Raw genomic sequence first — 47,378 nt, 5'->3', positions numbered from 1 at the left:
ACCCTCCCCCCGCCAGGGCGCCCGCCTCCAAAAACCCCCCTTTGGTCTCCCCCCCCCCCCCCCCCCCCCCACCCCCCCAACCCCCCCCCCCCCCGGGGGGGGGCGGCCCCCCCCGCCCCCCCCCGCCGATGTGTTTCCGCACCGTTTCAAGATCGATAACCCTGCGGTCCACCTGCCGTGACCACTGTCATACGTCCGGCTGATGACGTAGCCTCTCGACCGTGCATAGGGTTCCCCACAGCTCGGTGAAGCCGCTGACGGCGCGCTCCGGCGCCGGAGCGCTCCCGCCGAACTCGCTTGGTGGGGAAGGTAACCGTATGGGCTCACAGCACCCCGGGGACGCGGCACGACTCAAACCGGCCGGACGGCGTCCCGACCCGTCCACGCCCGCGGCGGCACCGCCCGGCCCGGGCGGCAGCGGTCGGCCCGCCCCCGCCGGGGGCTTCGCCGACACCCTGCATCTGGCGATCGAGGCCAGCGGCCTCAGTCTGGACCGGATCAGGGCGGCGCTGGCCCAACGCGGTGTCAGGGTCAGTGTCACCACGCTGAGTTACTGGCGGCGCGGCCGCAGCCAGCCCGAACGGGCCAGCTCACTGCGCGCCGTCCATCTGCTGGAGGAGCTGCTCGGTCTGCCGCACAGCACCCTCTCCGCGCTGCTCGGCCCGCCCCGGCCACGCGGCCGCTGGGCCGCCGCGGCCACCATCTGCCAGCTGCGACTGGAGGACGTCTGGCCGGGCGAGCAGCAGATCGCGGACGTCTTCGCCGAGCTCGACGCCCCGCCGGTCGGCGAGTTGGAGCGGCTGAGCATCCACGACGCGTACTACGTCGACGCCGAGCGGCGCGCCAACCTGCTGCGGCTGCGCCAGGTGGTCCGCGCCACCGTCGGTGGGGTGGCCCGCTGTCTCGTCGTGCACAAGGCGGACGAGGGTGCCACCGGCTGCCCCGAGATCACCTCGGTCCGGCACGGCCGGCTCGGCCGGGTCCGCCGCCGCCCGGAGGCCGGCCTGGTGGTCGGCGAGCTGATGCTGGACCGCCCGCTCGGGCTCGGCGACAGCACGGTGTTCGAGTACGAGGTGGAGATCCCGCCCGGCGGGCCGACCATGGAGTACAGCCGCCGCTTCGCGGCCCCGGTGCGCGAGTACGTCCTCCAGGTCCACTTCGACCCGGCGGCGGTCCCGGTCCACTGCGAGCGCTACGACCGCGCCCCGGGCGAGGACGTCGACCGCCACCGCGAGCAGCTCTGGATCGGCGCCTCGGCCAGCGCCCATGTCCTCGCCCCGGACCAGCAGCCCGGCCACATCGGCATCCGCTGGGAGTGGGAGTAGCCCCGCCGTCGGCACCGCGCCACCACTGCCACCACTGCCACCACCACCGCCCCGGCCGCCACCGCCCCGTCGCGGCCGGGCCCCGCCGCTACCGCCCGGCCGCAGCCGTCCGCCGCACGAGGTGCACCATCCCGGGCACCGGGAACAGCAGCAGGAACAGGTTCGGCAGCCACCACGCGAGCGAGTAGTCCCCCCGCAACGCCCAGAACGCCACCGCCTGGAGCCCCGCCGTGCTGGTCAGCGCGAGCGAGACCAGCATCAGCGGCTGCGCACGGCCCGCGAGGCCGCGCCGGCCGAGCCGCAGCGCGGTCAGCCCGGTGACGCTGGCCAGCACGTCCAGCAGGACGAACGAGTAGTTCCAGTCGCTGAGCACCGGATTGTCGTAGTCCTTGTACGCGTACTCGGCCGGGATCAGCGCCAGCAGCGTGGCCGCCCAGTACACCAGGAAGCCGACGTCGGTGACCATCATCGACGCCTTGGTGAACCGCAGGACCCGGCTGCGGACGGGCAGGTCGCTCATGCTGTCTCCTCGGTCATCCGGTCACTCGTGGCTCATCCCTCCGCCGAGGTACAGCACGGCGACCCCCGCGACGACCAGCGCGGCCCCGGCCACCGAGGCCGGTTTGACCGGCTCGCCGAACGCCACCACCCCGCCGACCAGCGCCCCGACCGTGCCGAGCCCCGACCAGACGGCGTAGACCGGGCCCACGTTCAGCGACTTGAGCGCCTGGGCGAGCAGGACGAAGGCGATCACATAGCCGATCCCCACGACCACACTGGGCAGCACCTTGGTCAGTCCGTGCGAGGCCCGCAGGGCCAGTGTCGCGGTCACCTCGGCCACGATGGCCGCGCCGACCAGCAGATAGGCGGTCATGTCCAGTCCCCCGTCGTCGGTTCAGGTCAACTAGGTTCTGTCATTGATGAGTTCGACCAGCAGAGCGCGCAACTGCCGGTGCAGGCCGTCGTGCGGTGGGCTGAGGTCGAGCAGGCGGGCCGACCACCAGCCGTCGACCGCCATCCGGACGAGCGTGGCCACCGCCGGGTCCAGCCCGTCCTCGGTGAGCCGCCGCTGCCAGCGCTCGTACCGGGCGCGCAGAAGGTCGAGCACCTCGGGGCCGCCGGCCGCCGCCAGCAGGGCCACCGGCACCTGGTCGGCACCGCTGGTGTCCCCGGCCGGGGACTCCGCGGGGATGGTCGCGTCCAGCCAGGCGAGCGCGTACGCGCCGGGAGCCGCGCCGGGCCCCGGCAGAACGGCCTCGAACCGGTCGGCCAGCCGCTCGACCACCCCTCGGACGAGGGCCCGCTTGCTGGGGAAGTGATGGAGCAGCCCGCCCTTGCTGACGCCGGCCTCGACGGCCACCGCGTCCAGGCGCACCGCGTCGACGCCTCCCCGCACCAGCAGCCGCTCGACGGCGTCGAGCAGTTGATCACGCACCGGTCGTACCTCTCTCCGCGTTACAGACCGTCCAGACGGTCGGCCTCAGCCTAGCAGAGCCCCACAACCCGACCGGAAAAGCAACACCACCTCCCGGCAAGGGTGTTGACAGTCCGGAATGGGACATGCTTACGTTTCCTCGGCCAAACCGACGGGATATTGCGAGCCAGCGGGCCGGCCACCTCAGGATGCATATGCACGATGATCGAAGAAGCGGCGCCGGGTAATTCCTACCGCGCCAGGGGGAACGCTGTTCGACATCCACGGGGGATCATGCAGGACATGAGGATCGGACGATGTCCGCGCAGGCCGGAACCGGCCCCGCGCACTCACTGACACGCCGTCAAGAACGCACCAGAGCTTGGCGTTCACGCCGCGTCAACCGCCATGCCGGCCCATCGACCAGATCCGGCCGCGCCTTCATCCCCGGCCGGGCGAGCCGCGCAACGGCGCGCTGCCGCACCCCCGGCCGACGTCCCGCACGACCCACCCCGCCCGGTCGGTCCGTTCACGGTCAAGCGGGCGGCCATTTCGTGCAATGCGCGAACAAAATCGCGCGGCCCGATGCGCCGAATTCACCGATCATTGAATTTGAGGGAATCTGGTGGACATTTTCTCCAAGGTATCCGGCTACACCGCGGCCCGCGACGCCATGGCCGCCGGCATCTACCCCTACTTCCTTCCGCTCACCGGCCACGAGGGCACCACGGTCACCCTGGGTGACCGCGAGCTGGTGATGTGCGGCTCCAACAACTACCTCGGCCTGACCGCGGACCCCCGGGTCCGGAAGGCCGCCGTCGACGCGCTCGACCGGTACGGCCCCTCCTGCACCGGATCCCGCTTCCTCAACGGGAACCTCGCACTGCACGATCAACTGGAGGGCGAGCTGGCCGAGTTCTACGGCAAGCCGGCCGCCGCCGTCCTCTCCACCGGCTACCAGGCCAACCTCGGCACGATCAGCGCCCTGGCCGGCCGGGGCGACGTGGTGTTCGCCGACCGCGACGCGCACGCCTCCATCGTCGACGGCTGCGTGCTCAGCGGCGCCAAGCACCGCCGCTTCCGGCACAACGACGCCCGCTCCCTGGACCGTGCCCTGGCGGCCGTCCCCGAGTCGGCCGGAAAGCTGGTCGTGGTCGACGGCGTCTACTCCATGGAGGGCGACCTCTGCGCCCTGCCCGAGATCGTCGAGGTCTGCCGGCGCCGCGGCGCCCGCCTGATCGTCGACGACGCGCACGGCCTCGGCGTGCTCGACCAGGGCCGGGGCACCTGCTCGTACTTCGGCCTCACCGACCAGGTCGACCTGATCACGGTGACCTTCAGCAAGTCGCTGGCCTCGCTCGGCGGCGCCGTCCTCGGCGACGAGGACGTCATCCACTACCTCAAGCACCACGCCCGCAGCCTGATCTTCAGCGCCTCCGCCACCCCGGCCAGCGCGGCGGCCGCGCTGACCGCGCTGCGCATCCTGCGCGACGAACCCTGGCGGGCCGAACGCGCCCAGCAGAACGCCGACTACATCCGGGCCGGTCTGGCCGCGCTCGGCATCAGCCCGGGTGAGAGCAGCACCCCGGTGATCCCGCTACGGACCAGAGGCATCATCGAGACCCTGCTGCTGTGGCGGCGGCTGATCGACAACGGCGTCTACACCAACCCGGTGGTGCCGCCCGCCGCCTCGCCCCGGCTGCGGCTGAGCCTGATGGCCACCCACACCACCGAACACCTGGACAAGGTGCTGGACGCGCTGAGCGCCGAGTCCGCCATGTTCCTGCGCGACGACGAGCCCGACGCCACCGACGAGTTGGCCGGTCTGGCCGAACTCGCCCAGTCGGCCGCCGGCCGGCCGTGAAACCCGCCCCCGGCCCCGCGACGGTCGCGGTGCTGGCCGCCGGGTCGGCGGGCGCCGTCCTCGGCGCGGGGCTGTCCCCGGCCGGCGGCCGCCCGCCCGACTGGCCGTGGTGCGCGGCCGCGGCGGCCGGGGCCGCGCTCGCCCTGGCGGCCGTCCTGCTGCGCGGCCGCTCCGCCACCGGTCTCCTCGGAGGGCCGCCCCACCGGCCCTCCGCCGCCGGGCTGCTGCTGCTCGGCGGCGCTCTCCCGGCCTCAGTCACCGCGGGCAGCACCGTCCTCGCCGCCGTGGTCACCACCGTCGCGGCACTCACCGCCGCGACGGCGCTCGGCCCGCACCGCACCACCGCTCCCCGGGCACCCGCCCTCGCCGGGACGGCCGCCGCCCTGGTCGCCGGAACCGCCGCGGCAGCGGCGGCCCCCTCGGCGTCCGCGGCCGTCCTCGGCACCCTGGCCGGCGTGGCCGGCCTGCTGCTCGTCGCCGCCGCGGCACCGGCCGCGGAGACCGAACCCGACCATCCACCAAGGAGCCAGCCATGAGTCGCCTCGGACTCGCCGCCCGTGCCCTGCGTCTGACCCTGAGCCGCACCCACGCGGACCCGACCCCCGACTACGATGCCGCGAGTCCCAGCTACGACACCTACTTCAGCCCGGTGATGGGCGTGCACTCGATCGCCGCACTCGACCACGTGACCATCCGCCCGGGCGACGACGTCATCGAACTCGCCTGCGGCACCGGCCATCTGACCCACGAGATCGTCCGCCGGCTGGAGGGGCGCGGCTCGGTGCACGCGGTGGACAAGTCCCCGGGCATGCTCTCGGTCGCCCGGGCCAAGGTGCTGCCCGCGGCGCTGCGCTCGCCCGGCCTCGAAGTCTCCCTGGAGGAGGGGGACATGGAGGAGTTCCTGCGGAACCGGCCGACCTCCGGCGCGGACCTCGTCGTGGTCGGCTGGGCGATCTGCTACAGCAAGCCGGTGAAGCTGCTGGAACAGATCAGGCGGGTGCTGCGGCCCGGCGGCCGGGTGGTGGTGATCGAGACCCGCGGCGACGCGCTCAAGACCCTGATCGACCAGCTGGAGAAGGTGTTCGCCGCCGACCCGTCCCTGCTCACCGGCCTGGTCCGGGTCAACCTGCCCAAGGACGCCGCCACCGTCGCCCGCTGGTTCGCCAAGGCCGGACTCACCGTCGACGTGCGGCGCGACGGCCACCAGGTGCTGCCCGCCGACACCCCCGAGGCGGCCCTGGAGTGGGTGCAGCGCTCCGGCGCCGCGGCCGGTTTCAAGGACGCCGTCGACCACCACCGCGAGCAGCACGCGCTGGACCTCATCCGGGCCGGACTGGCCGAACACGTCGCCAGGCACGGCTCGTTGGAGCTTCGGCACACCTTCGTGGTGGTCACCGGCAGCAGCCCGGCCGCCGCCACCACCGGCACCGGCCCGGGCGGGCGACACCGCGAGGGAGTCGGCACCGCATGACCGCGACCGTCACACCCGCCGCACCGGAGACCACCCCGGGCGCGATGCGCAACCGTCTGCTGCGTCTCGCCCGGGTGCTCACCGCCCGCCCGAAGACCGTGCTCATCGCCTGGGCCGTACTCATCGCGGTCTGCTTCCCGTTCGCCTCGCAGCTGAACGACGTCCTGACCAAACAGGGCGCCTCCAAGGTGGTGCCCGGCACCAGCAGCGCCCGCGCCGACCAACTGGTCGAGCGGTCCTTCCCGGACCGCTCGCAGCGCGAGTCGATCGTCGCGATCGGGGCCCCGGACGTCCGCGGCGCCCAACTCCGCGCCCTGCTGGCCGGACTGGACGGCCGGATCGCCGAGAAGGTGCGCACCGGCGAGGTGCGCCAGTCCAGCTCGGCGTACACCCTGTACCGGGACTCCACCACCGCGTACCTGCGGCAGCTGCGCACCCAGGTGGACCAGCAGCTCGCCGCCGCCCGTGCCGACACCTCCCCCGAGGCCCGCCGTCAGGCGGTGGACGCCCTGGTGTCGGTGGGTCAGGTACCGGCCGCCCTGGCCGGGCCGGCCCGCCAGGCGGTGACCGCCGACGACTCCGCGCTGCCCGGTCTGGCGGCCGGCTTCGCGGCCACCGCCGACTGGCACGCCTTTCCGGTGCCGGTGCCCGCCGACGCCGTCGACCGCCTCCTCGCCAAGGACGGCACCGCGGCGCTGGTCTCGGTCAGCTTCGCCAAGCAGGCCGGCCACGACCCCGATGTGGACTGGCTGCGCGCCGCCGTCGCCGACGCGCTGCGCACCGCCGGCGCGGGCCCGGACGTCAACGCCCATGTCACCGGCGAACTCGCCCTGATCAAGGACACCTACAAGAAGGCGGAGGACGACAACGCGCTGATGGAGACGGTCGCCTACGCGATCATCTTCGTGGTGCTGCTGCTGTTCTTCCGCGCCGTGGTGCCCGCCGTCCTGACGGTCGCCGCGATCGGGCTGGCGACGACCGTCAGCCAGGCCGCGCTGTTCGCCCTCGGCCATCAGGTGACGCTCACTCAGTTCACCATCACCATCATGAACTTCGTGATGCTGGGCGCGGGCGTCGACTACAGCATGCTGCTCTCCTCGCGCTACCGGCAGGAGCGGCTGGCCGGGCGGCCGCCCAAGGAGGCCGCGGTGCACGCCACCGCGCACGCGGGCGAGTCGATGCTGCTCGCCGCCGCCGCGGTGGTCCTCGCCTTCGGCGCCACCCTGCTCTCGCCGGTGGACTGGATCCCGCCGCTCGGCTACGGCGGGCTGATCGGCATCCCGATCGTGCTGCTGGCCGCGCTCACCCTGACCCCGGCGCTGCTGACGCTGCTCGGCGACCGCTTCTTCGCGCTGGGCCTACGGCCGCTGAGCGACCTGGAGCACGGCAGCGCCCTCGGCCGGCACCTGGCCAGGGCCGCCGACCTGGCCCGCCGCCGCAAGGTGGCGATCGTGCTGGTCTTCGCCGCCGTCACGGTGCCGTTCGCGGTGGTCACCGCCCAGCACCGGTCGACCGCCGACCCGGTGGCACTCAGCCCGGCCACCGACTCCCGGACCGGCTTCGAACTGGTCGCCCGGACGTGGGGCGACGCGACCGTGCTGCCCACACTGGTGGTGGCCCGGCCGGCCCCGGGGGTGGTCGACCCGGCGGAGCACCGGCTCACCGACACCGGCCGCACCGCCGTCACGGCGCTCACCGACAGGCTCGCCGCCGTCCCCGGCGTGGCCAGGGTCTCCGCGGTGACCAGGCCGTTCGGCACCCCGCTGGCCGCCGACCAGGTCGACGCCCTGGGCGCGGAGCTGCGGCGGGACTACCTGGCCGACGACGGCGCCCTGCGGATCGTGGTCGAGCTCGCCGACCCGCCGTACTCCGGGGCCGCGGCGCGGGCCGTGGACCGCGTCCAGGACGTCACCGCCGCGGCGAAGGACGTCGGAACACTGGAGGTCGGCGGCGCCACCCAGGTCGACCGCCAGTACGGCAACGCGCTCGACTCCAGTTTCTGGCAGATGATCGGGCTGGTCTCGGTCGGCGTCTTCGTGATGCTGGTGATCGCCCTGCGGTCGCTGCTGATCCCGGTCCGGCTGATCCTCACGATCATGATGAGCAACGTCTGGGCGATCGGCATCACCGTGCTGATCTTCCACTTCTGGCTCGACAAGGCGATCATCGACGACCTGCCGATCTTCCTCACCGTGCTGATGATGGGTCTCGGGATGGACTACGAGATCTTCCTGGTCACCCGCGTCCGCGACCTGGTCCGCGGCGGTGCGGACCAGGAGAGCGCCACCATCGGCGCGGTGGTCGACACCGGCCGGGTGATCAACGCGGCCGGCCTGGTGATGGCCGGCAGCCTCGGCACCATGGCGCTCTCCTCCACGGTGATGCTCCAGGAGTACGGTGCCGGGCTCGGCCTCGCCGTCCTGCTGGACGCCACGCTGATCCGGATGCTCTTCGTCCCGGCCACCCTGCTGCTGTTCCGCCGCTTCAACTGGTGGCTGCCGACCCTGCGCCGGGCCCGTGCGGAGGTGAGCCCGCGATGACCGCGGACCGTCCGGTGACGGCGTCCGGCTGCCCCGTGCCCGCCGTCACCGGGCGGGCCCGCACCGTCCACCGCCTGCGCGCCCACCACCGCGCCGCGCCGCCGGCCTCCGCCGCCCTGCTGTTCGCGGTGCTGGCCGGGGCGCGGATCGCCGGGGCGTTCGCGCTCCCGCTGATGGTGCTCTCGGTGGGCCTGAGCGCCCTGGTGCCGGCCGTCCTCGACCGCGCGGACCGGGTGGCGGCGGGCCTGCGCCGGTTCCGGTTCCGGCCCGCCGCGGCCGGGACCGGCCTGGTGGTCCTCGCCTACGCCGACACGGTGTTCGCCACCCGGGCCGCCTTCGGCCGGGGCGACGGCAACTGGACGGCCCTGGTGCCCGGGCTGTTCCGGCAGATGGCACCGGGCGCGCCGGTGGTCGCGGGCGTCGCCATGGTGGTCTGCATGGGCGTCCTGGTCCCGCTGGTCGAGGAGGTCTGCTACCGGGGTGTGCTCTACCACGCGGTGGAGCACGCCCGCGGTCCGGCCGTGGCGATCGCCGCCACCTCGGCCGCCTGGGCCCTGGTGCACCTCGGCGACTACGGCCTCCACCCGTTCGACACCCGGGTGATCTGCGGGGTGCTGCCGTCGGTCTTCACCATGGGCCTCGCCCTCGGCATCTGCCGGGCCTGGACGGGTTCGGCCCTGGCCGGCGCCGTCGCCCAGGGCACCGCCAACCTCCTGCTGCTCGGCTGGGTCCTCTGGGCCCTCTGAGGGCGGGTCACGACCCCGGCCTCCCCTCCGGGCGCCCGGCCCCGACACGCCCTAACACCTCCCGTCCACCCGCGCCAGAGCCGCCCCGCCGAACGGCCGTCACCCGCCCGGCTCAACCCACCTCGCCGAACACTCGTCCGCTTTGGGACTTTAGTCCCGATAACACGCGGTATCAGCCTGGGAAGGTCAGTCCTGTCACGCCGTCAGGGCCTGACCAGGAAAGAGGCGGAGAATGACCCGTACCGACCAACTGACCCCGTTGCTGGAGTTCGACGACGTCGAACCCGACGAGGACTGCATATGCGGGGGCTGCAGCGCCCGCCGTCGCGCCCGGCTGCACGCCGCCCCGGTGCACGAGGGCGGGCACGCCGCGGCCCGCAGCGTCCGTCGTCGCGCCGCCGTACTGATGGCCGCGGTCGGCACCGCCCTCGGCGGCGGCGCGGCCGGAGCCACCGGCGCGGTCGCCGCACCGGCCCCCACCCCCACCCCGGGCGGCAGCAGCACCGCCCAGCCGCCGCAGACCCCGCAGGGCGAGGTCAGCGGCCTGTACGGGCAGGCCCCCGGCGCCCGCGCCTTCGCCGCCCCGCGGGCCACCACGCAGCCGGTCACCCGGGCGCAGATCATCGAGCGGGCACAGAGCTGGGTCAACCAGAAGGTCCCGTACAGCATGAGCCGCTACTGGTCGGACGGCTACCGCCAGGACTGCTCCGGCTTCGTCTCGATGGCCTGGGGCCTGGGCAGCAGCCAGACCACCTGGACCCTGCCCAACGTCGCCGAGCGGATCACCAAGGCGGACCTCCAGCCCGGCGACATCCTCGTCTACAACAACCCGGCCAACCCGCAGGCCGGTTCGCACGTCACCATCTTCGGCGGCTGGGCGGACTCCTCCCGGACCCGTTACCTGGCCTACGAGCAGACCTCCCCCAGCACCCTCAAGCGGGACACCCCGTACGCGTACTGGAACAACTCCGCCTCGTACGTCCCCTACCGCTACAAGGGGCTCGCCACCGGCGGCAACGGCAACGACGGCTCCTCCTCGACCGCCTTCCCCGGCGCCGGCGCGTTCGGCCCGGGCGCCAACAACGCGTCCGTCACCAGGCTCGGGCAGCTGCTGGTGCAGCGCGGCGGCGGGAAGTTCTACAGCGAGGGCCCCGGCCCGCGCTGGGGCGAGGCCGACCGGAAGGCCACCGAGGCGTTCCAGCTCGCCCAGGGCTGGCGGGGCAGCGAGGCGGACGGCATCCCGGGCAAGGACACCTGGGACTACCTGGTCAACCAGAAGGGCCGCGACATCGACGGCGGTTCCCCGATCCCGCCACCGCCGCCGGTCAACCCCGGGACGGGGGCGACCGCCTTCCCCGGCCGGGACAAGTTCACCCCCGGCGCCAGCAACGACTACGTCCGGCAGCTCGGCGAGCAGCTGGTGCGCAAGGGGTTCGGCCGCTACTACACCCAGGGGCCCGGCCCGCGCTGGACGGAGAGCGACCGGCGCAACGTCCAGGCCTTCCAGGAGGCCCAGGGCTGGCGCGGCAGCGAGGCCGACGGCTACCCGGGCCCGGACACCTGGCGCCGCCTCTTCTCCTGACCACTGATCACTGACCGCCGACCCCGTTCGCCCCCACCCCAGGACCGCCCCCCCGCCGCCCGTCCGCGCGGCGGGGGGCGGTCGCGCTCAGGCGGTCGCGCTCAGGCAGGCCGGCGGGACATCCAGTGGAAGAGCCCCATCGCCACACTGGTCGCCAGGTTGAAGCTGGACACCCCGGGCCGCATCGGCACCGCGACCAGCCGGTCCGCCCGCGCCTTCAGCTCCTCCGAGACCCCGTGCCGCTCGGTGCCGAAGGCCAGCAGCGCGTCGTCCGGGAACGTCACCGCCCGGATGTCATCGCCCTCCGGGTCCAGCACGTACAGCGGCCCGGCGGGCAGCTCAGGCAGCGTCAGCCGCTCGACGGCGGTGGCGAAGTGCAGGCCCGCGCTGCCCCGGACGACGGTGGGGTGCCAGGGGTCCAGGTCGCCGGTGGTCACCACGCCGGCGGCCCCGAAGCCGGCCGCCAGCCGGATCACCGCGCCGACGTTGCCCAGGTTGCGCGGGTTCTCCAGCAGCACGACGGGCGCCTGCCGGGGGTGCCGGGCGAGCGCCGCCCGGTTGGCCCCGGCGGTCGGCCGGGTGGCCAGCGAGATCACCCCGGTCGGGTGCGGCCGGGGCACCAGCGTCCGCAGCGCCGGCTCCGGCAGCTCCACCGCCAGCGCGTCCAGCGCGGGCACCACGTCCCCGGCCAGCTCCGCCGCAAGCGCCAGCAGCCCGGCGCGGTCGGCGGTCAGCACCTGCCGGACGTCCCCGCCGAAGCGCAACGCGTGCTTCAGCGCGTGGAATCCGTCCAGCAGCACCGTCTCCGGCGCCTGCGCGCCCGCCCGCCAGGCCCGCACCAGCTCGTCGTTCATGGCGCTCACTCTGCCACCCCGGCCGCGCCGGGCTCACCGGGCCGTCCGGCGGCCGCGATCACCTGGTCGAAGCCGAGCGGCGCGCCGAGCGGACCGGCGCCGTCCGCGCACAGCCCGGCCAGGGCGAGGTCCAGGTGCCGGTGGACCAGCGTGCCGTCGGCGTCCAGCACGGCCAGACCGCCCGGCAGCGGGCGGGAGACCCGGACGCAGAGCAGCACCAGGTCGCCCATCCCGACGTCCGCACGCAGCTGCCCGGCGTCCTGGGCGGCCCGCAGCAGGCCCTCCACCGCCTCGACGGCCGCGCCGCGCACGGCGACCAGCTCCTCGTCCACCACCAGCCGCTCCAGCAGGACCACGATCGCCGCGCCCATCCGCAGGTCGGCGGCGGCGTGCGCGAAGCGGCGCAGCGCGAGGTACGGGTCGGGCTCCGCCCGCCGGGCCTCCTCGGCGGCCCCGGCGAGCCGGGCCAGCAGGTCGGTGACCAGCGCCCGGACCAGCGCCTCGCGGTCGGGGAAGCGCCGGTAGAGGGTGCCGGGTCCGACCCCGGCCCGACGGACGACCGCGTCCAGCGGGGCGTCCGGGCCGCGTTCCAGGAAGACCTCGCAGGCGGCGTCCAGGATCCTGCGCCGGCTTCGTTCCGCGTCCGCCCTCATCACCACTCCCTAAGCGGAGAAAATCTCTCCCCCTATGCTACCGTCAGGGAACCGGAGAAAAACTCTCCGTATAGTCGGGCAGCCATCGAGGAGCGACGCCATGACGACCACGGCCACCGGCACGACCACCACCCCCCTCACCCTCCGCACCGACATCGACGGCACCCGGCACACCCGGGACGCCGTCCTCGCCTGGGAGCTGGACCGGGCCCGCGCCGCCCTGCGGCTGCTCAAGCAGCGGCTCGGCGACGACCGGACCCGTGAACTCCTCGCCCCCGACCTGGCGTCCGCCGACACCGCGATGGCCGGCTGGCTGCACGCCTCCGACGGCCGGTGGCGCACCGCCGTCACCGAGCTGACCGCCACCGGCATCGACGCCCGGCGCTTCCTCACCTGGTGGCAGGGCCGGCTGCACGCCCCCGACCGGGCCGCGCTGCTCGCCGCCAACCCCGAGCACTACCTGGCCGACTCCACCGGCGAGCGGGTGGAGATCATCGAGACCATCGGCGCCGGACCGCTCCGCTTCTTCCTCCGCTTCCACGACGGCGTCCCGATCGCCGGCCCGGGCCACCAGGACTACCCCGTACGGATCGGCGGCACCGGCACCCTGGCCGACGGCTCCGAGGTGCTGCGCGTCATGCACGAGTTCGCCGACTCCCCGGACGGCCTGCGGATCCGGCTCACCATCGAGTTCCCGGAGGCCGCCCCGGAGAGCGTCGCGGTGGGCCACCAGTGGCACTTCGCCTGCGAGTTCGCCAACTGGCTGGAAGCGGCGGCGGCCTCCTGAGGCTTCGTCCTACCGCGCGTCCTCCCGCGCGCGCTGTGCGGTGGCCGTGCCGCCCCCGCGCAGCGCGCGTTCCAGGTCCTTCAGCGCCTGGAGCAGCAGCCGGGTGCTGGCCCGGACGACGTCCCGCTGCACGCTGGGCGGCGCGTCCGCCAGCCGTTCCTCCAGTGCCGCCTGCGCCCCGCGCACCGCGCCGAAGTCCACCGGCCGGCCGGTGAGCAGCGCGGCCGCCGCCAGCGCGGTGGCCAGCCGCAGCTCCTCGGCGAACGCGGCGGTGCCGGGCACCGGGTCAGCGTCGGCGGCGGGCAGATGGGCCTCCAGCAGGACGGCGACCCGCCCGAGGTGGCCGACCGCGGCCCGGGCCCGGTCGAGCTGGCGGCGGCTCACCCCGGGCAGCCCGGAGGCGTGCCGCCCCGGCTCGGCGTCGGCCCGCTGCATCGCCTGGAGCAGCTCGGAGCGGGCCTCCCTGGAGTCCAGCAGCGCCGAGCGGACCTCCCGTCCGCGCGGCGCGCCCGGGTTCTCGTAGGCGGCGAGGACGGCCGCCGTGTACCGCCCGGCGGCGGCCAGCCACTCGGCCAGCCGCTCGCCGAGCCGGGCGGTCTGCCAGGTGGGGAAGAGCGCGTAGGTGAACAGCGCGACCGAGCCGCCGAGCAGGGTGAGCCCGACCCGTTCGACGGCGGTGGTCAGCGGGTTCCCGGCCTGGAGGCCGAGCAGGAAGACCACGTACGAGGAGACGCAGGCCGTCATCAGCGCGTAGCCGGTGCGCAGCGTGAGGTACGCGCCGCCGATGCAGACCACCGCCAGCGCGGCCAGCGCCCATGGCCCGGGGTGGGCGAACTGCACCACCAGTGTGGAGACCGCGACCCCGGCCATCGTCCCGGCCAGCCGGGCCACGCCCCGGCTGTAGGTCTGCGCGAAGTCCGGCCGCATCACCATGGCGGCGGTCATCGGCGCCCAGTAGCCGTGCCCGAAGCCGGCCAGCCGGGCGAGCAGATAGGCGGCGGTGACCACCCCGGTGAGCCGTACGGCGTGCTGGAAGACCGCCGAACGCGGCTGGAGCTGACGGCGCACCGCCCGGGCGGCGACCGGCAGCATCCGGGAGAGCGGCGGCTTGTGCAGCGCCCCGCCGACCCCGACCACGGGGGTGCTGATGGTGTCCTCGTCGCCGCGCTCCAGGGCGTCGGCGGCCTTGCGCAGCAGCCCGGCCAGCCGGCGGGCGGCCCGCCGGGCGGCGCCCTGCAGTTGCGGGCCCTCGACCGGGGTGGCCAGGGTGAGCGCGGGCGCCGAGCGGGGCAGTCGCAGTGGATCGCCGGTGCGGACGGCCCGGGCGAGGGCGTCCATCGTCTCGGCGGCGGCGGCCAGTACGGCCCGGGCCCGGTCGCGTTCCGGCCCCTCCTCGGGGGCGCCGACCTTGGGGTCGGCGATCGCGGCCAGGGTGGGCCGGATGCGTTCGGCGATGCCGCGCAGGCCGCGCAGCTCGGCCGGCCGGTGGCGTTCCTGCCAGGGCGTCAGCGCGGCGGCGCGGCGGGCCGTCATGAACGGTGCCGGGTCGACGTTCGCGGTCGGGTCATGGCGCAGCCGGCGGGCGTAGTCGGCGAGTTCGGCGTAGGTGTCGGCGAGCGCCGCGCGCTGGGCGGTCCAGCTGCCGATCGGCCAGAGCGTGATGACGATCGCCTGGGCGGCACCGCCGAGCGCGCAGACGAGCCCGTGGCCGAGCGCGGCCGGCGCGCTGACCGGGAGCTGGACCACGATCAGCATCACCGAGAGGGTGTTGGCGGCGACCACCCCGGCGGTCGGCCCGATCGACCAGGCCAGGCCCGCCCCGAAGGCCCAGACCGCGAGCAGCACCGGGAAGAGGCCGGGGACGCCGGCGGCCAGGTAGCCGAGGAAGGTGCTGGTGCCGAGCCCGATCCCGGCCGCGACGGCGAGCGTGGGCCGGGGGCGGAAGCTGCGCTGGAAGGTGGCCGTCCCGGCGATGAAGGCGCCCATCGCGGCCGAGGTGGCGAGCTGCGGCCCGCCCAGCGCCAGGGTCGGGAAGAGCACCAGCGCGACGGCGACGGCCCCGCGTACCGCCCGTTTGGGGTCGGTGAGCGCCCGGTCCAGGGTCAGTCCGGTCCGCGCGGTGTCTCGCAGGGCGGCGAACCAGGACATAACGGTCAGCTTAGGGGAGTGGCGCCCTCCGGGCGGGGATGCGCAGAGCCCCGAGCCGGTTCCCGGTCCAGCGCAGCGCCGTCGTCGGCAGGAAGACCGCGTCCGCCGCGATCATCGCCAGCGAGAACACCGGCAGCCCGAGCAGCACCGCGATCCCCAGGTGCTCGGCCATCATCACCGCCAGCAGCGTGTTCTTGACCCGTCGGCTGACCAGCGTGAACGGGAACGCCACCTGCGTGATCACCGTCCCGTACGAGATCAGGAAGACCGGCAGCAGCGCCGAGCCGACCAGCGTGGAGAGCCACGGCCAGGGCGTGAAGTAGTCCAGGTGCAGCGGGTAGTAGAGCGCGGTGCCGTCCTGCCAGCGCGAGCCCTGCACCTTGTACCAGCCGGCCGTGGCGTAGATCAGCACCACCTCGGCGGCGATCACCAGCATCGCGCAGTTGTGCACCATGGTCGCCAGCGCGTCCAGCACGGCCCGCGCCTCGCCGTCCGGCCGCAGCCGTCCGAGCAGCCACCAGATCCCGGCCACCGCCCAGAGGCCCCAGAACACCGGTGTCCAGCCCAGGTACGGGAAGGTGGCGTCCGTCCAGGTCAGGCTCGTGCCGGAGAAGTCCCCGAGGCAGCAGACCAGCAGCACCGCGCCGAGCACCGCCCAGAGCAGCACCCCCGTCCGGCCGGGCGCCGGCCGCCGGGCGTCCAGCGACCAGACCTCGGCGCAGCGGGTGAAGACCAGGTAGACCGCCATCAGATGGACGACGTTGTCGCCGCCGTCGCCGAGGAACACGTTGCGGTTCTGCAGCGACAGCACGGTGACCATGAAGAGCACGGTGCTCGCCCTGGTCCGCCAGCCGAGCAGCACCGCGACGGCGGCCAGCACCGCCAGGTGGTACACCAGCTCGAACCAGAGCCGCCCGCCGAACCAGGGCAGCACCGTCATCGCACCGTTGTCGGCGATCAGCCGCCCGGCCAGGTCCAGCGACCAGGGCGACAGGTCGCCGTACAGCAGCCGCCGGTTGGGCCACTCCCGCAGCAGGTACGCCAGCCAGACCAGACTGAAGCCGATCCGCACCACCGCCGCCTGGTAGGGGCCGAGCACCCGCCCGGTGAACGCCGCCCAGGCCCGGGCGACCGCCTCCCCGACGCCGGGGAGCGCGGGTGCGGGGGCCCGCTCCCGACCGGGCTCCGGCCCGGGCTGGCGCGGGATCCCGTAGAGCAGCCGCTGGTCCTGTGTCTGCGCCTGCTCCCGCTCCGGCGACACCTCGTTCACCCGAGCCCCCGGTAGTCCTCGTCGTTCACCGGCCACCACGGCAGCTCCCGGACCTTCGGCGCGGGCGGCGGGCTCTCCCCGCTCCAGCCGGGCGGCGGCACGGTGGCCGTCGTCACCCTGAACTCGATCGCCAGGATCCGCTCGCCGTCGACGGTCCGGCCGATCCGCTGCAGCGCGATCCGCTTGAGGTACTGCTCGGCGAGCTTGCCCCGCGGGTTGGTCAGCGAGTCGTCCTGGGAGCTGTGCGAACCCTCGTAGAAGTCCCAGGCCCGGCGCAGCAGGTTCTGGTCGGCGTGGCTGGGGGCCGGGTTGTGGCGGATCGCGTCGATGTCCCGGGCGGTCAGCCCGGTCCAGTCGTGGGTGCGGGTGGCGCCGTCGGCCACGACGGTGCGCACCCGGGCGTCCAGGCTGACGTTCTGCTGGAGCGGGTTGGGCGCGAAGAGCTTCCAGTTCTGCTCGAACTCCGGGTACACCACGCCGTCCACCTCGTCCCGGTACTCCCGGGAGAGCGAGTTGGCGGGCGCGACGTGCAGGAACACCGCCCCGAGGAAGAGTCCGGTACCCGTGAGCAGCACCACGGCGCCCAGGCCGAGGACGGCGCGGGCGGGCACCGACCAGACCCGGCGAACGGGCTGCGGGTCCGTGCTGTCCGCCATGGGCTCCCCCCGTGGACGTGCGCCGCCGGTCCCGTTCCGGCTCGGTCGCGCGCCCATCCTGCCCTACCGGCCGGCCCGGCGGAGCGGGTCCCGCACGGGCCGCGGGCGCTTCCGCGCCGCGTCTGCCGGGCGCGGCCTAGAGGACGAAGGCGTCCCGGCCGTCGCTGCCGACCATCGGACGGCCCGCACCCTCCCAGGCGTACATGCCGCCGTCCACGTTGACCGCGTCCCGGCCCTGCTGCACCAGGTACTGCACGACCTGCGCGGAGCGGCCGCCGACCCGGCAGAGCACGTACAGCTTCCCGTCCGGCAGCTCGCCGAGCCGGGCGATCACCTGGCCCATCGGGATGTGCAGCGCGCCGTCCACGTGGCCCGCGTCCCACTCGTCCTGCTCGCGGACGTCCAGCAGGGCGGCGTCGGCGGGCACGGAGGCGGCGTCGGTGGTGGGGATCTGCGCGAACATCGTCTGGTTCTCCTGGGGGTCGGTCCGGTCCGTGCCATTGTCGCCCACCGGCGGCACGCCACCGCCCTGCGGGGCGGCCCCGGTGGCGGGGTCCCGGCCGCCGAGCAGCCGTTCCAGTTCGGCCTGCTGGGCGGCGGCCTTGGCGAGCAGTTGCTCGGCGAGCTCCTCCAGCAGCCGGTCCGGGTCCTGCGGGGCCAGCGCGAGCAGCTGGCCCATCGCGGTGTGCTCCAGCCGGACCTGCTCGGTGGCCGTCTCGGCGATCTTGGCGTTGAGCCACTCCAGCCGGCGGCGCAGCCAGCCGAGCCGGTCGGGGGAGTCCAGGGCGGGCGCGGCCTCGGGAGCGGTGGACCACTCGGCGGCGAGCCCCTCCAGCACGGCGGTGTCGCCGTACGCGTAGGCCTCGTTGACCCGTACCAGGAAGGCGGCCCGGCGCTGCTGCTCGGCCGGGTCGGTGGTCAGGTCCGGGTGCGCGCGGCGGACCAGCTCGCGGTAGATCCGCTGGGCGTCGCGGCCGGGCCTGACCTTGGCCGGCGCGGCCGGCGGCGGGGCCGCCTCCTGCTCCTGGACGCTGTCGAACAGCGCGTCCAGGTCCGGCAGTTCGTCCACCCGCTGACGGGCCTCGGCGGCCCGTCGCAGGTCCTCGGGCTGTCCGGTACGGGCGGCCACCGCCTCGGCGACCAGCGCGTCCAGCTCGTCCAGCCGGGCGTAGAGCGGGCCGAGGAGCTGATGGTGGATCAGTGCGAAGTTGTCGATCTCGACCCGCAGCGTCTGCATGTCGACGTCCATGCTGAGCCAGGCGAGTTCGGCGGCGGCGACCCGCTCCTCCAGTTCCTGCTGCTCCGGGTCCGTCCAGCGGGCGGGGCTCTGCGCGGTCACTTCTCGCCTCTGTCTCGTCCGGCCGTCTGGTCCTGCGTACCCGCGCCGCGAGGCGGCCCGGCCTGCCAGCCTACCCCCGCGCGCGACGCATCGGCCGGGTGCCCGGGGAGCGCGTACCGGCGCGCACCATGCGACACGCAACCGATACTGATGAATCTCCCCGTTTCGCTATCGAGCCCAGCCCTGTCCGTGCTTCGCTGGTATCCGCACAGCGTGCCTCCTCCAGAAAGACGGCCGACGCCAGGCGTCACGGCCAGGCGGGAGCAGACCGAATCCATGGTGGACGAGCCCAACTCCACACCGCTCACGACGGGCGCCGAGGCAGCGCCGAACGCCGGAGCCGCACCGGGTGACCAGCCGTCAGGCGTGGCCGCCCTGGTCCGGCTCGCCCTCGTCCTGGTCGACCGGGAGGGCCGGATCGCCCAGTGGAGCAGGGGCGCCGAGGAGCTGTTCGGCCACCGGGCCGAGGTCACCCACGGCCGCCCCGCCACCGGCCTGCTGCCCGCCGCCGAGCCGCGCAGCGTCCCCGGTCCGGCCGCCTCCCCCGCCGTCCGCCGCCGCCGCGACGCGCTGGACACCCTGGCCGAGCTGACCGCCGGCGGCCACCCCTGGGCCGGGCGGATGCCCGTGATCGACCGCGAGGAACACCTGCGCGACGTGCTCTGGTGGGCCTACCCGCTGCGCGGCCCGGCCGCCGCCCTGCTGGCCCTGGCCGCCGACGCCCAGCCGCTGCGCTCGGCCGGCCCCCGGCTGGCCCTCGGCGAACGCCTGCTGCCCTTCGCCCCCACCCCCGCCGCCCGGGGCGGCTTCCACCGGCTCTCCGCCGCTCTGGCCCCGCCCGGGCGCCCGGTACCCGAGCCGCTCGCCCGGCTGCTGCCCGGCGCGGCCGCCTCCGGCCCCCGGGCGGCGCTGCTCGACGCGCTGGCCCTGGCCGGGCTGCCCGCCCTGCGGCTGGACGCGGCCACCGTGCTCCCCGTGCTGCCGGCCGATCCACCGTCCGGCACCGCGCACGCGGCCGCCGGGATCGGCCGCCGCTACCCCACCGCCCAGCAGCGCGCCGCCCGGCTCGGCCACCCGGCCCAGCCCGAGCCGTCCGCCGCCGGGCGCCGCCCGGCGGGCCCGCTGCCCGGCCAGCGCGAGACCGCCGCCCGGCCCGCCGGTGCCGCGAGCGGTCCACCGGCCGGCGGTACGCCCGTCCCGGCCCCCGGCAGAGGAGGCCCCGCCATCGAGCAGACCAGCGTCGAACAGATCACCGCCGAGCAGGTCATCGCCGAGCAGGCCGCCGTCGAGTCCGCCGCCAACGGCCACCAGGCCCGGCGACCCGACCCCGTCCTGCCCGCACCCGCCGTCGGCGGCGGCACGCCCCCGCCCGGCCGGCTGAGCCCGTTCCTCACCAACGGGCAGGCCGGCGAGCAGCTGGCCCTGCTCAACGAGGTCGGCGGCAAGGTCGGCACCACCCTGGACCTCGGCTTCACCGCGCACGAGCTCTGCCAGGTGCTCGTCCCCCGGGTCGCCGACTTCGCCTGCGTGGACCTGGTGGACGGCCTGATCTCCGACTCCGAGCTGCCCGAGGCCCGCCCGGACGACGACACCATGCTCCGCCGGGTCGCCCTGGTCCGCAACGAGTCCGCCGGCGAGTGGGACCACGTCCTCGCCGAGGGCGCGCTGGTCCGGATGCCCCGCCACACCCCGCCCGGCATGGCCCTCCAGCTGAACCAGCCCGTCCTGGTGCCGGTGATCACCCGGGACGTCGCGGTCGACTACGCCGCCGCGCTCGGCGGCGTCCGGCTGGCCTCGGTGGTCTCCGGCCGCTCGATGCTGGTGGTGCCGCTCTCCGCCCGGGGCACCGTGCTCGGCATCCTCAAGCTGCTCCGGCTGCCCGACCGCGCCCCCTTCGACGAGAGCGACGCCGCCACCCTCAAGGAACTGGCCGTCCGCGCCGCGCTCTCGCTGGACAACGCCCGGCTGCACCGCGCCGAGTCCAAGGTCGCCACCACCCTGCAGCGCTCGATGATCCCGACCCGCCCGCCGAAGATCCCCGGCGTGCAGATCGCCCACCGCTACCTGCCGGGCGATCCCAAGGCCGAGGTCGGCGGTGACTGGTTCGACGCGATCCAGCTGCCCGGCAGCCGGGTCGCCCTGGTGGTCGGCGACGTGATGGGCCACGGTCTGCACTCGGCCGCCGCGATGGGCCGCTTCCGCACCGCGATGCAGACCCTCGCCGCCCTCGACCTCCCGCCCGGCCAGCTGCTGCGCCATCTCGACAACCTGGCCCACAAGCTAGGCGACGACCACCTCGCCACCTGCCTGTACGCGGTCTACGACCCGATCAACCGGACCTGTGAGCTGGCCAGCGCCGGCCACGTCCCGCCGGTACTGGTGCACCCGGACGGCAGCGGCGAGCTGCTGGAGATCCCGGCCGGCGCGCCGATCGGCGTCGGCGGGGTGCCGTTCGTCGCCAAGACCATCGACGTCAGCGACGGCTCGATGCTGGTGCTCTGCACCGACGGCCTGGTCGAGGTCAGGGGCGGTGACATAGGAGCGGGCCTGGCGGCGCTCTGCGGCAACCTGATCGACCCGCGGCAGAGCCCCGAGCAGGCCTGCGACGTGGTGCTGAAGCGCCTGCACTCGGACGACCGCAAGGACGACGTCGCCCTTCTCGTGGCCCGCTTCGACGGGGTCGCCCCGACCGAGGTCGCCACCTGGGACCTCACCGTGGACCACCGCGAGGTCGGCCGGGCCCGGGCACTGGTCCGTGCCCGGCTGGCCGCCTGGCACCTGGAGGCGCTCTCGGACACCACCGAGCTGCTGGTCAGCGAACTGGTGACGAACGCCGTCCGGGTCGCCCGGGACCGCGTCCAGCTCCAGCTGATCCGGGTGGACAAGCTGCTGGTCGAGGTGAGCGACGACAACCACAACCTGCCGTCGCTGGAGCCCGCCGAGCAGCTCGGCGAGACCGGCCGCGGCCTCACCCTGGTCACCAAGCTCGCCGAAAGCTGGGGCACCGCCCGCAAGGCGGTCGGCAAGGTGGTCTGGTTCGAGCTGCCCCTGCCGCCCCGGCCGCCCACCGCCTGACGGCCGGGGTCGGGCACCGGCCCGTCCGCCCCGGCGGGCAGGCCGGCGGAGTGCGCCTTCAGGGGATCGCCGCGCCCGCCGAGGTACGACGCCGGGCCTCCGCCGCGACCTCCAGCGAGGCGGCCGCCGCCACCGAGGTCGCGGCACCGACCCCGGCCAGCACCCGCGGCCAGAAGTCCCCGAACACCTCCACCGAGACCGCGATCAGCAGCGCGGTGATCACCGCGACGACGTGCTCCAGACCCGCCAGATTCGGCAGGACGACCGCCTCGCCGACCATCAGCGCCACCACCAGCCCGGCGGTGAGCCAGGCCCGGCAGCGGAACGCGATGCAGATCGCCAGCGCCACCACCGCGGCCGAGGGGCCGGTGTCCCGGACGTACGCGACCCACTTCGGGAAGCCGAACACGTGGCTCGGGCCGATCGCCACACCCACCCGGGCGAACAGCGTCCCGGCCAGGGTGCAGGCGTAGGCCACCACCAGGGTCAGCCGTCGGCCGAGCACGATCTCGGCGATCCCGAAGACCACGAACACCTGGGCCAGCGCCCCCCAGACCGGCAGGTCCAGCGCCGGCACGTACAGCGACAGCGGCGTACGCAGCAGCGAGACCTCCAGCGGCAGCGCGGCCTTCACCACCCCGATATGGGTGACGAACCGCTCCCCGCCCGGCAGGTGCTGCACGATGCTGAACAGCAGGATCAGAAACGTCGCCGTGGTGGCCAGCGGTACAGCGGCGAACTTCCTGCTCGCCACCCGCTCCCGGACCGTCCCGAACAACGTTCCCCACTCGGCGACAGCGGCCTCGGCGGCAGTAGCCACCGGCCCCTTTCGCACGCCCCCCGCGTGGGTCCTGTGAATCACAGCCGTCTCTCCAAATCCCCGAAGCCGCGAACGCCTTCCCCAACTACCCCAACATTAGAAGCCGGTTAAAGAATCCACATCGACATTAAGAGGGGATCCCCGTCATCCTCTGGGGGGAGAAACCACCCCGAAAACACCCCCCGTCCGGACGGCCGGTCCCCTCCGCCCCCCGGCGGAGGGACTACCCCTTCCCGTCCTGTGCCGCCATCGGCACCCGGGGCGCCACCACGGCGGGACCCGCGTGCCGTCGACGGAACAGGGCGGGCAGGCTCGGTGCGGTGATGAAGCCCTCGGCCCGCGCGCTCGCGATACCGATCCGCGGAATCTCGCTGCTCTTCTCGAACAGCAGATACCGCGGTTCCCAGATCGGCCGGTACTTCGCGTTGGCCCGGTACAGCGACTCGATCTGCCACCAGCGCGAGAAGAAACCCAGCACCGAGCGCCAGAGCCGCAGCACCGGACCGGCGCCGAGCCGCGAACCGCGCTCGAAAACGGAACGGAACATCGCGAAGTTCAACGACACCCGGGCCAGATCGACCTCCCGCGCGCGCTGCAGAAGTTCGATCACCATGAACTCCATCAGGCCGTTCTCGGTGTCCCGGGCCCGGCGCATCAGGTCCAGCGAGAGCCCGTCCGCACCCCACGGCACGAAGCTCAGCAGCGCCTTCAGCTCACCGTCCCCGTCGTGGCACTCCAGCATCACGCAGCGCCCGTCGCCCGGGTCGCCGAGCCGGCCGAGCGCCATCGAGAAGCCGCGCTCGGTCGCGCCGTCGCGCCACTGGTCGGCCTTGGCCACCAGCTCCGCCATCTCGCACTCGGGAATCTCCTCGTGCCGCCGGATCCGCACGGTGTACCCGGCCCGCTTGACCCGGTTGTAGGCCTGCCGGACCACCCGCATCGCCCGGCCGTCCAGCGAGAACTCGTCCAGCTCGACGATCGCCTCGTCACCCAGCTCCAGCGCGTCCAGCCCGTGCCGGGCGTAGATCACCCCGGCCTCCTCGGAGGCCCCCATCACGGCCGGCGCCCAGGCGTGCTCGCGGGCCTCGGACAGCCAGGCGTCGATCGCCCCCGGCCAGGCCTCCGGGTCGCCGATCGGGTCGCCCGAGGCCAGCGAGACCCCGCCGACCACCCGGTAGGTCACCGCCGCCTTGCCGCTGGGGGAGAAGACCACCGCCTTGTCCCGGCGCAGCGCGAAATAGCCCAGCGAGTCCCGCTCGCCCTGCTTGTCCAGCAGCGCGCGCAGCCGGACCTCGTCCTCCGGGGTGAGCAGTTCCTTGTCCCGCGGGCTGCGGAACGCCACATAGAGCACCAGCAGGAAGAGCACCGCGCCCATCGCGTTGATGACGGCGTTCACCCAGGTCGGGGCGGAGATCACCGAGCGCAGGTGCTCGGTCGGGGTGATGGTGATCATCCGGCCGACCGAGTAGCGGAAGAGGTCCCAGAAGCCGGCGCCGGGCAGGCTGTTGTTCATCCAGACCAGCAGCGCGCCGACGCCGCCGCCGAACAGCAGGCCGCCGACGAACGCGGCCGCCGCGGTCTTCGGGTTGGAGCGGTCGCCCTTGGAGGTGAACTCCTTCCGCCCGATCAGCAGGGCCAGCACGAACAGGCAGGTCAGCACGGTGGAGAAGTAGTTCAGCGGGTGCCGGCTGAACCGCTCGCCGGGCAGCACCATGACGACCAGGTAGAGCAGGGCGAACACCCCGGCCAGCGCGGTGTTGAAGATCCACGCGGCCCGCTTGCGCCGCCGCATGGCGACCGCCAGGAACACCGACAGCACCGCGCTCGCCAGGCCGGCCGTCATCAGGTACGGGGTGAAGTACTCACCCTCGTTGTGCTCGGTCACCTGGTGCCGGAACGGTGCCAGCAGCACCGTCGCCAGGTTCAGCAGGGCCAGCAGCCGCATGTACCAGACGGTCGCGGTCGCCGCCCTGGGCCTCCAGCGCTCGAGCAGGCCGACGGGCCGGGGCCCGGCGGACGCGGCGGACGGCTCCGACTTCACAGTGGACGACACAGCTCAATTCCAAACGATCAGATGGTGGGGCGCATCCGCACACGGCCCGGCGCCGGGCGCCCGCACGGGCCCGACGGACTGACCGGCGGCCCTCGCCACGGCCGGAAACCGGCGAACGGGCAGCCAACTCCATGGTTCCCCACTCAGCGTGAGAATCGCGTGAACCCGGTAGCCGATTCCGACCCCCGCCGAACGGCGGGGGTTCCGCCGCAGCCACGCGTTCCGCGGGAATTGTCAGACACCCCCTAGGCTCGAAACCACTGCTGCGGACCGGCCGGACCCGGCCGCCCGAACCGAGGAGGGACCATCACCACCACCCGCGTGCTGATCGTGGACGACGAGATCCTGGTCCGCTCCGGCCTCGGCCTCATCGTCGGCTCCGCCCCCGATCTGGAGGTGGTCGGCGACTGCTCCGGCGGCCAGGCCGAGGGATGCGTCCAGCGCCTGCGCCCGCACGTCGTGCTGCTCGACATCCGGATGCCGGACCTCGACGGCATCTCGGTGCTGCGCCGGCTGCGCGCCCTGCCCGACCCGCCGGCCGTGGCGATGCTCACCACCTTCGACACCGACGAGTACATCGGCACCGCGCTGCGGGCCGGCGCCGCCGGCTTCCTGCTCAAGGACACCGCCCCGGACCAGCTGGTGCACGCCGTCCGGGTGCTCGCGGCCGGCGGCAGCATCCTCTCCCCGACCGTCACCCGCACCGTGATCGGCGGCTACGTCGACGGCGGCGGCCCGGACGCCGAGGCCGGCGCACTGGCCCGCACCCTCACCGGCCGCGAGCTCGACGTCCTGGCCCTGCTCGGCGAGGGCCTGTCCAACGCCGAGATCGCCGACCGGCTCTTCCTCGGCACCGGCACGGTCAAGGACCACATCAGCGCGATCCTCGGCAAGCTCGGCGCCGCCAACCGGGTGCAGGCCGCCGTGATCGCCCACCGGGCCGGTCTGGTCCGGCCGAAACCCGGCGACGGGGCATGACCGGCACCGACCCGTTCCCCTCCAGACACCTGCCGGCCCGGCTCACCGCGCCCTGGCTGATGCTGCTGCTGCCCGCCCTCTACTCCCTGGTGGACGCCACCCTGGTGGCCCGGGACGCCACCTGGTGGCAGGTCGTGTTCTCGGTCCTGGCCGCCGTGGTGCTGCCCTGGCGCCGGCGCTTCCCGGTGGCCGTCCTGCTGCTGACCATGCCCGGCAGCTACTTCGCCGACATCTGGCTCTCCCCGATCACCGCCGTCTACACGGTGGCCGCCGAGCGCCCCCGCCCCCGGGTGATGGTGCCCTGCGCGACCCTGTTCGCGCTGGTCGAGTTCTTCCACTGGCCGCTCTCCGAGCAGTCCTTCGCCCTGACCCGGGAGACGGCGCTCTACGCCATCCAGTCCGTGATGCTGGCGGCCGGGCCGGCCGCCACCGGCCTGCTCTCCCGCACCCGCCGGGAGCTGGCGGCCAGGCTGGACGAGCTGACCCGCGGCCAGGAGCGGGAGAGCCGGCTGCTGGCCGAGCGGGTGCTGATCAGCGAGCGGGGCCGGCTCGCCCGGGAGATGCACGACGTGGTCTCGCACCAGGTCAGCCTGATCAGCATCCAGGCCGGCGCGCTCCAGGTGAGCACCGCCGACCCGGCCGCCGCGGCCACCGCCCGGACCATCCGGGAGCTCTCCGTCCGCACCCTCGACGAGCTGCGGCAGATGGTCGGGGTGCTGCGCGCCGCCGGACCGCGCGGGGACATGCCGCTGGCCCCGCAGCCCCGGCTGGCGGACCTGCCCCGGCTGATCGAGGAGAGCGGCCTGGCCGCCGACACGGATCTGTCCCCCGGCGACCGGCCCTGGCCGGAGGCGGTCGAGCGGGCCGCCTACCGTACGGTCCAGGAGGCGCTCACCAACATCACCAAGTACGCCCCGGACGCCACCGTGCACGTCAGGGTCCGGGCCAAGGGCCGCCGGCTGCGGGTCGAGATCCGCAACGGGATCCCGCCGGTCCGGCCCGCCGAGACCCTGCCGGGCGGCGGCCACGGGCTGGTCGGCCTGCGCGAGCGGGCCCAGTTGCTCGGCGGCACCCTCGCCGCCGGGCCGACCCCGGACGGCGGCTTCGAGGTCCGGGCCGAGCTGCCCGCCACCCACGAGTGAGCGGCCCGCGAGCGCCCGGACCCGCCCCGGGCACCCGACCGGGAGAACGAGAAAGCCCCGCAGATCCGAAGATCTGCGGGGCTTCGCTGTGCGCGAGGGGGGAGTTGAACCCCCACGCCCTTTCGGGCACTGGAACCTGAATCCAGCGCGTCTGCCTATTCCGCCACCCGCGCATGGGTGCCTGTCGTGGTTGCCAACCGATCAACCGATCCGCTCGATACCATGTGGCCTTCGCGGTTCTTCGATCCGGCTCCCTTTCGGGTGCCCCTTCCGACGTGGAAAACATTAGCACGACCTGCGGGTCACCTCCGAATCCGTTTCCCTGGGGGCCGAGCGCATCCGAACGGATGTCCGGCGAACTGGCGAGCGAGGGATGAGGGCCCGGTCGGACGGGTACTCCTGGCATGCTGCCGCAGGGATGCGTCACCCTGTGTGTCCGAGCCCACCCCCGGGCACCACGCGGTCCGGGAACCGTACGGATGGCCCCGGCGTGGATACGATCAGTACGGAAGTACCGCAAGTAGGCGCGACCGGCTCCCCGGGATCCGGTCGGAAGGCAGGCGAACGAACCCTGGAAGGGGGTGCCCCATGGGAGTGCTGAAGAAGTTCGAGCAGCGACTTGAGGGTCTCGTCAACGGCACCTTCGCCAAGGTGTTCAAGTCCGAGGTCCAGCCCGTGGAGATCGCCGGCGCGCTGCAGCGTGAGTGCGACAACAACGCGAGCATCTGGAACCGCGACCGCACCGTCGTGCCCAACGACTTCATCGTCGAGCTGAGCCCGCACGACCACGAGCGCCTGAGCCCCTACTCGGGCCAGCTGGGCACCGAGCTGGCCGGCATGGTCCGCGAGTACGCCGAGGCCCAGCGGTACAGCTTCATGGGCCCGCTCCAGGTGAACCTGGAGAAGGCCGACGACCTGGACACCGGTCTGTACCGGGTGCGCAGCCGCACGCTGGCCGCCGAGGAGCCGCAGCAGCAGGCCCCGCAGCAGCACCCGACCCAGGCCGGCTACGGCCGCCCGCCGGCCGCGCCGGCCCCCGGCGCACCGTGGCAGCAGCAGCAGAGCGCCGCCCCGTACGGCGCGCCCCCGCCGCCGGCCGCGCCCCCCGCCATGCCGCCGGGCCAGCCCGCCCCGGGCGGCGGCAACGTGCGCCCGTTCCCGGGCGCCGGCCACGGCACCTCGGTCCGCCGCTGGATCGAGGTCAACGGCGCCCGTCACCAGATCACCGGGAACGCCTGCGTGCTCGGCCGCTCCACCGAGGCGGACGTGCGGATCGACGACCCCGGGGTCTCCCGCAAGCACGCCGAGATCAGGCCCGGGACCCCGTCGATGGTGCTCGACCTCGGGTCCACCAACGGCATCGTGGTGGACGGACAGCACACCCAGCGCGCTACGCTCCGCGACGGCTCGCGAATCGTCGTGGGCTCCACCACCATCGTCTACCGACAGGTCGAAGGGTAGAGCGGGCCGGTTATGTCAGAACTGACCCTGACGGTCATGCGGCTGGGTTTCCTCGCCGTGCTGTGGCTGTTCGTCATCGTCGCGATCCAGGTGATCCGCAGCGACCTGTTCGGGACCAGGGTGAACCCCCGTTCCTCCCGCCGGGGCGGTGCCGCGACCGCCTCGGCTCCGGCCCCCGGGCCCGGGCGCGCCCCGCAGGGCCAGGCCGCCGGCCCGCCCCCCCAGCAGACCCAGGGCGGCGGCCGGCGCCGCGGCGCCCCGACCCAGCTGGTCGTGGTGCAGGGCTCGCTCGCCGGGACCACCGTCGCGCTGCAGGGCCAGACCATCACGCTGGGCCGCGCGCACGACTCCACCATCGTGCTGGACGACGACTACGCGTCCTCCCGGCATGCCAGGATCTATCCGGATCAGACTGGGCAGTGGACGGTCGAGGATCTAGGCTCCACCAACGGCACCTATCTGGACCGGCAGCGCCTGACCGCGCCGACCCCGCTCCAGCCGGGCATGCCGATCCGTATCGGCAGGACCGTCATCGAACTGCGGAAGTAGTAGCGCATGAGGGACAGCATCCCGTCCATGACCCAGAGGGGGGCTCAGGTCGCATGACCCTGGTGCTGCGCTTCGCCGCCGGCTCCCACAAGGGACTGATCCGGGAGGGGAACGAGGACTCCGGCTACGCCGGGCCGCGGCTGCTTGCCGTGGCCGACGGCATGGGCGGTGCCGCGGCCGGCGAGGTCGCGTCCTCGGAGGTGCTCGGCTCGATCGTCCGGCTGGACGAGGACGTGCCGGGCGCCGACCTGCTGACCCTGCTCGGCGACGCCGTCCAGGGCGCCAACGACCGGCTCCGGCAGATGGTCGAGGAGGACCCGCAGCTGGAGGGCATGGGCTGCACCCTCACCGCCATGCTCTGGACCGGTCAGCGGATGGGCATGGTGCACGTCGGCGACTCCCGCGCCTATCTGCTGCGCGACGGTTCGCTGGTGCAGATCACCCAGGACCACACCTGGGTGCAGCGCCTGGTCGACGAGGGCCGGATCACCGCGGAGGAGGCCGAGACCCACCCGCAGCGCTCCCTGCTGATGCGGGCGCTGGACGGCCGCGGCCAGGTCGAGCCCGACCTGTCGATCCGCGAGGTACGGGCCGGCGACCGCTATCTGATCTGTTCCGACGGCCTCTCCGGCCCGGTCAGCCACCAGACCCTCGAGGACACCCTCGGAAGCTTCTACTCGCCCGAGCAGACCGTGCAGGAGCTGATCCAGCTCGCGCTGCGCGGCGGCGGTCCGGACAACATCACCTGCATCGTGGCGGACGTCATCGACGTCGGCGCCACGGACACCCTGAGCGGCCAGTTCAACGACATCCCGGTGGTGGTCGGCGCGGTCGCCGAGACCCCGCCGTCCTCGGCCGCCGCCGACCAGTCGATCCTCGACACCCCGGCCGGCCGGGCGGCCGGCCTCGGGCGCGCCCCGCAGGGCGCCTTCGGCCCCGCCGAGGGCTACGACGGGTACGGCAACCCCGGCCAGGTCGGCTTCGGCCCGGCCGAGGGCTACGACGGGTACGGCTCCGACGAGCCCCCGGTGTACGGCACCGAGGACTACGACGACGAGGAGCGGCCGAAGCGCAAGGGCAGGGCGCTCAAGGTCTCGCTGGTGAGCCTGATCACCCTGGGCCTGCTCGGCGGCGCCGGCTTCTTCGGCTACCGGTGGACGCAGGGCCAGTACTACGTCGGCGTGGACGGCGACCACGTCGCGGTCTACCAGGGCGTCAACCAGAGCCTGGCCGGCCTGAACCTCTCCTCGGTGCACACCGCGTACCGGGACATCGAGCTCAAGTACCTGCCGCAGGACCAGCGCACCCACGTCACCAACACCATCTCCGCCAGCAGCCTGGGCGACGCCGACGACAAGGTGAAGAAGCTCGGCGAGCAGGCGGCACTCTGCCGGAAGGTCTCCGACGCCAGGGCGACCGCGGCCAACCCGGCCGCGCCGGTCACCCAGGCGGCGTTCACGACGGCCGTCACCCCGAGCCCGTCCGCGACCCGCGCACCCGCGACGGCCACGGCCGCCCCGAGCGCGGCCGCCCCGAGCGCCGCAGCACCCAGCCAGAGCGCCGCCGCCCCGGCCGCCGGGCCGCAGAGCGACCTGCCGGGCCTGACCGAGGAGGAGCGGCTGAAGGCCGACTCCTGCCCGAAGCAGTGACGCCCGTGACCCGACATAGGCCCGCCCGCAGCGGGCCGGCCGGCCGTCAGGGAGCGGCCTCCACGTGAGCACCTTCGACCTGAGCAGTGGCCCGGGCAACCGGTCCGACGACCGCCGGACCCCCGGCGGGCCGACCGGCCGGGCCGCCTCGCGGCGCCGGGGCAACACCACGATCTCCCCCCAGGGCACGCCGAACCGGCGCAACACCGAGCTGGCGCTGCTGGCCTTCGCCGTGCTGCTGCCGGTCCTCGCGTACGCCAACGTGGGTCTCGCGATGGACGACTCGCTGCCGGCCGGTATGCTCGGCTACGGGCTCGGCATGGGGGCGCTGGCCCTTATCGCGCATCTGCTGATGCGCCGCTTCGCGCCGTACGCGGACCCGCTGATGCTGCCGATCGCCACCCTGCTCAACGGGCTCGGCGTGGTGATGATCTGGCGGCTCGACAAGGCCGGCAAGCTCCTGCACAACAACTACCCCGCCGCCGCCAACCAGCTGATGTGGTCGGGCCTCGGGGTGGCGCTGTTCATCTTCGTCATGATCTTCCTGAAGGACCACCGGGTCCTCCAGCGCTACACCTACATCTCGATGGCGCTGGCCCTGGTCCTGCTCGCGGCGCCGGCCTTCTTCCCGTCCCGCAAGGAGGACTTCGGCGCCAAGATCTGGATCCGGATGGGCAGCTTCTCCATCCAGCCGGGCGAGTTCGCCAAGATCATCCTGACCGTGTTCTTCGCCGGCTACCTGATGGTCAAGCGGGACGCGCTGGCCCTGGCCAGCCGCCGGTTCATGGGCCTCTACCTGCCGCGCGGGCGCGACCTCGGTCCGATCATCGCGATCTGGCTGGTCAGCCTGCTGATCCTGATCTTCGAGAACGACCTCGGCACGTCCTTCCTCTTCTTCGGCCTCTTCGTGGTGATGCTCTACGTCGCCACCGAGCGGACCAGCTGGATCATCTTCGGCCTGCTGATGTCCATCGGCGGCGCCGTCGCGGTCGCCTCGACCACCAGCCACGTCAAGACCCGGATCGACGCCTGGCTCGACCCGATGGCCGCCTTCGCGCCCAAACCGCCACAGGGCGCCACCGAACAGATCGGCCAGTCGCTGATGGCGCTGGGCTCCGGCGGGGTGACCGGCTCGGGCCTCGGCCAGGGCCGCTCATGGCTGATCGACTTCGCCGCCAAGAGCGACTTCATCCTCGGCTCCTTCGGCGAGGAGCTCGGCCTCACCGGCCTGATGGCGATCTTCATGCTCTACGCCCTGCTGATCCAGCGCGGCCTGCGCACCGCCATCGCCGCCCGCGACCCGTTCGGCAAGCTGTTCGCCGTCGGCCTCTCCTCGGCCATGGCGCTGCAGGTCTTCGTGGTGGCCGGCGGTGTCACCGGGCTCATTCCGCTGACCGGTATGACCATGCCGTTCCTCGCCCAGGGCGGGTCCTCGGTGGTCGCCAACTGGGCCCTGGTCGCGATCCTGCTGAAGATCAGCGACAGCGCCCGCCGCCCCGGGGTCGAACCGGCCCCCGCCACCGAGATCCAGGGAGGGTCCGCCTCATGAACAAGCCGATCCGTCGGGTCTCGATCTTCTGCCTCGTCCTGATCCTGGCCCTGATGGTGCGCACCAACTGGGTGCAGGGCGTCCAGGCCGAGGCCTGGGCCACCAACAAGAACAACAAGCGCCAGGTGTACGACCGCTACGCCCACCCGCGCGGCAACATCATCGTCGGCGGCCAGCCGGTCACCCAGTCGGACTTCGTCAACGGCCTGCGCTACAAGTACAAGCGCTCCTGGCTCGAGGGCCCGATGTACGCACCCGTCACCGGGTACTCCTCGCAGTCCTTCGGCGCCAGCCAGCTGGAGCAGTTGGAGGACGGCATCCTCTCCGGCAGCGACGACCGGCTGTTCTTCCGCAACACCCTGGACATGCTGACCGGCGAGCCGAAGAAGGGCGGCGACGTCCTCACCACGATCAACGCCAAGGCCCAGAAGGCCGCCTTCGACGGCCTCGGCAACAAGAAGGGCGCGGTGGTCGCGCTCGACCCGCGCACCGGAGCGATCCTGGCGATGGTCTCCACCCCGTCCTACGACCCCGGCACCTTCGCCGGCGGCGACGCCGCCGACACCAAGGCCTGGACGGACCTCAACGCGGATCCGAACAAGCCGATGCTCAACCGCGCGCTGCGCGAGACGTACCCGCCCGGCTCGACGTTCAAGCTGGTCACCGCGACCGCCGCGTTCGAGAACGGCCTGTACCAGAACATCGACGACGCCACCGACACCCCGAACCCGTACGTCCTGCCGGGCACCAAGACCGAGCTGAAGAACGAGAGCCAGTACGAGCAGTGTGAGAACGCCACGCTGAAGTCCGGCATGGACCAGTCCTGCAACACGGTCTACGGCAAGATCGGCGCCGACCTGGGCAAGGACAAGATGCGGGCGCAGGCCGAGAAGTTCGGCTTCAACAGCACGGTGGACACCCCGGTCCGCTCCGAGAAGAGCGTCTACCCGAGCAACTCCACCCCGGACGGCACCGCGCAGGACGCGATCGGCCAGCACGACACCCGGGCCACCCCGCTCCAGATGGCCATGGTCTCCGCGGCGATCGCCAACAACGGCAGCCTGATGCAGCCCTACCTGGTGGAGCAGGAGCGCTCGGCCTCGCTGACCACCATCTCCAAGCACACCGAGAAGCAGTTCTCCCAGCCGATGAGCCCGGCCACCTCGCAGAAGATGCAGGACCTGATGGTCTCGGTGGTGGAGAACGGCACCGGCAAGAACGCCAAGATCCCCGGCCTGACCGTCGGCGGCAAGACCGGTACCGCGCAGCACGGCGAGGACAACGCCGGCCTGCCGTTCGCCTGGTTCACCTCCTTCGCCAAGACCGCCGACGGCCAGTCGGTCGCGGTGGCGGTCGTGGTCGAGGACGGCTCGGACAACCGCGACGGCATCAGCGGCGGCCGGCTGGCCGCGCCGATCGCCAAGGCGGTGATGCAGGCGGCCCTCGGCAAGTAGGGAGGCCGCCGTCACGAGTGAGTGGAATGTCACGATCGGCACCTCTGTCCGGATGCCGGTCTGATATCGGCCGACGGCCGACTCCGGCCACGGACGGTGCGACCGGTAGCGTATCCGCAAGCAGCGGGTGTGCCCGTTGCCCGCCCGCGGGGCGCAGCGAGGTCCGGCCGTAGAACCACCCGCGGCCCGGACGGCGTCACTCAGAGCGTGCGGGGACACCTACGTCACAACCTCACCGGCGGGTGAGGGAGAGGGTCGGAACTATGGAAGAGCCTCGTCGCCTAGGCGGCAGGTACGAGCTCGGCGGCGTCCTCGGGCGCGGCGGCATGGCCGAGGTGTACCTCGGCCATGACACCCGGCTCGGCCGTTCCGTCGCAGTGAAGACGCTCCGGGCCGACATGGCCAGGGATCCGTCGTTCCAGGCCCGCTTCCGCCGTGAAGCCCAGTCCGCGGCGTCCCTCAACCACCCAGCGATCGTCGCCGTGTACGACACCGGCGAGGACTACATCGACGGCATCTCCATCCCGTACATCGTGATGGAGTACGTCGAGGGCTCCACCCTGCGCGAACTGCTGCACTCCGGCCGCCGGCTGCTGCCGGAACGGGCGCTGGAGATGACCATCGGCATCCTGCAGGCGCTGGAGTACTCGCACCGGGCCGGCATCGTGCACCGCGACATCAAGCCGGCCAACGTCATGCTGACCCGGCAGGGCAACGTCAAGGTCATGGACTTCGGCATCGCCCGGGCGATGGGCGACGCCGGCATGACGATGACGCAGACCTCCGCCGTCATCGGCACCGCCCAGTACCTCTCCCCCGAGCAGGCCAAGGGCGAGCAGGTGGACGCCCGCTCCGACCTCTACTCCACCGGCTGCCTGCTGTACGAGCTGCTGACCGTCCGCCCGCCGTTCGTCGGCGACTCGCCGGTCGCGGTGGCGTACCAGCACGTCCGGGAAGAGGCACAGCCGCCGTCCGTCTTCGACCCCGAGGTACGCCCCGAGATCGACGCGATCGTGCTGAAGGCGCTCGCCAAGGACCGCGACTACCGGTACCAGAGCGCCGACGAGATGCGCGACGACATCGAGCGCTTCCTCGACGGCCTGCCGGTGGCCGCCGCCCAGCAGGCCGCCGCCTACGGCATGGGCGCCGCCGGCTACGGCTACGACCAGAACGGCTACCCGCAGCAGCAGGACCCGTACGGCCAGACCAACGTGCTGCCGCAGCAGCCCGGCGCCGGTCCGACCACGGTGCTCCCGCACGCCGGCGGGCAGCCCGGCTACGGCCAGCAGGCCGGCTACCCGGACGACGGCTACGGCCAGACCTACGCCGGTGCCCCCGGCGGTGGCAGCGACGACGGCTACGGCCGCGGCGGCGGACGGCGCGGCGAGGAGCCGCCGAAGAAGAGCAACACCTCCTGGATCGTGCTGGCGGTGGCCGCCGTGCTGGTCCTGGTCGGCACCTTCTTCGTGGCCCAGGCGATGTTCGGCGGCAAGAAGGACGACACCACCAAGGAGCCGCCCAAGATCGCGGCGCCGAACCTGGTGGGCAAGAGCCTGGCCGACGCCAAGGCGGCCGCCGTTCAGGCCGGTCCCAAGCTGGTGGTGACCGAGGGCGAGAAGATCGCCTGCCCGGACACCAACATCAAGAAGGACCAGGTCTGCACCCAGAACCCGGCGGCCCCCACCCAGGTCGCCGAGACCGCCACCATCACGGTGCAGCTCTCCTCCGGCCCGGCCAAGTCGAACGTTCCGTCGGTGGTCGGCAAGACCAAGGACGCGGCGATCAAGGCGCTCGCCGACGCCGGTTTCACCAACGTCCTCCCCGAGTACAAGGACGACGACACGGCCCCGCAGGAGCAGGTCATCGCCCAGGACCCGGCGGCCAACGCGGCCGGTGACCCGACCGCCCAGGTCAAGCTGACCATCTCGCAGGGCAAGGCCAAGACGGTGGTCCCGAGCGTGCTCGGCCAGCAGAAGGAGGCCGCGCAGGCCGCCCTGGAGAGCGCCGGCTTCCAGGTCGACGCGTCGAAGACCACGCTGACCAACGACCCGACCAAGGTCAACACCGTCGCCTCGCAGTCGCTCCAGGCGAACAGCAAGGTCCCGGCCAACTCGAAGATCGTTCTGACCATCTACAAGGCGCCGGACAAGGCCACCGTTCCGGCGTTGCAGAACGTCCCGCTCAAGGACGCCATCAAGCAGTTGCAGGACGCCGGCCTCGGCTTCAGTGTGTCCGGCCCGCAGGACCCGAACGCCGTGGTGACGGGCGTCAACCCGCCCGCGGGCACCAAGCTGGACCCGAACACCCAGGTGACCCTGATGACCAGGCCGGCTGATCCGGCCAAAGGGGACACCCCCAACCCACCGCCCACCAAAGGGGGGAACCCCTAGCCCCTGGTTCCCCTTCTTCTGAGGGAACGCCCACGGGCCCGCCGGCAGCCGCTACGAACGGCTTCGGCGGGCCCGTGGGCGTTCCTGCCGGCAGCCTCACTCGCGACGCCGGGCAGCGGCCCGCCGCGACCCCCGTCCGTCGGTCGGACCCTCCTGACCGGCCGGCGCCGACCGGTCAGGAGTGACGCAGCTCGGGCGGCGGGGTGCGCTTGGCGTCCATGTCGTCCACCCGGACCAGGCTGCCCCAGACCGCCATCCGGTAGCGCGAGGTGTAGACCGGCGTACAGGTCGTCAGGGTGATGTAGCGGCCCGGAGCCTGGTAGCCGGAGCCCTTGGGGACGGGGGCGACGATGCCGGTGTCGTACTTGGACGTCTCCGGCAGGGTGCTGTCCGCCTTGTAGACGTACCACTTGTCCTTGGTCTCGACCACGATCGCGTCGCCCTTGTGGACCGCGTCCAGGTCGTGGAACTTGGCGCCGTGGCCGTCCCGGTGCGCGGCGAGCGCGAAGTTCCCGGTCTCGTCCCAGGGCATCGCGGCGCGGTAGGGCTGCTCGTACACCCCGGCGACGCCCTCGGCCAGGGTGTCGGTGTCGGTACCCATCCGGATCAGCACCTGGTAGTTCCGGCCCATCGCGGGAACGTGCAGGAAGCCGACCCCGTCGCCCGCCGCGTAGGCCGTGCCGGGCCCTGTGGGCGCCCCCGAGGGGGCTCCCGGGGCGGCCTGAGGGGTGCCCGGACCGGCCCCGGCCGCCCAGGCGCTGCGCAGCTTGTCGGAGGCCTCGGAGGCGGAGCGGTCCGCCAGCACGTCCGTCCACCAGAGCGAGTACACGACGAACAGGCCGAGCACCAGGCCCAGGGTGATCAGCAGTTCGCCGAAGACACCGACCGCGGCCAGCGCGCGGCCCCGCCGCCGACGGGCGGGTGCGGGCGGTGGAAAGGCCTCTGCCGCCGGTTCCGCCCACTCCGCCGTCTCGTCCTGGGTCACGTGATCTCCCCCTCTGCCTGAGCGCCGTGCGACGGGCCGCCCGCCATGGTGCTAGTTGACCGTGAGGCCGGCCGGCTTGCCCTGGCTCCGCGGCCGTTCCTCGATCATCTTGCCAAAGACGATCAGCCTTGCCTTGGAACTGAACTCCGGCGTGCAGGTGGTCAGTGTGATGTACCGGCCCGCCTGGTTGTATCCGGCGCCGTTGGGGACGGGCTTGATCACACTGACGTTCGACGGCGGGGTCTCCGGAATGCCGCCGGTGACCTCGTAGGTGTAGTACGCGGTCGCGGTCTCCACCACGATCTTGTCGCCCTTGCCGAGCTGGTTGATGTGCCGGAACGGCTCACCGTGGGTGTTGCGGTGCGCGGCCAGCGCGAAGTTCCCGGCCTTGTCGGCCGGCATCCCGGTGCCGGAGTAGTGGCCCACCAGGCCCTTGTCGAGCACCGACGACTTGGCGGTGCCCTCCGCGATCGGGAACTTCAGGCCGAGCTTGGGCAGGTGGATGATCGCGAAGCCCTTGCCGGGCTCGAACACCTCCGGCTTGGCCGGGTCCGGCGCCGGCTGCCCCGGCGCGCCGGGGGCCGGGGCGGCGTCGAACTGCTGCTCCAGCTGGTTGCGGGCACCGTCGGCGGCCGCGTCGGCCTGCACATTGGTCCACCAGAGCTGGTACGAGACGAACAGCAGCATCACCACGCCGAGCGTTATGCACAGCTCACCGACCAGCCGGGCGGCCACCACGACCGGCGACTCCTTGGGCCGCACCCGCGCCGCTCCGCCGGCCCGGCCGCCCGCCCGGCGGCGCCCGCCGCCCGCGCGTACCGACATCCGGCCCTGGGCGGCACGCCGGCGCTCGGCCCGGCCACCGGTGGGCGGTTCCTCCTCGCGCGCCTGCGGAAGGCGCAGCTGGAGGGTCTGGTCGGCCAGCCAGGGGTACTCGGGCAGGCTTGCGCCGTCCCGGCCGTCCGCACCGCCCTGGCCGTCCGCACCGCCCTGGCCGCCCGGAACGGGCTGGCCGCCCGGAACGGGCTGCTCGGCCTGCTCGTACACGCCCCAGCCGTCGTCGGCCCCGCCCTGCGGCGGACCGGACTGCTGCGAGGGGTGGGACTGCTGGACCGGGATGTGGCCGCCGAGCCGGAGCTGCCGCTCCTGGTACGTCCGGTCGCCGGGCCCGCCCTGGTGGGCACCGTACGGATCGGTGCGGCTGTACTGGTCGCCGGCCCCGGGCCCGTCCGCCCCCGACTGGTAACGCCCCTCCGGACGCACCGCGGTCATCCCGCTCAGCCCCGGCCGATCACCGGGGCGAGCCCGGCCGAACGACCCACCGCCCGCGGATCGCCGCACTCGGCCAGCCAGTTGGCGAGCATCCGGTGGCCGCCCTCGGTGAGCACCGACTCCGGGTGGAACTGCACGCCCTCCACCAGCAGCTCCCGGTGGCGCAGGCCCATGATCACGCCGCTCTCGGTCCGGGCGGTGACCACCAGCTCGTCGGGCACGGTGGCCGGCTCGACCGCCAGCGAGTGGTACCGGGTCGCGGTGAGCGGCGAGGGCAGGCCCTCGAACACCCCGCCGTCCTCGTGCTCGACCAGCGAGGTCTTGCCGTGCAGCAGCTCCGGCGCCCGGCCGACCACCGCGCCGTACGCCACCGCGATCGACTGCAGGCCGAGGCAGACGCCGAAGACCGGCAGCCCGATCCTGGCGCAGTGGTGCACCATCTCGATGCAGACCCCGGCCTCCTCCGGCGCGCCGGGGCCGGGCGAGAGCAGCACCCCGTCGAAGCCCGCCTCGCCGTCGCGGCGCACCGCGTGCTCGACCGTCACCTCGTCGTTGCGCACCACCTCGCAGGTGGCGCCGAGCTGGTAGAGGTACTGGACCAGGTTGAAGACGAAGCTGTCGTAGTTGTCGACAACCAGGATGCGGGGGGAGGCCGGCTGGGAGGTCATTCGCGCGCTATCTCCGTGGGATGCGGGGGCTGGGAGGAAGAGCAGGGCCGCCGGATCAGCCGACGGCGCCGTCGCCGCCGTCCACTGTGACGTCGCCGAAGGGCAGCAGCGGTTCCGCCCACGGGAAGACGTACGTGAACAGGAGGTAGACCACCCCCAGGACGAGGAGCAGCGAGATGATGGCCCGGACCAGGGAATTCCCCGGAAGGTGACGCCAGATCCAGCCGTACATGGTGCTCCCTCGACGTAACAGACTGGGGTCAAGAGTAGACCCGTGATCTGAGCCCGGGGGGCGGCCCGCCGAGACGGCCCACCGGGCGGTGCCGGATCCGGGGGACGCCGGGCCGGTCGGCCGCTACTGACCGCCCGCCGAGCGCAGGTCGGTGGTGCCCGAGTAGCCGGGCACCGTGAGGTCGCCGCTCTCCTGGACCTTCCAGCCCAGCCCGTACGCCTGGACGTACTGCAGGTAGTTGCGGATCGCCGGGTCCGCGTCCACCGCCGCCCGCAGCACGTCCGTCTTCCCGACCGCCTTGACCACGTACGGCGGCGAGTAGACCCGGCCCTGGAGCAGCAGGGTGTTGCCCACGCAGCGGACGGCGCTGGTGGAGACGAGCCGCTGGTCCATCACCTGGACGCCTTCGGCGCCGCCCCGCCAGAGCGCGTTGACCACCGCCTGGATGTCCTGCTGGTGGATGACCAGGTCGTTGACGCCGGGCGCGGGCACCCCGGGGATGCGCGCGGTCGCGTTCGGCGGGGCGTCGTTGAGGGTGACGGTCAGGCCGGGCCCCTGGAGCGGGTCCAGCGCGGCGGCCTGGTGCAGGGTGTCCAGCCGGGCGGCGTCGGCCGGGCTGCGGCCCTGCTGCTGGGTCAGCTGCTGGGACCGGGCCTGGAGGTCGGCGAGCTGGGCCTGGGCCTGCTGGTTCTGCGAGCTCCGCTGGCGTATCACGTCGCCGAGGCTCAGCAGGGAGTTGTCGGTGCGCAGATCGGTGCCGCGGGCGGTCTGCGCGCTGATGTAGAAGAGCAGTCCGGCGAGCGCGAAGACGGCGCAGGTCAGGGCACGGCCGACAATTCGGGTGCCGGAAGCCCGGGTGCGGGCCGGCCGAGGGGGAATCGACAAATTAGGCACCGTACCCTTATCTCCTTCAGACCCGCAGAGCCACTACGCTAACGGACGCCGGTGGCATGTGCGGGGCCGGTCCCCATGGCATTCCGCACAGCCGTCAGCACCAGCCGCCTCACCTCCGCTGCACCCCCTGCGCGGTCTCACAGCGCATCGACAGGAGAGCTCCTCGTGCCGAAGTCTCGACTCCGCAAGAAGTCCGACTACACCCCGCCGACGACGGCCACGGTGAAGATCAGTTCGGGCCGCGGCTGGGTCGCCCCCCTGATGCTGGCGCTGTTCCTGGTCGGCCTGGTGTGGATCGTCACCTACTACGTGACCAGCGGCAGCTGGCCGGTGGAGAGCTGGCGGAACTGGAACATCCTGGTGGGCTTCGGCTTCATCGCCGCGGGATTCGGCGTCTCCACCCAGTGGAAGTGACGCCGGGGCCCCGCCCCTGAGCGTCTTCCGGCCCCGAGCACACCCGCCGTCCCGGACGTCACGTCCCGGGACGGCTCGGTGGTGCGCCCGCACTCCGCCGACCGGCCCGGTCGGCGGCCCCTCGCCGTGCCCTGCCCTGCCCCGACGCGACAATCGCGCTAACGCGACTATCGTGCTATCCGGCTTATCCACATGGTTATCCACACTGGGGAAAAGTCCCCCCAGGCTGTGGATAACTCGCGCCCGGCGCGCCTTCCGCACCCCTGCGCGCCCTCCCCCGAATAGCAAATCCACACAGCAGGACACGCGTAGAACAGCCGTCCACCGCGCACTTCTCCCACCGGCTGTGCACAACCCCGCACCCGTTGTGGACAAACGTCCGGATGCGTCACCCGCCGTAGCGGGCCGTCCCGATCAGGACCAGCAGCAGCACCACGCCCGCCATCACCGCCACCGTGAGCCCCTGAACGGCCGTCCGGCGCTCGCGCGGGGCGTACATCAGCCCGATCGCGGTCAGCGTCCCCGCGACCAGCCCGCCGATGTGCGCCCGCCAGTCGATCGAGTGCACCGAGAAGGTGACGATCAGATTGAAGACCAGCAGCGCGATCACCGGGGCGAGCGGCGTCCTGGTCCTGCGGTACATCACCGCGGTGGCGCCGAACAGGCCGTAGACCGCGCCGGAGGCGCCCAGCGAGTTCATGAAGCCACCGGCCACCAGGAAGGCGAACGCGCTGCCGGCCAGGCCCGAGACCAGGTACAGGCCGAGATAGCGGAGCCGGCCGAGCGCCATCTCCAGCGGCGGCCCCATCACCCAGAGCACCACCATGTTGGTGGCGATGTGCCAGGGCGCGGTGTGCAGGAAGGTCGCGGTCAGCAGCCGGTACCACTGATCGGGCCCGGCCGCGACGCCGGACGGGAAGCCGGTGATCTGCGGCCCGACGCTGAACAGCGACAGGTCATTGGCGAGCCACGGCTTGAGCACGTACGCGGCCAGCACGAAGACCGCCAGATTGAGCCCGACCAGGACCTTGGTGACCAGCGCGCCGTCCGCGGTCAGCTGCCCGCCGAACCGGGTGGTCGCCCGCCGCACCTCGCGGTGGCCGCCGCTGACGCACTCCGGGCAGTGGAAGCCCACCGAGGCGCTCACCATGCACAGCGGGCAGATCGGCCGACCGCACCGGCCGCAGCCGATCCCGGTCTCCTGCTCGGGGTGCCGGTAGCACCGGTGCAGCCCGGACCCGCCCGTGGGCCGCGGCGTCGGATCGGCCGGCGGCCTTGGCTCGTCCGGGAGCATCAGCGGTCGTCCCTTCTCCTGCGCGGACCCGGCGCCACCCGCCGAACGGGGTACCACCGGAACCGTCAGCGTACTGCGGCCGGATCAACGACGGGGTGATCCCCGTCGACTCGATCGTGACCCCGTCCCGGGCCGTTCACACCCGTCCCGCCCGGCGCCGCCACCGCCGCCACCGCGCCGCCCGCGCCCCGCGTACGGCCCACTCCGGAGTGCTGGTGGACAAATCAGCATGCATGATCAGCATTCAGGTGGATATGTGCATAAAGGACGCCACCAGGAGGAGAGACTCGTGACCCGTTTGGACTCAGCCCGTGAGACGGCCGGCAAGACCCGGGACGCCCTCGTGCCCTATGCCGCCACCGCCAAGGACACCGCGGCACAGCTGGCGGACGACGCGAAGCAACGCCTGGGGCCCGCCCTGGACGCACTCGGCCCGAAGGCCGCCCAGGCCGCCCACAGCGTCCGCGTCCAGTACGACAGACATGTCGCCCCGCAGTTCGGTCACGCCTTCGCCAGCCTGCCCCCCGAGGCCCAGCAGCACGCCCTCAAGGCCCTGCACCGCACCCAGGAGGCCGCTCTGGCCGCCCGGCTCTCCGCGGCCCGCGCCGCCGACCAGGCCAGGAGCAACGTCGGCCCCAAGGTGGTGCAGGTGGTCGAGGAGGCCCGCGCGGCCGTCACCCCGGTCGCCCAGGAGGCCCAGACCCGCGGCGCCGCCGCGCTGACCGCGCTCCAGGGCAATGTCACTTCCGCCGAGATCAGCCACCTCGCCGCCCGCAACCTCAGGAAGAAGCAGTGCAACGCCTGGGCCACCGGCCTGGCGGTGGCCGGCGCCGTCGCGATCGGCAGCGGCATCGTGATCTGGCAGTGGTGGCGGCACCGCAGCAACCCCGAGTGGCTGGTCGAGCCGCCGGCCGGGCAGTCCGCGACGACCAGCGGGGAGGGCGGCCCCGCCGCGACGGCCCCGCACACCGGCGCCCACGCCGTGGGCGGCGGCGCTCCGGCCGGATCACCGGTGGACGAATCGGACCCGGAGACCGGGAGCGAGGCGGCCACCGACGCCACCAGGCCCGGTCCGCCACCCGGCGAGGAGGACGACCACCCCAAGCCGCACGACCCGCGCAAGCCGCACTGACCGGCCGCACGGGCGCGAGAACGCCGATCGGCCGCTGACCCGGATTCAGGTCAGCGGCCGATCGGCTGTTTCCACATCTGTGAACTGTGGAGCTTAGGAGACTCGAACTCCTGACATCTGCCTTGCAAAGGCAGCGCTCTACCAACTGAGCTAAAGCCCCTCGACGGCACCACTCGTACCGACGGGCACTAGCGTACCGGGTCCTGGCGCGAATCCCACGCCCTCTCCCCGCACCTTCCGCCGGGACGGTGTCCGGAAGTGGGGGGGGGCGGGGGGGGCGGCCCCCCCCGCCCCCCCCCGGCCCGCCCCCCCCCCCCCGCCCGGGGGGGGGGGGGGGCGCCGGGGGGGGGGGGGGGCCCCGGCCCGGCCCCCCCCGACCCGGGAGGCGCCGCCCGGCGCCTCCGAAGATCGTCGATCGTCAGATCGTCCGGGGCCTCAGCGACCGGCCGGGACCGGGTCGGTGGCCTCGGTCCACAGGTCCTGCTCGGCGCGGTCCGCCTGGACCTGACGGTAGACAAAGAAGCCGCCGAGGGCGACCAGGGCGACCAGGAGAAGCTTCTTCACCGCGGGACCTCGTCCTTCTTGCGTTGCGGACTCAACAGCCGTGCTCCGGCCGGATTGGCCGGGCCGACGAGTCCATGAGTTGTTTCGAGTGCGAACGGGCTGTCGGGTGCCGGACTGCCCTTGCGGCCGATGATACACACCGGTGTCCCAATCGTGACCAGCCGCCGCTGCCTCCAACCAACCGGTCCGGCCGGAGGATTGACGCCACACCTTCTGCCCTGCGGCCGGCCCGCCCACGACACCCCGGGACCGCCGCCCGAACCGCTACCGGCGCGTCGTCGGCACCACCACCGCCGTACCGGCCGCCAGGTCCACCCTGGTCCTGGGCGGCGCCCCCTCGCCCTCCTCGTCGCGCAGCATCAGCGTGCTCCGCCGCTCGTCCAGCTCGTGCTGCTTTCCGGCCGCGAACTGCGCGTGCAGCTGCTCGAACCCCGTCGCCGAGACCTGCCCCTCCCGGCCCGTCCCCCGCCAGGGCACCCAGCGCGACTTCCGCGCCCGCAGCGCCAGCTGATCGAGAAAGGCCAGGGCCACCAGCGCACAGACCAGCCCCGGAATGCTCATCGCCCAGAACAGCGCCATACCGCCACCATCCCTCCACTCGCCCTACCCCCGACAACACCCGGGGACGGCGCGCAGTTCCGGCGGCGGCCAAGAAAACGTCGAAGGGCCCGGAGTGAGATCACTCCGGGCCCTTCGCGCCGGTGGGCCTAACAGGACTTGAACCTGTGGCCTCTTCCTTATCAGGGAAGCGCTCTAACCGTCTGAGCTATAGGCCCTTGCCGCACTGAAAGATTAGCGGACCGATGGCCGATCTCCCAAATCCGGGTCGGCGGGGGTCGCGGCGGCGGGTTCGGGACCGGTGGCGAAGGGCCGCAGGTGGGGGGTGTCGGCCGGGCGCAGCAGCCACTCCTCGCGGGTGGCGGGGAACCGGGCCTCGCCCTCGGGGCCGGTACGGACGGCGAGGATCTGGTTGACCCCGATGCGGTTCTGCTCGAAGGCCAGCGCGGACGCCGCCATGTACAGCCGCCAGACCCTGGCCCGGCCGCGACCGGCCAGACCGACCGCCTCCGTCCAGCGCGCCTCCAGGTTGGCCACCCACTCGCGCAGGGTCAGGCCGTAGTGCTCCCGCAGCGACTCGACGTCGCGGACCTCGAAACCGGCCTCCTCCAGCCGGGCCACCGTGCTGCCGACCGGGGAGAGCTCCCCGTCGGGGAAGACGTAGCGGTCGATGAACGGGCTGGTGCGGTGCGGCTCACCGGGGTGGTCGGGGCGGCGGGCGATCTGGTGGTTGAGCAGCCGGCCGCCGGGCACCAGCAGCCCGTGCAGGCCCTCGGCGTAGACGCGGTACTGCTCGGCGCCGACGTGCTCGGCCATGCCGACGCTGGAGATCGCGTCGAAGGGGCCGTCCTGGATCTCCCGGTAGTCCTGGAGGCGGACCTCGACCCGCCCGGAGAGACCGGCCTCCTCGATCCGCCGCCGGGCCAGCGCGACCTGCTCGGTCGAGATGGAGACGCCGACCGCGGTGACCCCGTAGTGCTCCGCCGCGTGCAGCAGCAGCGAGCCCCAGCCGCAGCCGACGTCCAGCAGCCGCATCCCGGGCCGCAGGCCGAGCTTGCGGCAGATCAGGTCGAGCTTGGCCTCCTGGGCCGCCTCCAGGCTCTTGGCGGCGGGCGCCCAGTACGCGCAGGAGTACACCATCGACGGGCCCAGTACGAGGGCGTAGAAGTCGTTCCCGACGTCGTAGTGGTGGCTGATGGCCGCGCGGTCCCGGCTGCGGCTGTGCAGCCGCCCCTGGACGGCCCTGGCCTCCTCCGGCGGCGGGACGGGCCGCGGGCCCAGCGCACCGGCCCGCAGCAGGGCCGCGAGCACCCGGCGGCCCTTGGGGCCGAGCACATCGGCCGGGCCGAGCCGCAGCCGGCGGATCTCGGGCCGCTCGGCGAAGAGCGCCACGGCCGCCAGCACCTCGTAGAGGTCGGCGCCGGGGGCGAGCTCCAGGTCCCCCGAGACATAGGCGCGGGCCAGGCCCAGTTCGCCCGGCTGCCAGAGCAGGCGGCGCAGCGCCCGGCGGCCGCGCAGCACCACGGTGGGCGCCCCCGGTGGCCCGGCGACACTGCCGTCCCACGCCTGCACCCGCAGCGGCACCGGGATCCCCAGTAGCCCCTCCAGGGCCTCGACCAGTTGACTTGCGAGCTGAGCCATCGCGCGCCTCCGTCCAGCCGTACCTGCACAGCCGTACCAGCCCCGGCCAGTCGGACCGGGGGGCGGCCTGCGGCAGTCGGAGCCCGGAACGGGCGCACCCAGCTAATCCCACCGCGCCCGGCCCCAAATCGGGCGGCACGCCGCGGGAGTCGGCTGTCACCCGAATGCCAGCGGGCCCCGCAGGCTGCAACAGCCTGCGGGGCCCGCCCATTCCGTCCGCGGACGGAAATCTGACCCGGGATCAGAAACCGGCCGGTGTGGCCGGGATCAGTCCTCCTCGGCCAGGGTCAGCTCGATGCCGCCGGTGAAGCCGGCCGCCGCGTTGTAGATGAACGCGGAGAGCGTGGACAGCGCGGTCAGCAGCACCACGTCGACCACCGCGATCAGCGAGGTGAAGGTCATCACCTTGCCGAAGCCGACGTAGTCCATCAGGTTGAGGCCGCCGGTGGTGTCCGAGCCGGTGACGTCCTTCAGGGTCTTGGTCAGCGAGTCGAAGACGCCGAGCGAGTCCAGCGTCATCCACAGCACCGCGGCCGCGACGATGATGATGATCCCGACCGCCAGCGACAGCAGGAAACTGACCTTCATGACCGACCAGGGGTCGGCCTTGGTCACCCTCAGCCGGGCCTTGCGGGTCCGGCCCAGGCCCGCTCCGGCCGGGGCCGGTGCGCCGGCCGGCCGACGCGCGGCGGCCCCGCCGGGAACGGGCGTACCGCCGGGCGGGGTGTTGCCCACCCTGGTCCCCCGGGGCGGCGTCGGCTGCCCCTTGGCGTACGTGGTCGGCTGCGAAAACCCGCCCTGCCCCGGCGCACCCGAAGCCGGCGGTGTCGGCTGACCGCCGTAGGTCCCCCCGCCGCCCTGACCCGCCGCACCGACCGGTGGCATCAGCGAGGTGGACGCGGCCGGGTGCTCGGCCGGCGGCTGCGGCCCGCCGTACCCCCCGCCGCCCTGTGCTGCGCCCGGACGGCCGCCGGTGGCTCCTCCCGCAGCACCCGTGGCTCCACTCACCTGGTCCTCCCGCACTTCCCGCCAGGACGGCTGCGCCGGCCTGCTTCGTCACTCGTCACCCCAGCGCCCGGCGGGATTGCCCGGAACTGGTCGGCGGCCGGTACCGCCGCGCCCTGTACGGACGCGGCGGTACCGGCCGACGCGATCGGGATCAGGCCTGGGCGTCCTCGCCGCCCGGCGCCGTCTCCACACCCTCGATACCCTCGGCCGACCCGGTGGACTCGGCGGACTCGGTACCCGCCGCCTCGTCCTCCGTGCCCTCCTCGTCCTCGGCCTCCGCGTTGCGGGCCATGCCCACCACCGCGTCGCGCTTTCCGAGGTTGATCAGTTGGACGCCCATGGTGTCACGTCCGGTTTCACGAACCTCGGAAACCCTTGTACGAATCACCCCACCCGAGAGGGTGATCGCCATGATCTCGTCGGTGTCGTCCACCACCAGAGCGCCGACCAGCGAGCCCCGGCCCTCGACGATCTTCGCCGCCTTGGTGCCGTAGCCGCCGCGTCCCTGGACACGGTACTCGTCCACCCCGGTGCGCTTGGCGTAACCGCCGTCGGTGGCGGTGAAGACGTACGTCCCTGGACGCACCACGTTCATCGAGAGCAGTTCGTCGTCCTCGCGGAAGGACATGCCCTTGACGCCCGAGGTCGCGCGGCCGGTGGGCCGCAGCGCGTCGTCGGTGGCGGTGAACCGGATCGACTGGGCCTTCTTGGAGACCAGCAGCAGGTCGTCCTCGGCGGAGACCAGCTCGGCACCGATCAGCTCGTCGTCCCGGCCCTGGTCGTCCTGGCGCAGGTTGATCGCGATCAGGCCGCCGGAGCGCGGGGAGTCGTAGTCCTTCAGCTGGGACTTCTTCACCAGACCGGCCCGGGTCGCGAGGACCAGGTACGGCTTGTCCTCGTAGGTGCGCACCGCCATCACCTGGGTGATGTGCTCCTCCGGCTGGAAG

41 protein-coding genes and 3 tRNA genes (1 of these 44 only partly in view) are annotated in these 47,378 nt (G+C 73.2%); 19 read left to right on the top strand and 25 right to left on the bottom strand.

Features of this window, described 5'->3' with window-relative positions:
* The first annotated feature begins 317 nt into the window (after positions 1-317).
* Complete coding sequence (locus ACIP82_RS17530) at positions 318-1,325, top strand: hypothetical protein (RefSeq protein ID WP_363613743.1); 1,008 nt, start codon at positions 318-320, stop codon at positions 1,323-1,325.
* A gap of 88 nt (positions 1,326-1,413) precedes the next feature.
* On the opposite strand, the gene ACIP82_RS17525 is transcribed toward ACIP82_RS17530, so the two are convergent.
* The 3 genes from ACIP82_RS17525 to ACIP82_RS17515 are packed head-to-tail and all read right to left on the bottom strand — an operon-like array spanning position 1,414 to position 2,760.
* On the bottom strand, positions 1,414-1,845 hold the full coding sequence (locus ACIP82_RS17525) for a DUF5360 family protein (RefSeq protein ID WP_363613741.1): 432 nt from the start codon (positions 1,843-1,845) through the stop codon (positions 1,414-1,416).
* A 21-nt stretch (positions 1,846-1,866) separates the two neighbouring features.
* Positions 1,867-2,199, bottom strand: a complete 333-nt coding sequence (locus ACIP82_RS17520; RefSeq protein WP_363613739.1) for a multidrug efflux SMR transporter — start codon at positions 2,197-2,199, stop codon at positions 1,867-1,869.
* A gap of 30 nt (positions 2,200-2,229) precedes the next feature.
* A complete protein-coding gene (locus tag ACIP82_RS17515) occupies positions 2,230-2,760 on the bottom strand; it encodes a TetR/AcrR family transcriptional regulator (RefSeq protein WP_363613737.1) in 531 nt (176 codons plus the stop codon).
* 604 nt (positions 2,761-3,364) lie between these two features.
* Here ACIP82_RS17515 and ACIP82_RS17510 point away from each other — a divergent pair.
* From ACIP82_RS17510 to ACIP82_RS17485, 6 genes are all read left to right on the top strand, one after another.
* Positions 3,365-4,603, top strand: a complete 1,239-nt coding sequence (locus tag ACIP82_RS17510; RefSeq protein ID WP_363613735.1) for an aminotransferase class I/II-fold pyridoxal phosphate-dependent enzyme — start codon at positions 3,365-3,367, stop codon at positions 4,601-4,603.
* Positions 4,600-5,139, top strand: coding sequence for a hypothetical protein (locus ACIP82_RS17505; RefSeq protein WP_400654129.1), 540 nt, complete (start codon positions 4,600-4,602; stop codon positions 5,137-5,139). Before ACIP82_RS17510 ends, ACIP82_RS17505 begins: the two co-directional genes overlap by 4 nt.
* Positions 5,136-6,074: a methyltransferase domain-containing protein gene (locus ACIP82_RS17500; RefSeq protein WP_363613731.1), complete on the top strand. Its 939-nt coding sequence runs from the start codon at positions 5,136-5,138 to the stop codon at positions 6,072-6,074. Before ACIP82_RS17505 ends, ACIP82_RS17500 begins: the two co-directional genes overlap by 4 nt.
* Positions 6,071-8,614 carry an MMPL family transporter gene (locus ACIP82_RS17495; RefSeq protein ID WP_363613729.1) on the top strand — a complete coding sequence of 848 codons (2,544 nt, stop codon included), beginning with the start codon at positions 6,071-6,073 and terminating at the stop codon, positions 8,612-8,614. The genes ACIP82_RS17500 and ACIP82_RS17495 overlap by 4 nt, the downstream gene beginning before the upstream one ends.
* Positions 8,611-9,360 carry a type II CAAX prenyl endopeptidase Rce1 family protein gene (locus ACIP82_RS17490; protein WP_400654126.1) on the top strand — a complete coding sequence of 250 codons (750 nt, stop codon included), beginning with the start codon at positions 8,611-8,613 and terminating at the stop codon, positions 9,358-9,360. Before ACIP82_RS17495 ends, ACIP82_RS17490 begins: the two co-directional genes overlap by 4 nt.
* 232 nt (positions 9,361-9,592) lie before the next feature.
* The gene (locus ACIP82_RS17485; protein ID WP_400654124.1) at positions 9,593-10,942 is read left to right on the top strand and encodes a peptidoglycan-binding protein; all 1,350 of its coding nucleotides are present in this window, start codon (positions 9,593-9,595) and stop codon (positions 10,940-10,942) included.
* Between the two features lie 101 nt (positions 10,943-11,043).
* Here the strand turns inward: ACIP82_RS17485 and ACIP82_RS17480 are convergent, their stop codons facing one another.
* Entirely contained in the window at positions 11,044-11,796 is a 753-nt protein-coding gene (locus tag ACIP82_RS17480) for a TrmH family RNA methyltransferase (protein WP_400654122.1), read from the bottom strand.
* Between the two features lie 5 nt (positions 11,797-11,801).
* Positions 11,802-12,449 carry a helix-turn-helix domain-containing protein gene (locus tag ACIP82_RS17475; RefSeq protein ID WP_363613721.1) on the bottom strand — a complete coding sequence of 216 codons (648 nt, stop codon included), beginning with the start codon at positions 12,447-12,449 and terminating at the stop codon, positions 11,802-11,804.
* Between the two features lie 100 nt (positions 12,450-12,549).
* Between ACIP82_RS17475 and ACIP82_RS17470 the strand changes: the two genes are divergently transcribed.
* Positions 12,550-13,236, top strand: coding sequence for a hypothetical protein (locus tag ACIP82_RS17470; protein WP_363613719.1), 687 nt, complete (start codon positions 12,550-12,552; stop codon positions 13,234-13,236).
* Between the two features lie 9 nt (positions 13,237-13,245).
* On the opposite strand, the gene ACIP82_RS17465 is transcribed toward ACIP82_RS17470, so the two are convergent.
* The 4 genes from ACIP82_RS17465 to ACIP82_RS17450 all read right to left on the bottom strand — a co-directional run bounded on the left by ACIP82_RS17465 (position 13,246) and on the right by ACIP82_RS17450 (position 18,649).
* Positions 13,246-15,384, bottom strand: a complete 2,139-nt coding sequence (locus tag ACIP82_RS17465) for an FUSC family protein (RefSeq protein ID WP_400654119.1) — start codon at positions 15,382-15,384, stop codon at positions 13,246-13,248.
* Between the two features lie 10 nt (positions 15,385-15,394).
* Positions 15,395-16,654 carry an HTTM domain-containing protein gene (locus tag ACIP82_RS17460; protein ID WP_400654117.1) on the bottom strand — a complete coding sequence of 420 codons (1,260 nt, stop codon included), beginning with the start codon at positions 16,652-16,654 and terminating at the stop codon, positions 15,395-15,397.
* A complete protein-coding gene (locus ACIP82_RS17455) occupies positions 16,651-17,310 on the bottom strand; it encodes a DUF5819 family protein (protein ID WP_363613715.1) in 660 nt (219 codons plus the stop codon). Before ACIP82_RS17455 ends, ACIP82_RS17460 begins: the two co-directional genes overlap by 4 nt.
* A gap of 136 nt (positions 17,311-17,446) precedes the next feature.
* Positions 17,447-18,649 (bottom strand): rhodanese-like domain-containing protein, encoded by a 1,203-nt coding sequence (locus ACIP82_RS17450; protein WP_363613713.1) that lies wholly within the window; start codon positions 18,647-18,649, stop codon positions 17,447-17,449.
* Positions 18,650-18,925: 276 nt separating this feature from the next.
* Between ACIP82_RS17450 and ACIP82_RS17445 the strand changes: the two genes are divergently transcribed.
* On the top strand, positions 18,926-21,724 hold the full coding sequence (locus ACIP82_RS17445) for a SpoIIE family protein phosphatase (protein WP_363613711.1): 2,799 nt from the start codon (positions 18,926-18,928) through the stop codon (positions 21,722-21,724).
* A gap of 58 nt (positions 21,725-21,782) precedes the next feature.
* Here ACIP82_RS17445 and ACIP82_RS17440 read toward each other — a convergent pair whose 3' ends face one another.
* Entirely contained in the window at positions 21,783-22,544 is a 762-nt protein-coding gene (locus ACIP82_RS17440) for a hypothetical protein (protein ID WP_363613709.1), read from the bottom strand.
* Between the two features lie 223 nt (positions 22,545-22,767).
* Positions 22,768-24,597 (bottom strand): phosphatidylglycerol lysyltransferase domain-containing protein, encoded by a 1,830-nt coding sequence (locus ACIP82_RS17435; protein WP_400654113.1) that lies wholly within the window; start codon positions 24,595-24,597, stop codon positions 22,768-22,770.
* A 327-nt stretch (positions 24,598-24,924) separates the two neighbouring features.
* Between ACIP82_RS17435 and ACIP82_RS17430 the strand changes: the two genes are divergently transcribed.
* Entirely contained in the window at positions 24,925-25,575 is a 651-nt protein-coding gene (locus tag ACIP82_RS17430) for a response regulator transcription factor (RefSeq protein ID WP_363613747.1), read from the top strand.
* Positions 25,572-26,717 (top strand): sensor histidine kinase, encoded by a 1,146-nt coding sequence (locus tag ACIP82_RS17425; protein WP_400654111.1) that lies wholly within the window; start codon positions 25,572-25,574, stop codon positions 26,715-26,717. Before ACIP82_RS17430 ends, ACIP82_RS17425 begins: the two co-directional genes overlap by 4 nt.
* An 89-nt stretch (positions 26,718-26,806) precedes the next feature.
* On the opposite strand, the gene ACIP82_RS17420 is transcribed toward ACIP82_RS17425, so the two are convergent.
* Positions 26,807-26,890: transfer RNA gene (locus tag ACIP82_RS17420), tRNA-Leu, on the bottom strand.
* A 415-nt stretch (positions 26,891-27,305) separates the two neighbouring features.
* On the opposite strand from ACIP82_RS17420, the gene ACIP82_RS17415 reads away from it, so the two are divergent.
* From ACIP82_RS17415 to pknB, 6 genes are all read left to right on the top strand, one after another.
* Positions 27,306-28,178 carry a DUF3662 and FHA domain-containing protein gene (locus ACIP82_RS17415; RefSeq protein WP_363613705.1) on the top strand — a complete coding sequence of 291 codons (873 nt, stop codon included), beginning with the start codon at positions 27,306-27,308 and terminating at the stop codon, positions 28,176-28,178.
* Between the two features lie 12 nt (positions 28,179-28,190).
* On the top strand, positions 28,191-28,727 hold the full coding sequence (locus ACIP82_RS17410) for an FHA domain-containing protein (protein WP_363613703.1): 537 nt from the start codon (positions 28,191-28,193) through the stop codon (positions 28,725-28,727).
* 53 nt (positions 28,728-28,780) lie between these two features.
* A complete protein-coding gene (locus tag ACIP82_RS17405) occupies positions 28,781-30,376 on the top strand; it encodes a PP2C family protein-serine/threonine phosphatase (protein ID WP_400654108.1) in 1,596 nt (531 codons plus the stop codon).
* 172 nt (positions 30,377-30,548) lie between these two features.
* Positions 30,549-31,925: an FtsW/RodA/SpoVE family cell cycle protein gene (locus tag ACIP82_RS17400; protein ID WP_363613745.1), complete on the top strand. Its 1,377-nt coding sequence runs from the start codon at positions 30,549-30,551 to the stop codon at positions 31,923-31,925.
* Positions 31,922-33,379: a penicillin-binding protein 2 gene (locus tag ACIP82_RS17395; protein WP_363613699.1), complete on the top strand. Its 1,458-nt coding sequence runs from the start codon at positions 31,922-31,924 to the stop codon at positions 33,377-33,379. Before ACIP82_RS17400 ends, ACIP82_RS17395 begins: the two co-directional genes overlap by 4 nt.
* 263 nt (positions 33,380-33,642) lie before the next feature.
* Positions 33,643-35,769, top strand: a complete 2,127-nt coding sequence (gene pknB / locus ACIP82_RS17390; protein ID WP_400654106.1) for a Stk1 family PASTA domain-containing Ser/Thr kinase — start codon at positions 33,643-33,645, stop codon at positions 35,767-35,769.
* 175 nt (positions 35,770-35,944) lie between these two features.
* On the opposite strand, the gene ACIP82_RS17385 is transcribed toward pknB, so the two are convergent.
* From ACIP82_RS17385 to ACIP82_RS17365, 5 genes are all read right to left on the bottom strand, one after another.
* A complete protein-coding gene (locus ACIP82_RS17385; protein ID WP_363613082.1) occupies positions 35,945-36,754 on the bottom strand; it encodes a class E sortase in 810 nt (269 codons plus the stop codon).
* A 51-nt stretch (positions 36,755-36,805) separates the two neighbouring features.
* Positions 36,806-38,026 (bottom strand): class E sortase, encoded by a 1,221-nt coding sequence (locus ACIP82_RS17380; RefSeq protein WP_400654104.1) that lies wholly within the window; start codon positions 38,024-38,026, stop codon positions 36,806-36,808.
* 5 nt (positions 38,027-38,031) lie between these two features.
* Positions 38,032-38,694 (bottom strand): aminodeoxychorismate/anthranilate synthase component II, encoded by a 663-nt coding sequence (locus ACIP82_RS17375; protein WP_363613078.1) that lies wholly within the window; start codon positions 38,692-38,694, stop codon positions 38,032-38,034.
* Positions 38,695-38,749: 55 nt separating this feature from the next.
* The gene (locus ACIP82_RS17370; RefSeq protein WP_363613076.1) at positions 38,750-38,926 is read right to left on the bottom strand and encodes a hypothetical protein; all 177 of its coding nucleotides are present in this window, start codon (positions 38,924-38,926) and stop codon (positions 38,750-38,752) included.
* Between the two features lie 123 nt (positions 38,927-39,049).
* A complete protein-coding gene (locus ACIP82_RS17365; protein WP_363613090.1) occupies positions 39,050-39,805 on the bottom strand; it encodes a DUF881 domain-containing protein in 756 nt (251 codons plus the stop codon).
* A 180-nt stretch (positions 39,806-39,985) separates the two neighbouring features.
* Here ACIP82_RS17365 and crgA point away from each other — a divergent pair, with 180 nt between their 5' ends.
* Entirely contained in the window at positions 39,986-40,234 is a 249-nt protein-coding gene (gene crgA / locus ACIP82_RS17360; RefSeq protein WP_350560558.1) for a cell division protein CrgA, read from the top strand.
* Between the two features lie 388 nt (positions 40,235-40,622).
* Here the strand turns inward: crgA and ACIP82_RS17355 are convergent, their stop codons facing one another.
* Positions 40,623-41,528: a rhomboid family intramembrane serine protease gene (locus ACIP82_RS17355; protein WP_363613073.1), complete on the bottom strand. Its 906-nt coding sequence runs from the start codon at positions 41,526-41,528 to the stop codon at positions 40,623-40,625.
* Between the two features lie 289 nt (positions 41,529-41,817).
* Here ACIP82_RS17355 and ACIP82_RS17350 point away from each other — a divergent pair, with 289 nt between their 5' ends.
* The gene (locus tag ACIP82_RS17350; RefSeq protein ID WP_363613071.1) at positions 41,818-42,660 is read left to right on the top strand and encodes a DUF5324 family protein; all 843 of its coding nucleotides are present in this window, start codon (positions 41,818-41,820) and stop codon (positions 42,658-42,660) included.
* 87 nt (positions 42,661-42,747) lie between these two features.
* Here the strand turns inward: ACIP82_RS17350 and ACIP82_RS17345 are convergent.
* The 7 genes from ACIP82_RS17345 to gyrA form a co-directional block, all read right to left on the bottom strand.
* Positions 42,748-42,820: transfer RNA gene (locus ACIP82_RS17345), tRNA-Ala, on the bottom strand.
* 275 nt (positions 42,821-43,095) lie between these two features.
* On the bottom strand, positions 43,096-43,224 hold the full coding sequence (locus ACIP82_RS17340) for a DLW-39 family protein (RefSeq protein WP_014137031.1): 129 nt from the start codon (positions 43,222-43,224) through the stop codon (positions 43,096-43,098).
* A gap of 264 nt (positions 43,225-43,488) precedes the next feature.
* On the bottom strand, positions 43,489-43,803 hold the full coding sequence (locus ACIP82_RS17335) for a DUF6191 domain-containing protein (RefSeq protein WP_363613069.1): 315 nt from the start codon (positions 43,801-43,803) through the stop codon (positions 43,489-43,491).
* A 123-nt stretch (positions 43,804-43,926) separates the two neighbouring features.
* Positions 43,927-44,000: transfer RNA gene (locus tag ACIP82_RS17330), tRNA-Ile, on the bottom strand.
* Between the two features lie 16 nt (positions 44,001-44,016).
* Positions 44,017-45,423, bottom strand: a complete 1,407-nt coding sequence (locus ACIP82_RS17325) for a class I SAM-dependent methyltransferase (protein WP_400654099.1) — start codon at positions 45,421-45,423, stop codon at positions 44,017-44,019.
* A gap of 267 nt (positions 45,424-45,690) precedes the next feature.
* Positions 45,691-46,158: a DUF3566 domain-containing protein gene (locus tag ACIP82_RS17320; RefSeq protein WP_363613065.1), complete on the bottom strand. Its 468-nt coding sequence runs from the start codon at positions 46,156-46,158 to the stop codon at positions 45,691-45,693.
* Positions 46,159-46,582: 424 nt separating this feature from the next.
* A protein-coding gene (gene gyrA, locus ACIP82_RS17315) for a DNA gyrase subunit A (protein WP_400654097.1) crosses the window boundary here: on the bottom strand, positions 46,583-47,378 show its 3' end. Its footprint extends 1,829 nt past the window's final position; 796 of the gene's 2,625 nt are visible here — the last part of the coding sequence; the start codon falls outside the window, past its right edge; its stop codon occupies positions 46,583-46,585.

Origin of the sequence: Kitasatospora sp. NPDC088548, from assembly GCF_044753005.1 — a bacterium.
Lineage (GTDB): Bacteria > Actinomycetota > Actinomycetes > Streptomycetales > Streptomycetaceae > Kitasatospora.
Note: the sequence above shows the minus strand (reverse complement) of the source record. Positions and strands in the feature narration are given on the sequence as shown.

Bases quoted from the DNA above. Each gene is read 5' to 3' on its own strand.
- ACIP82_RS17530 (WP_363613743.1), top strand. From the start codon at position 318: ATGGGCTCACAGCACCCCGGGGACGCGGCACGACTCAAACCGGCCGGA.
- ACIP82_RS17525 (WP_363613741.1), bottom strand. From the start codon at position 1,845: ATGAGCGACCTGCCCGTCCGCAGCCGGGTCCTGCGGTTCACCAAGGCG.
- ACIP82_RS17520 (WP_363613739.1), bottom strand. From the start codon at position 2,199: ATGACCGCCTATCTGCTGGTCGGCGCGGCCATCGTGGCCGAGGTGACC.
- ACIP82_RS17500 (WP_363613731.1), top strand. From the start codon at position 5,136: ATGAGTCGCCTCGGACTCGCCGCCCGTGCCCTGCGTCTGACCCTGAGC.
- ACIP82_RS17495 (WP_363613729.1), top strand. From the start codon at position 6,071: ATGACCGCGACCGTCACACCCGCCGCACCGGAGACCACCCCGGGCGCG.
- ACIP82_RS17490 (WP_400654126.1), top strand. From the start codon at position 8,611: ATGACCGCGGACCGTCCGGTGACGGCGTCCGGCTGCCCCGTGCCCGCC.
- ACIP82_RS17485 (WP_400654124.1), top strand. From the start codon at position 9,593: ATGACCCGTACCGACCAACTGACCCCGTTGCTGGAGTTCGACGACGTC.
- ACIP82_RS17480 (WP_400654122.1), bottom strand. From the start codon at position 11,796: ATGAACGACGAGCTGGTGCGGGCCTGGCGGGCGGGCGCGCAGGCGCCG.
- ACIP82_RS17475 (WP_363613721.1), bottom strand. From the start codon at position 12,449: ATGAGGGCGGACGCGGAACGAAGCCGGCGCAGGATCCTGGACGCCGCC.
- ACIP82_RS17470 (WP_363613719.1), top strand. From the start codon at position 12,550: ATGACGACCACGGCCACCGGCACGACCACCACCCCCCTCACCCTCCGC.
- ACIP82_RS17465 (WP_400654119.1), bottom strand. From the start codon at position 15,384: ATGTCCTGGTTCGCCGCCCTGCGAGACACCGCGCGGACCGGACTGACC.
- ACIP82_RS17455 (WP_363613715.1), bottom strand. From the start codon at position 17,310: ATGGCGGACAGCACGGACCCGCAGCCCGTTCGCCGGGTCTGGTCGGTG.
- ACIP82_RS17445 (WP_363613711.1), top strand. From the start codon at position 18,926: ATGGTGGACGAGCCCAACTCCACACCGCTCACGACGGGCGCCGAGGCA.
- ACIP82_RS17425 (WP_400654111.1), top strand. From the start codon at position 25,572: ATGACCGGCACCGACCCGTTCCCCTCCAGACACCTGCCGGCCCGGCTC.
- ACIP82_RS17415 (WP_363613705.1), top strand. From the start codon at position 27,306: ATGGGAGTGCTGAAGAAGTTCGAGCAGCGACTTGAGGGTCTCGTCAAC.
- ACIP82_RS17410 (WP_363613703.1), top strand. From the start codon at position 28,191: ATGTCAGAACTGACCCTGACGGTCATGCGGCTGGGTTTCCTCGCCGTG.
- ACIP82_RS17405 (WP_400654108.1), top strand. From the start codon at position 28,781: ATGACCCTGGTGCTGCGCTTCGCCGCCGGCTCCCACAAGGGACTGATC.
- ACIP82_RS17395 (WP_363613699.1), top strand. From the start codon at position 31,922: ATGAACAAGCCGATCCGTCGGGTCTCGATCTTCTGCCTCGTCCTGATC.
- pknB (WP_400654106.1), top strand. From the start codon at position 33,643: ATGGAAGAGCCTCGTCGCCTAGGCGGCAGGTACGAGCTCGGCGGCGTC.
- ACIP82_RS17380 (WP_400654104.1), bottom strand. From the start codon at position 38,026: ATGACCGCGGTGCGTCCGGAGGGGCGTTACCAGTCGGGGGCGGACGGG.
- ACIP82_RS17375 (WP_363613078.1), bottom strand. From the start codon at position 38,694: ATGACCTCCCAGCCGGCCTCCCCCCGCATCCTGGTTGTCGACAACTAC.
- ACIP82_RS17370 (WP_363613076.1), bottom strand. From the start codon at position 38,926: ATGTACGGCTGGATCTGGCGTCACCTTCCGGGGAATTCCCTGGTCCGG.
- ACIP82_RS17355 (WP_363613073.1), bottom strand. From the start codon at position 41,528: ATGCTCCCGGACGAGCCAAGGCCGCCGGCCGATCCGACGCCGCGGCCC.
- ACIP82_RS17335 (WP_363613069.1), bottom strand. From the start codon at position 43,803: ATGGCGCTGTTCTGGGCGATGAGCATTCCGGGGCTGGTCTGTGCGCTG.
- ACIP82_RS17325 (WP_400654099.1), bottom strand. From the start codon at position 45,423: ATGGCTCAGCTCGCAAGTCAACTGGTCGAGGCCCTGGAGGGGCTACTG.